Annotated in this window: 44 protein-coding genes (1 of these 44 running past the window's edge); 19 read left to right on the forward strand and 25 right to left on the reverse strand. The window is 68.4% G+C overall.

Annotated features, from left to right (window positions below):
- From MJ777_RS03830 to MJ777_RS03845, 4 genes are all read right to left on the reverse strand, one after another.
- Nucleotides 1-441, reverse strand: a 441-nt coding sequence (locus MJ777_RS03830; protein ID WP_239373202.1) for a phage tail protein, incomplete at its 3' end; no start/stop codon positions are given.
- 106 nt (nucleotides 442-547) lie between these two features.
- Nucleotides 548-694, reverse strand: coding sequence for a hypothetical protein (locus tag MJ777_RS03835; RefSeq protein WP_239373204.1), 147 nt, complete (start codon nucleotides 692-694; stop codon nucleotides 548-550).
- Nucleotides 695-854: 160 nt separating this feature from the next.
- Nucleotides 855-2,126 (reverse strand): acetamidase/formamidase family protein, encoded by a 1,272-nt coding sequence (locus MJ777_RS03840; protein WP_308194803.1) that lies wholly within the window; start codon nucleotides 2,124-2,126, stop codon nucleotides 855-857.
- 420 nt (nucleotides 2,127-2,546) lie between these two features.
- Nucleotides 2,547-4,592, reverse strand: coding sequence for a hydantoinase/oxoprolinase family protein (locus tag MJ777_RS03845; RefSeq protein ID WP_239373261.1), 2,046 nt, complete (start codon nucleotides 4,590-4,592; stop codon nucleotides 2,547-2,549).
- 312 nt (nucleotides 4,593-4,904) lie between these two features.
- On the opposite strand from MJ777_RS03845, the gene MJ777_RS03850 reads away from it, so the two are divergent.
- Nucleotides 4,905-8,603: a multifunctional oxoglutarate decarboxylase/oxoglutarate dehydrogenase thiamine pyrophosphate-binding subunit/dihydrolipoyllysine-residue succinyltransferase subunit gene (locus MJ777_RS03850; RefSeq protein WP_239373206.1), complete on the forward strand. Its 3,699-nt coding sequence runs from the start codon at nucleotides 4,905-4,907 to the stop codon at nucleotides 8,601-8,603.
- Nucleotides 8,604-8,646: 43 nt separating this feature from the next.
- Nucleotides 8,647-8,823 carry a DUF6104 family protein gene (locus MJ777_RS03855; protein WP_239310940.1) on the forward strand — a complete coding sequence of 59 codons (177 nt, stop codon included), beginning with the start codon at nucleotides 8,647-8,649 and terminating at the stop codon, nucleotides 8,821-8,823.
- 1,020 nt (nucleotides 8,824-9,843) lie between these two features.
- On the opposite strand, the gene MJ777_RS03860 is transcribed toward MJ777_RS03855, so the two are convergent.
- The 10 genes from MJ777_RS03860 to MJ777_RS03905 all read right to left on the reverse strand — a co-directional run bounded on the left by MJ777_RS03860 (nucleotide 9,844) and on the right by MJ777_RS03905 (nucleotide 23,902).
- Nucleotides 9,844-10,977, reverse strand: coding sequence for a cysteine protease StiP family protein (locus tag MJ777_RS03860; protein ID WP_239345872.1), 1,134 nt, complete (start codon nucleotides 10,975-10,977; stop codon nucleotides 9,844-9,846).
- Nucleotides 10,974-12,326 carry a phosphoribosyltransferase family protein gene (locus MJ777_RS03865; RefSeq protein ID WP_239373208.1) on the reverse strand — a complete coding sequence of 451 codons (1,353 nt, stop codon included), beginning with the start codon at nucleotides 12,324-12,326 and terminating at the stop codon, nucleotides 10,974-10,976. The genes MJ777_RS03860 and MJ777_RS03865 overlap by 4 nt, the downstream gene beginning before the upstream one ends.
- 57 nt (nucleotides 12,327-12,383) lie before the next feature.
- Nucleotides 12,384-13,571, reverse strand: a complete 1,188-nt coding sequence (locus MJ777_RS03870; RefSeq protein ID WP_239373210.1) for an HpcH/HpaI aldolase/citrate lyase family protein — start codon at nucleotides 13,569-13,571, stop codon at nucleotides 12,384-12,386.
- Between the two features lie 174 nt (nucleotides 13,572-13,745).
- The gene (locus MJ777_RS03875) at nucleotides 13,746-14,744 is read right to left on the reverse strand and encodes a glycoside hydrolase family 26 protein (RefSeq protein ID WP_239373212.1); all 999 of its coding nucleotides are present in this window, start codon (nucleotides 14,742-14,744) and stop codon (nucleotides 13,746-13,748) included.
- A gap of 107 nt (nucleotides 14,745-14,851) precedes the next feature.
- Nucleotides 14,852-18,109 (reverse strand): zinc ribbon domain-containing protein, encoded by a 3,258-nt coding sequence (locus tag MJ777_RS03880; protein WP_239373214.1) that lies wholly within the window; start codon nucleotides 18,107-18,109, stop codon nucleotides 14,852-14,854.
- A 117-nt stretch (nucleotides 18,110-18,226) separates the two neighbouring features.
- Nucleotides 18,227-19,897: an Hsp70 family protein gene (locus tag MJ777_RS03885; protein WP_239347896.1), complete on the reverse strand. Its 1,671-nt coding sequence runs from the start codon at nucleotides 19,895-19,897 to the stop codon at nucleotides 18,227-18,229.
- A gap of 30 nt (nucleotides 19,898-19,927) precedes the next feature.
- Nucleotides 19,928-20,839, reverse strand: a complete 912-nt coding sequence (locus MJ777_RS03890; RefSeq protein WP_239311764.1) for a nucleotide exchange factor GrpE — start codon at nucleotides 20,837-20,839, stop codon at nucleotides 19,928-19,930.
- Between the two features lie 184 nt (nucleotides 20,840-21,023).
- Nucleotides 21,024-21,707, reverse strand: a complete 684-nt coding sequence (locus tag MJ777_RS03895; RefSeq protein WP_239311762.1) for a Tellurium resistance — start codon at nucleotides 21,705-21,707, stop codon at nucleotides 21,024-21,026.
- An 83-nt stretch (nucleotides 21,708-21,790) separates the two neighbouring features.
- Nucleotides 21,791-22,945, reverse strand: a complete 1,155-nt coding sequence (locus MJ777_RS03900; RefSeq protein WP_239373216.1) for a DUF475 domain-containing protein — start codon at nucleotides 22,943-22,945, stop codon at nucleotides 21,791-21,793.
- A 381-nt stretch (nucleotides 22,946-23,326) separates the two neighbouring features.
- Complete coding sequence (locus MJ777_RS03905) at nucleotides 23,327-23,902, reverse strand: TerD family protein (RefSeq protein ID WP_239311758.1); 576 nt, start codon at nucleotides 23,900-23,902, stop codon at nucleotides 23,327-23,329.
- Between the two features lie 503 nt (nucleotides 23,903-24,405).
- On the opposite strand from MJ777_RS03905, the gene MJ777_RS03910 reads away from it, so the two are divergent.
- From MJ777_RS03910 to glgB, 4 genes are all read left to right on the forward strand, one after another.
- The gene (locus MJ777_RS03910; RefSeq protein ID WP_239373263.1) at nucleotides 24,406-26,385 is read left to right on the forward strand and encodes an alpha-1,4-glucan--maltose-1-phosphate maltosyltransferase; all 1,980 of its coding nucleotides are present in this window, start codon (nucleotides 24,406-24,408) and stop codon (nucleotides 26,383-26,385) included.
- Between the two features lie 2 nt (nucleotides 26,386-26,387).
- Nucleotides 26,388-28,109, forward strand: a complete 1,722-nt coding sequence (gene treS / locus MJ777_RS03915; RefSeq protein ID WP_239311756.1) for a maltose alpha-D-glucosyltransferase — start codon at nucleotides 26,388-26,390, stop codon at nucleotides 28,107-28,109.
- A 137-nt stretch (nucleotides 28,110-28,246) separates the two neighbouring features.
- Entirely contained in the window at nucleotides 28,247-29,599 is a 1,353-nt protein-coding gene (locus tag MJ777_RS03920) for a phosphotransferase (RefSeq protein WP_370652638.1), read from the forward strand.
- 451 nt (nucleotides 29,600-30,050) lie between these two features.
- Nucleotides 30,051-32,411, forward strand: coding sequence for a 1,4-alpha-glucan branching protein GlgB (gene glgB, locus MJ777_RS03925; protein ID WP_239373220.1), 2,361 nt, complete (start codon nucleotides 30,051-30,053; stop codon nucleotides 32,409-32,411).
- A 108-nt stretch (nucleotides 32,412-32,519) separates the two neighbouring features.
- Here the strand turns inward: glgB and MJ777_RS03930 are convergent, their stop codons facing one another.
- Both MJ777_RS03930 and MJ777_RS03935 read right to left on the reverse strand, forming a co-directional pair.
- On the reverse strand, nucleotides 32,520-33,521 hold the full coding sequence (locus tag MJ777_RS03930) for a tetratricopeptide repeat protein (protein WP_239308563.1): 1,002 nt from the start codon (nucleotides 33,519-33,521) through the stop codon (nucleotides 32,520-32,522).
- Between the two features lie 174 nt (nucleotides 33,522-33,695).
- Nucleotides 33,696-34,067 carry a thiamine-binding protein gene (locus MJ777_RS03935; protein ID WP_239308562.1) on the reverse strand — a complete coding sequence of 124 codons (372 nt, stop codon included), beginning with the start codon at nucleotides 34,065-34,067 and terminating at the stop codon, nucleotides 33,696-33,698.
- A gap of 233 nt (nucleotides 34,068-34,300) precedes the next feature.
- Here MJ777_RS03935 and MJ777_RS03940 point away from each other — a divergent pair, with 233 nt between their 5' ends.
- Nucleotides 34,301-35,869, forward strand: coding sequence for a hybrid sensor histidine kinase/response regulator (locus tag MJ777_RS03940; protein WP_239373222.1), 1,569 nt, complete (start codon nucleotides 34,301-34,303; stop codon nucleotides 35,867-35,869).
- 4 nt (nucleotides 35,870-35,873) lie between these two features.
- Here MJ777_RS03940 and meaB read toward each other — a convergent pair whose 3' ends face one another.
- Together meaB and MJ777_RS03950 are read right to left on the reverse strand one after the other, a co-directional pair.
- On the reverse strand, nucleotides 35,874-36,887 hold the full coding sequence (meaB, locus tag MJ777_RS03945) for a methylmalonyl Co-A mutase-associated GTPase MeaB (protein WP_239373224.1): 1,014 nt from the start codon (nucleotides 36,885-36,887) through the stop codon (nucleotides 35,874-35,876).
- On the reverse strand, nucleotides 36,884-38,068 hold the full coding sequence (locus tag MJ777_RS03950) for an acetyl-CoA C-acetyltransferase (protein ID WP_239308559.1): 1,185 nt from the start codon (nucleotides 38,066-38,068) through the stop codon (nucleotides 36,884-36,886). The genes meaB and MJ777_RS03950 overlap by 4 nt, the downstream gene beginning before the upstream one ends.
- Before the next feature lie 142 nt (nucleotides 38,069-38,210).
- Between MJ777_RS03950 and mce the strand changes: the two genes are divergently transcribed.
- Nucleotides 38,211-38,633, forward strand: coding sequence for a methylmalonyl-CoA epimerase (mce, locus tag MJ777_RS03955; protein ID WP_239373226.1), 423 nt, complete (start codon nucleotides 38,211-38,213; stop codon nucleotides 38,631-38,633).
- 121 nt (nucleotides 38,634-38,754) lie between these two features.
- On the opposite strand, the gene MJ777_RS03960 is transcribed toward mce, so the two are convergent.
- Together MJ777_RS03960 and MJ777_RS03965 are read right to left on the reverse strand one after the other, a co-directional pair.
- On the reverse strand, nucleotides 38,755-39,726 hold the full coding sequence (locus MJ777_RS03960; protein ID WP_239308557.1) for a VCBS repeat-containing protein: 972 nt from the start codon (nucleotides 39,724-39,726) through the stop codon (nucleotides 38,755-38,757).
- The gene (locus tag MJ777_RS03965) at nucleotides 39,723-40,280 is read right to left on the reverse strand and encodes a SigE family RNA polymerase sigma factor (protein WP_308127780.1); all 558 of its coding nucleotides are present in this window, start codon (nucleotides 40,278-40,280) and stop codon (nucleotides 39,723-39,725) included. Before MJ777_RS03965 ends, MJ777_RS03960 begins: the two co-directional genes overlap by 4 nt.
- A 160-nt stretch (nucleotides 40,281-40,440) precedes the next feature.
- Here MJ777_RS03965 and ccrA point away from each other — a divergent pair, with 160 nt between their 5' ends.
- The gene (ccrA, locus tag MJ777_RS03970) at nucleotides 40,441-41,778 is read left to right on the forward strand and encodes a crotonyl-CoA carboxylase/reductase (RefSeq protein ID WP_239308555.1); all 1,338 of its coding nucleotides are present in this window, start codon (nucleotides 40,441-40,443) and stop codon (nucleotides 41,776-41,778) included.
- Nucleotides 41,779-41,884: 106 nt separating this feature from the next.
- Nucleotides 41,885-42,541: a sugar-binding protein gene (locus tag MJ777_RS03975; RefSeq protein WP_239308554.1), complete on the forward strand. Its 657-nt coding sequence runs from the start codon at nucleotides 41,885-41,887 to the stop codon at nucleotides 42,539-42,541.
- 103 nt (nucleotides 42,542-42,644) lie between these two features.
- Here the strand turns inward: MJ777_RS03975 and MJ777_RS03980 are convergent, their stop codons facing one another.
- From MJ777_RS03980 to MJ777_RS03995, 4 genes are all read right to left on the reverse strand, one after another.
- Complete coding sequence (locus tag MJ777_RS03980; RefSeq protein ID WP_239308553.1) at nucleotides 42,645-42,935, reverse strand: hypothetical protein; 291 nt, start codon at nucleotides 42,933-42,935, stop codon at nucleotides 42,645-42,647.
- Complete coding sequence (locus MJ777_RS03985; RefSeq protein ID WP_239308552.1) at nucleotides 42,932-43,501, reverse strand: YkvA family protein; 570 nt, start codon at nucleotides 43,499-43,501, stop codon at nucleotides 42,932-42,934. The genes MJ777_RS03980 and MJ777_RS03985 overlap by 4 nt, the downstream gene beginning before the upstream one ends.
- A 140-nt stretch (nucleotides 43,502-43,641) precedes the next feature.
- Entirely contained in the window at nucleotides 43,642-45,429 is a 1,788-nt protein-coding gene (locus tag MJ777_RS03990; protein WP_255723986.1) for a 3-hydroxyacyl-CoA dehydrogenase family protein, read from the reverse strand.
- A gap of 351 nt (nucleotides 45,430-45,780) precedes the next feature.
- Nucleotides 45,781-47,379 carry an adenine deaminase C-terminal domain-containing protein gene (locus MJ777_RS03995; RefSeq protein ID WP_239308551.1) on the reverse strand — a complete coding sequence of 533 codons (1,599 nt, stop codon included), beginning with the start codon at nucleotides 47,377-47,379 and terminating at the stop codon, nucleotides 45,781-45,783.
- A 608-nt stretch (nucleotides 47,380-47,987) separates the two neighbouring features.
- Between MJ777_RS03995 and MJ777_RS04000 the strand changes: the two genes are divergently transcribed.
- The 8 genes from MJ777_RS04000 to MJ777_RS04035 all read left to right on the forward strand — a co-directional run bounded on the left by MJ777_RS04000 (nucleotide 47,988) and on the right by MJ777_RS04035 (nucleotide 56,565).
- Nucleotides 47,988-48,290, forward strand: a complete 303-nt coding sequence (locus tag MJ777_RS04000) for an urease subunit gamma (protein ID WP_239308550.1) — start codon at nucleotides 47,988-47,990, stop codon at nucleotides 48,288-48,290.
- Complete coding sequence (locus MJ777_RS04005) at nucleotides 48,287-48,739, forward strand: urease subunit beta (RefSeq protein WP_239373237.1); 453 nt, start codon at nucleotides 48,287-48,289, stop codon at nucleotides 48,737-48,739. The genes MJ777_RS04000 and MJ777_RS04005 overlap by 4 nt, the downstream gene beginning before the upstream one ends.
- The gene (locus MJ777_RS04010) at nucleotides 48,736-50,466 is read left to right on the forward strand and encodes an urease subunit alpha (RefSeq protein ID WP_239373239.1); all 1,731 of its coding nucleotides are present in this window, start codon (nucleotides 48,736-48,738) and stop codon (nucleotides 50,464-50,466) included. The genes MJ777_RS04005 and MJ777_RS04010 overlap by 4 nt, the downstream gene beginning before the upstream one ends.
- A 465-nt stretch (nucleotides 50,467-50,931) precedes the next feature.
- The gene (locus tag MJ777_RS04015; protein ID WP_239308547.1) at nucleotides 50,932-51,990 is read left to right on the forward strand and encodes a methyltransferase domain-containing protein; all 1,059 of its coding nucleotides are present in this window, start codon (nucleotides 50,932-50,934) and stop codon (nucleotides 51,988-51,990) included.
- 302 nt (nucleotides 51,991-52,292) lie between these two features.
- Nucleotides 52,293-52,949: an urease accessory protein UreF gene (locus MJ777_RS04020; protein ID WP_370652635.1), complete on the forward strand. Its 657-nt coding sequence runs from the start codon at nucleotides 52,293-52,295 to the stop codon at nucleotides 52,947-52,949.
- A gap of 300 nt (nucleotides 52,950-53,249) precedes the next feature.
- Nucleotides 53,250-54,554 carry a hypothetical protein gene (locus MJ777_RS04025; protein WP_239373241.1) on the forward strand — a complete coding sequence of 435 codons (1,305 nt, stop codon included), beginning with the start codon at nucleotides 53,250-53,252 and terminating at the stop codon, nucleotides 54,552-54,554.
- 275 nt (nucleotides 54,555-54,829) lie between these two features.
- Nucleotides 54,830-55,585 (forward strand): urease accessory protein UreG, encoded by a 756-nt coding sequence (ureG, locus tag MJ777_RS04030; protein WP_370652636.1) that lies wholly within the window; start codon nucleotides 54,830-54,832, stop codon nucleotides 55,583-55,585.
- A 2-nt stretch (nucleotides 55,586-55,587) separates the two neighbouring features.
- Nucleotides 55,588-56,565: an urease accessory protein UreD gene (locus tag MJ777_RS04035; protein ID WP_239308546.1), complete on the forward strand. Its 978-nt coding sequence runs from the start codon at nucleotides 55,588-55,590 to the stop codon at nucleotides 56,563-56,565.
- A 24-nt stretch (nucleotides 56,566-56,589) separates the two neighbouring features.
- Here MJ777_RS04035 and MJ777_RS04040 read toward each other — a convergent pair whose 3' ends face one another.
- Nucleotides 56,590-57,147 carry a PaaI family thioesterase gene (locus MJ777_RS04040; protein WP_239373243.1) on the reverse strand — a complete coding sequence of 186 codons (558 nt, stop codon included), beginning with the start codon at nucleotides 57,145-57,147 and terminating at the stop codon, nucleotides 56,590-56,592.
- 387 nt (nucleotides 57,148-57,534) lie between these two features.
- On the opposite strand from MJ777_RS04040, the gene MJ777_RS04045 reads away from it, so the two are divergent.
- Nucleotides 57,535-57,671: the 5' portion of a TetR/AcrR family transcriptional regulator gene (locus MJ777_RS04045; RefSeq protein WP_239308544.1), read on the forward strand. 478 nt of this gene lie beyond the right edge of the window; only the first 137 of its 615 coding nucleotides appear in the window; its start codon is at nucleotides 57,535-57,537; its stop codon lies off the right edge, out of view.

Consider the following 57,671-nt stretch of genomic DNA (forward strand, 5'->3'; position numbering starts at 1 on the left):
GAAATAGGAACCGCGTATGGTTCCGGCCAGCTTCGACTTCTGCCGAGCGAACTTGAACGAGGCGAGCTCCGTGGGGACTTCCATCCCGTCGGAGAGCTTGAACCCAACCGCTCGTTTCCCGCGGTCGTCGACGGTGTACATCACATTGATCGACAGGCCGTTCTCGTAGAAGACGTATGCCATCCGAATGTTCTCGACCTGGAATGTCGTCGCCTCGAGCGGGCGAGCGGAGATGACGATGCCGCGTTCTTCTGTGAGGATCCGGCTCACCCAGTCGATGGTCGGCCCGGCGTTGTCCGCGGGCTCGACCGTGAAAACGTGGCCGTACTTGTTCTTGAAGTACCGGGCTTCGTTCGCCCGTAGACCAGCGAGCGCGACCGCGGCCGGCGACGACTCCAGGCCGACGGTCGATACGGTGTCGAAGTCCACGGCATAGGGCATGGCAAACTCCTCCGCGTATGCGTTTCATCCTTATTGTGGACAATAGCGCTGAATTCAGCGTATGCGCTGGTAGCAAAGATAGAGGACCCGGCAACAGAGGCGTGGATCAAAGGGCGGGGCTGGGGTGCGGGCATCCCGAGGCGGCGGAAGCCCGGATAGCCGGGCAGCCGCTGACCACCGCGAGGTCATCCCGCGCGGCATCGCCCGCGACCATGGCCCGCGCCGAGCTGGCCGTGACCGCCGAACTCGACACCGCCAGCAGGGCCTCCGCGCGTGCCCCGCAGCTCGGCCCGATGTCAGCCGCCCGGTGTCAGCGGCCCGCGCAAGGTCAGTTGGTGTGCGCTGCTCCAGTGCCATTCAACGTTCGTACCGCACGCCACCGACAACCACCCCACCGCGCTCACCATCCGCGACTACCCGGGCGGATCGTCCCCAGTACCGCCGTCCACACGATCGCCCGGCTGGCTCCCTGCGCCGGACACGCCCGACGGCTCATCGGGGACGACCGCTTGCGCCGGCTCCGATCCGTCCCTGGGCTCAGTCGCGTCGCCGGTACCGGCGGACTCCGAGGAGCGGCCGGAGGCTTCCTCAGCGCGGTCCGCGGCAGGGAGCGCCCGGGCGAACGCGGGGCGTACCAGCCGAGGTTTGGCGACGGCCGGCTCACCAAAGTCCGCCCGGCGCATCCGGCAGTACACCGTCTGGAACTCGCCGGCCGCGCGGCTGATACCGAGGTCAGCCGCCGCGGACAGATAGGCGAGGGCGTCGGCCCGGTCCATCCCAAGACGGGTGGACAGAAAAAGCAAAGCCGACCGGGTCGCCCGGCGGACGGCATGCGCGAGATCGGCGTGTGCCCCCAGCGTAATCCAATGGGTGTCGGTCTCGACAAAAGGTTCGCGCAGCGCACCAAGAACAGCCTCGGCCGCGGCTGCCTTCAGGACGGTCAGCCGGAAGGTCGCCCGCAGCGGCCCCTCCAGCGCGACCGCGGCGGCCTTTCCCGCACCCAGGGAATAATGTGGGTCACCAACGGCAAACAATGCGCCGGGAACCTCTACCGGGAGAAACAACCGGGCACCGGCACCGAGTTCACCGCAGTCAAGAGCGCCCCCGTACGTTCCGACCGAGGTCGAACGAAGCGGCCCGGCACCGTTGATCGCGACCGACATGATTCCCATGAACGGTGACAGCGGAAAACGCACCTTCCGACCCTCAGCTCCGCCCAACGTGCCGAAGAGCCGGCCCCGGCGCCGTTCGACGGCACAGAAGCTGCTCGCTGTCCGGAACGCCGTCCAGTTACGGGCGGTCGCGGCGGGACCGGGAGGAGCGTTCTCGGGAAACTCCCCGGCGAGCAGCCCCGCGCCATGACGGATCGACACCACGCCGTACCTGGCCCGCGGGTGCAGCGAAACCACATCCACCCGCAGCAGGTCGCCGGGGTCAGCACCGCGGACGTACACCGGTCCGGTCACCACATGCGGACCGTCCACACCGAACCGATGCGGAATTCCCGAAGCGGCGATCATGCGAGCGTCATCGAGGACCTCGGATGTCGACACGCCGAACCGCGCGAAGAAGGCGTCCGGGTCACGCCCCTGATCGTCGAGGATCCCCTCCTGGCTGACCGTGTCGACCGTCACCGTGGCACCGGACTCCACGCTCAGCACCGGCCGTGTCTCAGCGGTCGGCACCTGACCCCACATGACTGTCTCAGGGGTGGACGGGAGATAGTGTTTTCCGTCTACTTTTCCCTTGCCCGGTTGCAGCGCCACTACAGCGCTACCACCGCGACGCCCGCGGCCACCCGCGGCGCCCCGGACGACAGACCCGTTCGTGACGGCCGACCGCCTCAGCCACCGGGCCGGGACGGCTTCCCGACAAGGAGCCCCGACCTGCGATCTGGTCATCACGTGGCACGGGCGTCAGATTCGCAGTGAAACATGACACATCTGTTTCTGACATGTTGCAGTCCTATGCATCCCCCTTCAGGTATCGATACCCCTTCAAGCATCGCTGCCTACCCATGCCCCAGCGCCCACCCATGCCACCCATGGCCCCCGGCCCCCGGCCCCCGGCACCCGTCGACCGGCGCGCGCCCGCCAGGCTGGCCTTCAGGGACGGGTGAGCAGCAGCGAGCCGACCGCGTCGACCTCGGCGGTCCAGCCGGAGCGCACCAGGCAGTTCGCCTCGACGAACTCGATGACCGCCGGCCCCCTGACACCGTCACCCGGTCCCAGCGCCGCGCGGGGCACGACATCCACCTCCTGCCAGGAACCGTCCAGGTGAACAGAGCGCCGGCCACGCACCGCGGCGGGATCGGCGGCCGGCGCGGTCAGCCGGGGACGCCGGCCCGGCAGTGCCGCCACCATGCGGACGGCCACCACTTCCACCTCCCGATCCGGTGCCACATGCCCGTACCTGCGCATGTGCTCGGCCTCGAACCCCGCCTGCACCCGGCTGGCGGAAACCGCACCGCTGGACTCTGTCAACCCGCAGGCGGACGCGGCCACGATCGTCAGCTCATGCGACTGGCCGGTGTACCGGCAGTCGACCTGACGCTCCACCGTGAGCGCGGCGGCGTCCGCCGTACCCACCGCAGCCTGGACGGTCCGGGTGAGCTCGGCGAAAGCGGCGGTCAGGTCAACCTCGGTGAGAGGGCCGCGCAACGCGCGCAGGTAGTCCCGGCGGACGCCGCCGAGCGCAAGGCCCAGCGCGGAAAGCACGCCGCAGGCCAGCGGTACCAGCACCCGGCGCATCCCCAGTTCCTCGGCCAGCGCGCAGGCATGGGTCCCACCGGCTCCGCCGAAGGCCACCAGGGTCAGTTCCCGCGGATCCAGCCCGCGTTCCACCGAGACCACCCGCAGTGCCCGGACCATCTCCGCGTCGGCGACCGCCACCACGCCGGCCGCCGCGGACACCGCCGACAGGGCCGCCGTCCCCGGTGTCCCCACCGCCGCTCCCACCGCCGTGCCAAGGCCTGCCAACGCCTTCTGCGCGGACGCCCGGGACAGGACGACCTCGCCGCCGAGATTCGCGCCGTCAGCCAGATAGCCGAGCACCAGGTCCGCGTCGGTGACCGTCGGCTCCACGCCCCCGCGGCCGTAGCAGGCCGGGCCGGGATCAGCACCGGCCGAGCGTGGCCCGACCCGCAGGGCACCGCCGGAATCCACCCACGCCACCGACCCGCCGCCGGCGCTCACCGAGTGCACGTCGACCGTGGGCAAGGTGATCGGTACACCGGCCAGCACCGACTCGCCGGTGGTCTGCGCACGTCCCCCCAGTACCGGCGCGACATCGGTGGACGTTCCGCCCATGTCGAAGGTGAGCAGATCGGTCACGCCCGACAGGCCCGCGACGTACGCGGCACCGACCACGCCAGCGGCCGGCCCCGAGAGCACACAGGCGGCGGCGTGCCCGGCCGCGGTCTCAAGATCCACCACACCCCCGGAGGACTGCATGACCAGGGGCACCGGCAGCCCAGCGGCCACGCACCGGCGGGCGAGCGCCCGCAGGTAAGCCGACAGCTTCGGCGTCAGGTAGGCGTCGGCGACGGTGGTGGCGAACCGCTCGTACTCCCGGAACTGCGGGAGAACCTCGTGCGAAGCCACCACGGTGACCCCCGGCAGGCCGCTCCGCAGCGCATCGGCGACCTGGCGCTCGTGCTCGGGATGGAGAAAGGAGAACAGCAGGCACACGGCCACGGCCTGAAGACCGTCAATAGCCGCGAGGGCGGTGGCGACCTGCCGCGGAGCCTCGGGGTCCAACGCCACGACCACACCGGCGGGACCGGTACGCTCCACGACGGTGTAACGGAGCTCGCGCGGCACCAGCGCCGGCGGGTGATGGCGGGTGAGATCGTAGAGGGCCGGTCGGTTCTGCCGGCCGATCTCGATGATGTCGGCGAATCCCCGCGTGGTCACCAGAGCGGTCCGCGCACCCCGCCGCTCCAGCAACGCGTTGGTGGCGACCGTGGTGCCGTGGGCGAACCGCTCGACCGTCCCAGGCTCGGTGGCCAGACCTGCCCCGCGGACGGCACCGAGCACCCCCACGGATGGGTCGGCGGGCACCGACGGCACCTTCGCGGAAACCAGCCGGCCGCCGTCATCGACAGCGACCAGGTCGGTGAAGGTCCCACCCACATCGACCCCGAGCCACATCGCCACACGGGGAATACTCGCACGGTGACGAACGTGTCTTCGCGCCCGTCTCAGCGCCTGCTCGCGGAGCTCGCTCGCGGGGTCTGCGCAACCGCCCCTCGCGAGGCCTGCGCACCCACCCGTAGCCTGCGGATACCCGCGGCAAGGACGGTCCCTGCCACATATTTGGCACACTTACCATGCCCGTGGCCTGTCTCACTGGTCACAGCGTTCGGACAGATCAAGTAAGGCCTGCGAGTAGCCTGAGCACACGACAACGGAAGGGCCCGCGCGGCGGGCCATAACAGAGGGTAGATAGAGGGGAACGCCCCCGTGACAGCACCGACGGTACCCGAGTCCGGACCCGACTTCGGCCCCAACGAGTGGCTGGTATTTGAGATCTACCAGCAGTATCTCGCGGACCCTGAGAGTGTTTCGCCGGAGTGGCGCGAGTTCCTCTCCGACTATCAACCGGGCGAGGTGAACGGGCAGCCGGGTACGGCCGAGCCCGTCCCCCCTGTTGTCATAGCTGGTTCCGTGCCACGGCCAGGCCAACTGGACGCCACCCCCACCGACCAGCCGCGCGGCACGGTGATCAACACGGCCGCGGCCGCGGCTGCGGCCACGCCTGCCCGGCCACCGGCATCCGGGCAGGCCGTGCCAGTCCCGACGAACGGCGTCCCCACGTCGCCGCTGCGCGGTGCCGCCGCCCGGGTAGCCGCCAACATGGAGACGTCCCTGCACGTCCCGACGGCGACGTCGGTACGCGCGGTCCCGGCCAAGCTGCTCGCGGACAACCGGATCGTCATCAACCGGCACCTGGCTCGGTCCCGTGGCGGCAAGGTCTCGTTCACCCATCTGATCGGGTATGCGATGGTCAAGGCGCTCGAGACGGCGCCGGCCATGAATCACTCGTACGCTGAGATCGCCGGCAAGCCGACCCTCGTCGAGCCGGAGCACGTCAACCTCGGGCTCGCCATCGACCTGATCAAGGGAACCTCCCGGCAGCTGGTGGTTGCCGCGGTCAAGCAGGCCCAGGCCATGGATTTCAGCCAGTTCTGGCTCACCTACGAAGACCTCGTCCGGCGTGCCCGCACGAACAAGCTCACCGCCGACGACTTCACCGATGTGACGATCACCCTGACCAACCCCGGTGGCATCGGCACCGTGCACTCGGTCCCGCGCCTGATGCAGGGGCAGGGAACAATCATCGGCGTCGGCGCCATGGAGTACCCGGCCGAGTTCCAGGGGGCGTCCACCGAAACCCTGTCGAAGCTGGCAGTCTCAAAAATCATCACGTTGACCAGCACCTATGACCACCGGATCATTCAGGGTGCGCAGTCCGGCGAATACCTGCGCCGGATGCACCAGCTCCTGCTCGGCGAGGACGGTTTCTACGAGGAGATCTTCCGCTCGCTGCGCATACCGTACGAACCGGTGCGCTGGGTCACCGATATCACCTCGTCCCACGATGGCGATCTTGACCACGGTACCCGGGTACTCGAACTGATCCATGCCTACCGGGTGCGCGGACACCTGATGGCCGACACGAACCCCCTTGAGTTCGCCATCCGCAGCCACCCTGACCTCGACATCATCAGCCATGGCCTGACCCTGTGGGACCTCGACCGCGAGTTTCCCGTCGACGGCTTCGCCGGCCACCGCCGGATGACGCTACGCGACATTCTTGGTGTCCTGCGGGACTCCTACTGCCGCCGGGTCGGTATCGAGTACATGCACATCCAGGAGCCCGACGAGCGGGTCTGGATCCAGCAGCGGGTCGAACGGGCCGCCGAGCGCCCCGACCCGGCCGAGCAGCTGCACGTCCTGGAGCGGCTCGGCGCGGCCGAGGCGTTCGAGTCGTTCCTGCAGACCAAATACGTGGGCCAGCGGCGATTCTCGCTCGAAGGCGCGGAGTCGGCCATCCCCCTGCTCGACGAGGTACTCCAGCGGGCCGCTGAAGCGGGCATGGACGAGGTCACCCTCGGAATGGCGCACCGCGGCCGGCTGAACGTGCTGGCGAACATCGTCGGCAAGTCCTACCGGCAGATCTTCGCCGAGTTCGAGGGCTACGTCGACCCGCAGACGGCGCACGGTTCGGGCGACGTCAAGTACCACCTCGGCGCGGAGGGCATCTACACCAGCCCGGACGGTCGCCAGGTGCCGATCTCGCTGGTGTCCAACCCGTCCCATCTGGAGGCGGTCGACCCGGTCCTGGAAGGTGTCACCCGGGCCAAGCAGGACATGCTCAACAAGGGTCCCGAGGGCTTCACGGTGCTGCCGGTGCTCGTCCACGGGGACGCCGCCTTCGCCGGCCAGGGCGTGGTCGCCGAGACGTTGAACCTCTCGCAGCTGCGTGGGTACCGCACCGGCGGGACCGTGCACGTCGTCATCAACAACCAGGTCGGGTTCACCACGTCACCGATCGCCAGCCGGTCGTCGGTATACGCGACCGACGTCGCCCGGATGGTGCAGGCCCCCATCTTCCATGTGAACGGGGACGACCCCGAGGCGTGTGTACGAGTCGCGCGGCTGGCCTTCGAGTACCGGCAGGCGTTCCACAAGGACGTCGTCATCGACATGGTGTGCTACCGGCGGCGCGGGCACAACGAGATGGACGAGCCGTCGTTCACCCAGCCGCTGATGTACGACACGATCGCCACGAAGCGGTCGGTCCGTAAGCTCTACACCGAAGCGCTGATCGGCCGTGGTGACATCACCCTGGCCGAGGCCGAACAGGCCATGAAGAGCTACTCGGTACAGCTGGAGAAGGCGTTCGCCGAGACCCGTGACACCAGCCAACGCCCAGCTCACGGGCCTCGGCTGGTGACGACTCCAGCGGAGGCCGCGGCGGCTGCCGCCGTGTCCACCGCCGTGTCGCTGGACGCCATCAAGATGATCATAGATACCCAGACCGCCCTGCCGGCCGGATTCACCGTTCATCCGCGGCTGCGCCCGCAGCTCGAGCGCCGGGCACAGATGATCGCGACTGGGACGATCGACTGGGCGTGCGCCGAGACCATCGCCTTCGGCTCGGTCCTGCTCGACGGCCGGCCTATCCGCCTTGCCGGGCAGGACAGCCGGCGCGGTACCTTCGGCCAGCGGCACGCCGTTCTGGTCGACCGGCACAGTGGCGAGGACTACTGCCCGCTGAAGTCGTTGGAGGCCGAGGAGGGCGCCGGCACCTTCTACGTCCACGACTCGCTGCTGAGCGAGTTCGCGGCGATGGGCTTCGAGTACGGCTACTCGGTGGCTCGCCCGGAAGCGCTCGTGCTGTGGGAAGCCCAGTTTGGCGACTTCGCGAACGGGGCACAGTCGATCATCGATGAGTTCATCGCGGCGGGCGAGGCCAAGTGGGGCCAGCGCAACTCGGTCGGCCTTCTGCTCCCGCACGGCTACGAGGGGCAGGGCCCGGACCACTCCTCCGCCCGCATCGAACGCTTCCTGTCGCTGTGCGCCGAGAACAACATGCTGGTGTCCGCTCCGTCGAGCCCGGCAAGTTACTTCCACCTGCTGCGCCGGCAGGCGCTCTCACCGGTGCGACGCCCGCTGGTGGTGTTCACTCCCAAGTCGATGCTGCGGCTGAAGGCCGCGACCTCGACGGTCGAGGACCTGACAACAGGATCATGGCGTCCGGTAATCGACGACACAAAGATCGACAACCGGAGCAACGTCCGGAGAGTACTGCTGTCGGGCGGAAAGGTCTATTACGACCTCCTGGCCGAGCAGACCAGCAAAAAGATCACCGATACCGCGCTCGTCCGGATCGAGCAGCTCTACCCCACGCCGGTCGCGGAGCTCGGGGAGGTCCTGAGCACCTACCCGAACCTCGCCGACGTGGTCTGGGTGCAGGAGGAGCCGGCCAATCAGGGCGCCTACCCGCACATGGCCATCCACCTGCCCGATGCCTTGCCGGCGGGGCTGCGGTTGCGCCGGGTATCACGTAAGGCGTCGGCCGCTCCGGCGTCCGGCTCCTCCTCCGTGCACGAGAAGGAACAGAAAGCGCTGATCGAGGCTGCGTTCACCGCGTAAGAACGCCCGAAACGAGGCTGGGACTTGGAAACCGGAGCTGACGGTGTACTTCACCGACAGGGGTATTGAGGAGCTGTCGGCGCGTCGCGGGGAGGAGACCGTGACGCTCGACTGGCTCGCTGACGAGTTGCGTGCGTTCGTCGACCTGCATCCCCAGTACGAGGACGCGGTCGAGGAACTGGCCACCTATCTGGCCCGTCTCGACGACCCGGACAGCTAGGGCGTTTCGGAAGCCAGCTGTCCGGCTCGCGCCGCTTAAAGGAGCGGGGCTGGGGTGCGTGCATCGTGAGGCGGCGGAGACAGCCACCGGAGGTGGTGGGTGGCGACCGACGAGCCGGGGTACCCGTGCATCGCGCAGCGATGGACGGGGAGCGATGACGCGAGGTGCGTGCCCTGGCCCCGCCCGCCGCGTCCCCTATTGCCGGGCGCTCTTAGAGCGCGTTTGCGATCGCGATCATTTTATTGATCATCGGGATATACAAGGGCTGACCCAGTACCGATGGCACTCGGCAGCGCAGGAGATGAGCCGTCCGTCCACATCCGGGGAAGCCCGCCGCCACTTTTCCACAGCCCGCCGGGTGGCGTTCCGTTCGGCGGACCAATCGGCGAGGCTCGTGGGCATGGCCCCGGACCCCGGTCAGCGCTCCTGGCAGAAGACAGCCGACCACCAGTGTGGCGTCATCTCGATCCGCGCCGCTGTCGCGGCCGGGACGACCCGGTCAGCGATTCGATGGCGGGTCAGATCCGGCCGATGGCAGCGGCCCCTGCCCGGGGTGCTCGTGACACGCCCCGGGCCGCTCACCCGTATGCAGTTGTTGTGGTGCGCGCTCGAGTCCATCGGCCCCGGAGCTGTGCTCGGCGGTGCCTGCGCGGCGGCCCTGGGGGGCCTGCACGGCTTTGACGAGGAGAGCGTCACCGTTCTTGTACCGCCGGGGCGACGGCCGGGCCCCCGCCCCGGCGTCGTCATTCGCCACAGCGCTCAGCTCGGCCCCGCGGACGTGTGTCCGCGACCGTATCCGCCGCGGACCCGGCTGGCCCGTTCCGTTGTCGATATGGCCGACTGGGCGGCGCGGCCACAGGTTTCCCATGCCGTCCTCGCCGCCGCTGTACACCAACGCCTGACCACCGTCGCGGAACTGCGCGATGTCACCCGAGCCCGCGGGCCGATCAGACAACGGAATTTGATCACGAAAATACTGAGCGACCTGGAACGTGTCCACGGATCGGTACCCATCGGATGTCAGGACGGCACGTTGAACAACGCCCGGTCAGGCCGGCCGTCGGTCGGCCGGATGATCCCGACACAGGAGTACGGCAGCTCCGCCCTTTCCTCCACCGCCACCCCTTTGGCCGCACAAAGCGAGAGGATATGAGCCAGTTCCGCCAACCGGCCGGGTGCGACAACGACTTTCCAGGGCACCCGTCGCAACAGCACCCTTGTCGTCTCACCGACCCCCGGCTTGACAAGGCCGATGTTCGTGATTCCATAATCCTTCGCCAGCATTTCGACCGCGCGCCAGCCGGCCCAGGTCGGGGTACGGTCCTCCGCTTGGCGCAGCCCATGCGCGACCGCGTCCGACGCGGCGGGAAAGGCCGCCATAACGGTGTCGACGTACCGGCGGGAATAATCCCGGTCAGCCAGGTGCCGATAGTACTTCGCCCCGTGGAAGTCAGCCGGACCGATCAGTGCGGAATTCAGCACGGTTCTGCTCACCAGGCCGCTGACCGTGGAGTTCAGACAGCTGTGCGGGATGAGGAAGTCGTCCCGGGTGCCGTAAACCGACGTGCAGTGGCCCGGATCCGAGAGCACCGCCATGGAGCTGTCCACACCGAACTGCCCCGCCGCAGCCTGCAGGACCTTCAAGATAGCGCCTTTGCCCGTCCAGCCATCGACGAACTGGAGCGCATGGGGGGCATGGCGGTCCAGGATCCACCGCAACGCGTTCTCGTCAAGCCCCCGGTCCTTGATAATGGAGACCGAGTAGTGCGGCAGCTCGAGCCCGTGCTTCCACCGGGCCCAACGCCGCATGAGGATTCCGGCGGGCGTGCCGGCCCGCGCGAGCGATACGATAACCGGCTTATCCTTGCTTGCAAGCACAAGCTCGGTGGCTATACCGACCGCGGTGGCGACCCGTTCCGCCGACCGCGTGAGGGCATCCTCGAAAAGAGCAAGATAGGAATCCGAGGGTTCGTACTCGACAGGCAGATCCTCAGCGTAGTGACGTCCCTTGGAGAAATCCTCCTCACGGTCTTCAGTGGGGCGCTCCAGCGGGATGTCACTGAGATCCTTCAGCAGAAAGACCACATCCGCGGGATCGTAGGACCCCGAACCCACCGTGCCCGGAATGGCTCCCAGGACCGTACCCTCGCTCAACTCGCTCCCCCTGCCACACGCCCGGTCGGCCAGGTCATCGGACGCCTGTCCGGGCCTCGGGCCGGAATCGTGACCACGGTCACCGGCGCACACCGACGCAGCATCCCGACCATCCCGGCGACGTCGGCCTCCGCCAGCCCGCCGTTGGCGACCGAATCGACCACGACCACGATGTCGTCGTACAGGCCCGGCCGGACGTTGTAGACATGACTCATCCGGGTGGGGTCGTCCGGCGCCGGGAACGTCAGCGCGCAGCGGATCGCACAGCCTTCGGCGTCGATCGGGTAGACCGGCGAACGCGTTGTCGAGTGGTAAAGCACCGCGCCCGAGATAATTTCATCGAGCGCGACCCCGATTCGCAACGGTGTGTACATGAGCTCTTCCGTGCCAAGCAGCAGAACGCGTCCGGACGGCTCGGTCAGCACCGCCGCAATCTCCCGGGCGACCGCCGGCACGACCGCGTCGAGCAGTGCCCGGTCCGCCTGCGACCAACCGTGGCGCGCACCGTCGGGAAGCTCGGCCGGCCAGTCAGGCCGTACGGAGCGGACCGGATGACGCCAGGTGGACGGCTCCCGCGCGGCCGCACCGACAGGGTCACCGCCATGGCGGGCCCGAAGCCGTTGCGCGCGCAGAGCTACGTCGTGCGGCACCACCAGCTCTCCGGACAGCAGCGACACCACCCGCACCGGAACACCAAGACGGTCCGCGAGCTCGTTGAACGCACGCCGGGACTCCGGCGGCCGGGCGTCGAACAGCGTCGCCACGGTGTAGGAGGGCCGTGGCGCGAAGGCGTGCAGCGCCTGAATCGTGCCCAGCGCGGTCCGGCCGGTCGAGAGCTCGTCATCCACCAGGATCAGCGGACGCGGCGCCCGCACCACCTCGGGATCGGTCGGCATGAGCCAGTGGTAGGTGGCATGGGAATGTGCCTCGTCAAAGTCGAGCAGGGTGGTGGCGCCGGGTACCACCCGACGAGTGGTATGCAGATAGTCACAACCCGCGATGCCGTCCGCCACCGCATGCCCAAGCGAGGTTGCCGTCTCACAGTAACCGACCACCAGTGGCCCAGCCGTCATCAGCGCACCCCCCAGCCCAGCGGAGTCCTCGCGGACCCGGGCCGCCAGCAGCCGACCAGCCGCCAGCGATTCCCGTGGCGGCACCGGAAGATGTTTGCCGAGTACTCGGCTGACCAGCAGATGTGCCCGCAGCGGATTGCGCCGCAACGCAAGCCCGACCAGCCCGTGCAGGCCCCTGCCCAGCGTGTCGGTTCTGATCCTGATATCGAGCCCCAGCTCGTCCCACAGCCAGTTCGGGCCGCTCGAAGACTGCCCGAGGTGATCCGCCAGGCTCACACGACCTCCGCCCTCACCGCTGTTGCCATCCGGGACAATCCGCGTGTCACCGGAACGTCACGACACTCCGGTCGCGGCCAGAACGTCGACGAACGTGTGGCCCTCCCGCAGGACACCGAAGGCCTGGGCCCGCCGCAGCACCCCTTGCGCCCAGATCCGATGGGGTCCCAGCTCGTTCATCTTGTTCGCGTAGCAACTCGGCCGTACCCCGCCGGCGTCCTCCGCGAGAATCGCTATGGCGTCCACGTACTCTTCGTGGCTGGCAACATGCAGCGCATGCACGGCAGGCACATGACTGGGGTGGATCACGGTTTTGCCCAGCAATCCGTTCGCCTTGTCAAGCACCACCTCGCGGATGAGCCGATCAAGATCGGCGGAGACGAGGCGCAGGCGCAGGCGAGCACCGTCCGCACTGTCATCGACAAGATCAGCTTCCTCGAATGGCGTGACCCGCAGCGCGCTCACGAACAGGCGCTCCGGCTGAGCGAAATATTCCCATACCGGCCCGCTCACCACGTGGTCGCCGCCACGGGCACACACGTTGACGATATCCGCGATGCAATCACGGACCACCGCGATGTCGTAGATGGTCAGGTCCCGATTCCGTCGCAACCCGAACAGCCCGCAAAGGTCGGTGGCGCCCAAGCGGACCGCCAGCACGACATCGGCGTGTTTGTCGACGAGCTCCCGGACCCCCGACAGCGCCGCCGCGCGAGTCTCCCTGAAAATAACCTCCGGACTTTCCAGCACGGGCATCGCCCAGAGCATCCGGCCGAGCCGCTCGGCGGCACGCGACACAGCCGCCAACGCCGGCTCTCCGTTTTCAGGACTGAACTTCGGCAGGACGAATCCGGCGAACGCCGCGGCCGCGGCGGAATCAAGACGTGCGGTCAGAAGCGGTATCTGCTCCGTGTCGCGGACCCGGACGAACAACAACGGCGGCCCGCCGCCAGCGGTCGGTGGATCTTCCCCCAGGTTACGAAGAGCGGCGACCACGTTCGCCTCGGCCGTGGCGACCTCGTGGTCAGCGATGGCGTCCTCCAGGCAGAGCACCATCGACGTCACCCCGGCCGCGGCCTGCCGACGGACATCCGCGGCCAGCGTCGGCCGCGTGCCCGGGGCGTAGAGGGTGGCGCCCAGCGCCGTTGCCACAAGCCGGCGGTCCCCATCCGGGAGGATCTCCTCAGGCAACCGGTGAAACAGCGCGTCCGTCCGGTCCGCGTCCAGAAAACCGAAGTGACGCACCCAGCGAACCCCCTATCATCGTCATCCTTTGTCAGCCGTCAGCCGTCAGGCTTGCCAGACGGTACATCGCCCGCCGGCCGTGTGGAATGGCTGTCCGGCAACTTCCCCACCGCTGTCATCCAGCGGACGACCGCATTTCACCCAGTCGCCGGATCACATACTCAACCGGGTCCGTCACGACCTGCCGAACAGCCGCTTGTACTCAGCGGCCGACCGAGCGTTCCGCCCACCGTACATGATCGTCGAACACACATTGTCCGGCGACGAGTCGTGAAAGTAACTTTCATAGCCGATCACGTCCGCGTTCGTCATGAAACTGTCATACATCTTCCGGACGTAGAACGGGTTGTCGCCGCCAGCATCACCGCCACAAGACGTGACACCCCACTCACCCACGCCGACTTTCCGGCCATGCGCACGAGCGAACCGAATGAGATCGCAGAGACCGTTGACGCTGTCGCACTGACGCTGCCACGCCGCCTCGTCCCGCACCGGCGGGTAGTGATCGTAAGCGTCGATACCGACGACGTCAACGTAGGCATCACCGGGGTAGGCGTCCCATGGATTCCCGCTCGCCGGTACCGGGGAACTGTGGGCATTGAACGTCCAGTCAATCCTGACCTTCGGGTTTGCGGAACGGATGGCAACGGCGATCCGACGAAAACACTCCGTGAAATTCCTGGCGTCGGCGTCCGCATGCCAGTACATGTACATCCCGTTGAACTCCCAGCCGATCCGTACGATGGAGTCAGCCCGGTTTTTGCGCGTGAGAAAGGAGCCGAATCTCCGCCAGTGCTCGTCATAAGCGCCGCGGGCGCACGCGGCATTGCTCCCCTGCCCCTCCGGAAACGTCGGCTGGCTGATGACCAGTTTCCCCGGAAAAGCCGCGAAGTCGTCCACCGGCCAGTCGGGCTCGGATATCGGGCCCCACCCCCTGTCCCGGCTCGTAAAGACGAGCGCCACGTCGACCGGCCGGTCCCGCCACGCGCCAAAGGCCAGATAGGGCGCCAGCTCGTTCGCCAGGTGCACGCCGGACAGCCAGGGCAGGCCCGACAGCCTTCCCCGGGTATCCCAGCCGGTGACCGGTGGTGAACCGCGATTCCGGAGCGCCGGCCCGATGGCGAGGACTCCGGCAGCGGCGACGATGCCGGACAGTACCAGGCCCGCGGCCACCCACCGCCACCCGATCGGCAGCGACCGGGCCCGCTGGTCACCTCTTCGAGAGCTCCCACGAAAACCCGCCCGGAGGCCTTGATGATCATTGGCACGGCGCAAGCGATTCACCTGACAATCAGGGCTTCGTCCGGCGGATGACGGAGAATCACCCCAGTGGGGGCCCTGTCACCCGGTATCCCGCCGACCGCCGCGGCCGCGGCTGCGGCTGCGGCTGCGTTCTCCGGCGAGCTCAGGAACAGGCGTACCCCCCAGGGAAGCTCCGCGCCCTCGAGCGAGACCTCGAGCGTGCGCGCGGCTGTCGCCGGCACCGCCGACACCCGCGCCAGCGGGTGCCCATCTTCGTTCGCCTGCGGTGGGGTCGTCCCCGGCCGCGCGACAAGCACCATCGCCGGCAACGGCCCGTCCGCGCTGATCTGCACGCGCAGGGTGCGGCGGCGCCAGCCAGACCGGGCCAGGGTGTAGGTGACCGTCATCTCCCGGTCGTGATGGTCGTGCGGCTCATGCGGCTCATGCGGCTCATGCGGCTCATGCGGCTCATGCGGCTCATGCGGCTCATGCGGCTCATGTTGGGCAGCCGAGCGGGCTACAACTGCCGTACCGAGCGCGGCCGCACGCAGCGTCCCGCCGGTACGCACCAGTGGATAGCAGGCGACGAAGTAGGGCGAACCGTCACGCGGCGCGGCGAGATGCCACCCTCCCTTGATCTCCAGACTGGCGTTGGTGACCTTCGCCTGGAAGGCGCTCGGATCGTCCGGCCCGGTCGGGAACTGGTCCCGGCGCCACAGGACACGGGCCTCGGTAATCCCCGATGGCAGCTGAAAGGACAACACGATCTCCTCGCCACGGTCGTCCGCACGCAGCTCCCGGATGCGCTCGACCACCAGATGCCGCACGCCACGGCCGGCCACCGCCCGGCCATCGCGCACGGCCACCGGTGTGTACTCCAGCTCTCCGACGGCCAGGGGGTCCACCAAGTGGCCGTCCCCACTCGACCCAACCAGCCGTGCCCGCTCGGCTATGTTCGCCAAGTCGATCTCGGCGCCCTCGGCCCCGACCGGAGACGCCGACCCGGGGCCCGCCGCCGGCACGGCGTAGATCCGCACATGCGTGTCCGGCATGCTGCTCCAGCGCAACGCGGTCTGCCCGTTGACGGTGGTGACCGCCAGATCACGTACCAGCGGCGGGCGTGGCGTCACCGTAATCGTGATCCCCGAGCCGGCGGTCCGGGAGGGCTGCCCGTCCACATCCCGATATTCGACATACACCCAGTAGCGGTAGGTGACACCGGCCTGGACAGCCGTGTCGACATACTGGCCGGCGCTCGCCCGGATCCGACGCATGGGGACCAGCACCGGCGACGACTCGTCCACGGTCCGATCGATTGTGACGGCGTCCACGGGGCCGTCCAGCCGCCACGACAGCCTCACATCGGCACCGGTCTGCTCCGCATGCAGGCCCGCTACATCCCGCACCACCACGATACCGGGCGTACGCACCGCTACCGACCGCCGGCTGCCCACGATCGCCGTCACCTCGTGACGAACCATCACCCCAGCCGGGGCTCCGGCATCGGACAGCTCGGTGGACCGAGTCGTACCCAGGCTGCGTTCAACCGGCGCTGCTCCCCCCGGGCCGCCCGTCTCCCCCACCAGCCTGACCACCCGGTAGGACACCGGCCCAAGCGCCGAGGGAGAGGCCCGCCAGCGCAGCACCACGGCACCGTCCTCGCTGCTCGCGGTCAGCTCGGTTGGCGGCGGGAGTGGCAGCGCCGCCAGTGCGGCCAGCGCCGCCCTGCTGTCAGCCACGGTCGCGAGCACCGCGGCCAGCGCGTTCTCCTGCTCGGCTGGCGGCAGTGCCCGCGCCGCGTCGACCCGGCGGCGGATGACCTCCTGGTGGGCGGTGAGCTCGGCAAGCACCTCATCCGCGGAACGCCCGTCCGGACCGGGCACATCGGATGCCTGGGCGACGAGCCAACGGGCCCCGTCGGCAGCGGCGTCCTCGCAGCGGGCTTCGCGGTACTCGACCAGTGCCCGCCACCCGGCGTCGGCAGCGGCCAGCGCGGCCCGCAGCCGCGCGTCGAGATCCTCGGCCGCGCGGGCTGCCTGCCCACCCACCGCCACGAGCACCGAGCGCGCTTCAGCCAGCAGCTCACCGGCGTGCTTGGGATGGCCGTTCTCCAGGTCCCGACGGATCGCGGCGAGGGCATCAGCCGCCTCGCGGGCCTGGCGCAGACTGTGCCCGCAGAACCGGCACGCCGCCGCGGCGGCCTCGGTCGCCCGGCCGCACGAAGGACACGCGGTGTAGAGCTCGGCGTCGCAATAACGACAGACGCGTGAACCGTCCACCGGCTCCGGGCGGCTGCAACACGGACAGACAACGTAGTCGACGACGGCACCGGTCGTCACCGCCGCGCCCAGCTCCCGGGCGATACCGAGCAACACGGCCTTCGCCTGTGCCGCCGAAAGCCCCCGCCCGGCCGCTAGGACCTCCCGGACCAGCCCCTCGAAAGCGGCCGGCCCCAGCTCACCATCGAGAACGACGTGTTCCTCGACCTTCGGCCGGATCTCGTCGCGGGCATCGGCGATCAGCCCGGCCGTGTAGGCGGCCGGATCACCGTCGAGCAGCCTGGTGCGCACCTGCGCGAGCAGATCGGCGGTCACCGTCTTCTCGCGGTCAAGCGGACGCCGCTGATTACCCTCGACAAGGAGGTCGTAAGCAGCCTGGATCCGGGCCGGCACGGAGTCGGCTGGAACACCCAGCAACGCCCACAGGGACGCGGTGCCAGCTCGATCTCCGTCGCGTAGCTGCCGCAGCTCGATCAGGCGATCACGGATCTGGCGCCGCAGCCCCGGCGCGAGTGGCTCGGCCTCATCGCCGGAACCATCCTCGATCACCTTCTCACCGGCGAGGATCGCGTCGAACTGTTCGGTGGTCACCCCGTCAGCCGACGCCAGCCGGCGCAGCCCCGCAATTCGAGACCGGGGAACCCCACCAAAACGCTCACGCACAGTAGCGAGATTGCGAGCCACCTTGGCCAGCCGTTCGGCATCCCCGCTGCGGCGTGCGGCCAGCACGCGAAGCCGGGCCTGCTCACGGCTGTGCGCGTCCAGTAGCGGCGCCTCCCACTCGGCCCTCCGCCGGACCAGTGCCGCCGCCAACGTCGCGTACCGTGCCGAGTTCCGCTGCCGCTGCAAAAACGCGATGACGCGGGCCAGGTGTGCGCGTACCTCGGCCTCGGTGTAAACGACGGCCGGGTCCAGCGCAGCCACGAAGAACGGGTCCTCAAGATCGAGATTGGACCGGCGTTGCAGCTCCGCCAGCACACGCTGGCGGTAGCCGCTGCCGTCGAACACCACGCTCACCGCTCCACCTTCGTCCCCACCGCGGAGCGTATGAACCCAGCCCGGACGCGGCACCGATCTCGCCGCACCATATGTACCGGACATGTTCGCGCGCCGCCGGAGACCGCTCCAGCGACATCAGTCCCGCTGCTTGAGCAACGTGATCTTCTTTGTCTCCTCGTCCCGCATTACCTCGCTGCCCACACCCGCGGTGACCTGCAGAACAAGCGGCCCGGTCACGCCGGGATGTGTGGCGGTGACGACGATCGTCTGGTCCGGGCGCATGAGAAAGGTGACATCTACGGGGGTGCCGCGGGGATGGCCCCCGGGAATCCCCGCGATAGCACCTTCGACGATCACCTTGTTGTCCTGGAGGATGGCCGACTCAGCGCTCGTCCCCTGCTCGAACACGCGGATATCGACCTCCGTCTGATCATCGGAGATCGTGTAGAAGGTCTGGGTGACTTCGATCGGCAGCGGATCGTTGCGATGCGCAAGAAACGCCGCGACCGCCTTGCCGCGGTCCTCCGCGAAGATCCCGAAACCGCGGGAGGTCACATTGGTGACTTTCGTCTTGACCAGGTCCACGACCGCGGTGGTCGTCAGCCCGAAATCACCCGCCGCGCCCGACACCGAGCGTTGGACGTCGGCCGGCGCCGCCGCGTCCAGGCTCGCTCCGGCGGCGAGCCTGCCCTGGGCGACCAGGTCGTCCAGGACGTACCGCTCCAGCTCCTTCTTCTGCCCGAACACCGCGGCCCCCTTGGCTACAGCAAGATCGGGATCGACCAGACGTGGGGTCAGACCGAAGCTGTCCGCAATCTTGTGGGCGACCGCCGGGCTCTTGCTCATGCCGCCGACGAGCAGGCAGATGTCCACCTTGTCGACCCCGCGCTCCCTGGCCCTGGCGAGCACCGATCCGGTGAGGTCGAGCGTCCGCTGCAACAAGGCAGCGGTGATCTCCTCAAAATCCGTCCGGGTCACGGTCACGCTCGCCCGCCGGCCACCGTGAACCACCAGCACGTCAACGCTGTCACGACCGGACAAAGCCAGCTTCGCGTCCTCCGCCGAGGTCAGCAGTTCCTGTTCGTCGTAGACGTCGTCGAGCGGGTCACCGGCGTCAGGCTGCGCCTCGGTGAACTTCTGGGCCAAGAAGCGCACCAGCTCCGCGTCCCAGTCGGCACCGCCGAGCTCGTGGTCACCATCGGTGGCCACGACTGTGATCGCGTTCTTCGACAGGCGGATGACGGTGGTGTCGAAAGTGCCACCGCCGAGATCGTAAACAAGCACGGTCGTGTCCGCCACACCGTCCTGGGCGAACCCGTACGCGAAGGCGGCGGCCGTGGGCTCATTGATGATGTCCAGCACGTTCAGCCCGGCGAGCTCACCGGCGAGCTTCGTCGCCTTGCGTTCCTCGTCCCCGAAGTAGGCCGGGACGGTGATGACCACGTCCGTCACCGCGGTTCCGGTTGCCCGCTCGGCATCAGCGGCGAGCGCCTTGAGGATGAGGCTCGACACGGCTGGCGCGCTGTACTCCTCACCCTGCACGACAAACCGCCAGTCGGCCTCACCCATGTGCCGTTTGACCAGGCTCGCCACATCGTCCGGGCGAATCCGCGACTGCCGCTTCGCCTGTGTACCGACGACAAAAGTGACGCCGCCGCCCGCCGATCCGTCGAACAGCACCACCGATGGCGTCGTCGGCTGCGACTCGATGTTGCGGATCACGTCAGGGCGCCCGTACTCGTCCACCTGGGCGATACACGAGTACGTCGTTCCCAGGTCGATTCCGAACACCTTTGTTCGCGCCATAAGGTCCCTCCAACAAACCGCCGCCGGGTTTCAGTGTGCCCGAAAAACCTCCACCTCGGCTGGTCGCACCACCGTCGACTCACCGCGGACGAATCCGGGCTTGAGCGTGCGGGCGATCGTCCGATCGCGGCCGGGGTCGTCGACGCCGACCCGGCGCATCCCGGTGTGCCGGGCCGGATCGAAGGGCATTCCCACCACGGCGGTATACGGGCGGACATCCGCGGCGAGGTCCATCACCTGCAGCAGCTGTTTGCGCAGGATGCCCGCAACGCTTTGGCCGTCATCCGCGCCGAGGCTGGTCATCTGGTCGTGCAGCCGCATCAGCCCGCGCAGCAGGGGCGCCATCGCCTCAGCCAGCTCGCCTGCCCGGAGCCGGGTGTTCTCGGCGTGCAGGCGATCCACCAGATCCGCATCGTGGCGCCGGAGCCTGGCCAGTTCCTCGACCCGCTGGTGGAGCTCGTCCAGCCGCACGGTTGCCGCGGCGCTCACGGCGGTGAGGCCCGCCAGGTCCGCGACTCTTGCCGACAACATTGAAAGATCAATATCGGCGACCGGCTCATCGTGAGCCTCCCCGCTGTCAGGATCAGAACACTCCAACGCAGCTGGCTCCAGCTGCGTTGGTTCCAGCTGTGCCGGCTCCGGTTCTGCCAGCTGTGCCGGCTCCGGTTCTGCCGGCTCCAGCGCAACCGGCACAGCGCCCGCGCCCGACGGTCGCCGGCCGGCCGGATCTCCGGTCGCGTCGGGCTCGTCGGGCCTGTCGGTCCCAGCAGGCGGCCGCGCCTGCGCCGGCCGGGCCAGCCCGGCAGGGCCAGCCCGGCGGGAGACATCCACAGCGGTATCCCCATCCATGCTCCCCTGGACGCCGTCCGCGGGCGGGCGGGCGGGCGGCGCGTCCTCTTCCGGCACGTCCCCCGCCACGGCCGCGGCGTCCTCAGCAGCCACGCTATCCTCCGGCCCGCTGCCGGCTTCGTCCGTGGACGAATGGCCGCTGCCGGACGGCGGCGGCTCCAACGGGTACCAGGGCGGCGCGTCGGCCACCGGCTCCTGGCGTGGCCGGAACATCGAGTACCTACCGTCATCCCCAGCAGAGGGCGTCACCGAACGGTTCATGATCGCGCGCCGCCGCCTACTTGCGTCCCGGGGCCCAGTTCAGACCCCATCCATACGCTCGATCAAGATCCTGATGACCGCTGACATAACGGACCTCCCGGTTCACCACGAGGTCGTTACCGCTGGAGTTGGTCAGCAGAGCGATCGCGCACATCCTGGCGTTGCCCGCCCGCTCGTCCAGCCGTACCTCGATCGGCGCGCCGTTGGCCGGGGTCAGCGTCACCACGGCGTTCGCCTGGTCGAAGTTGGGGACACCGGAATAGATGAAGGCAAAGACCAGCAAACGGTGGATCTCCCCCACCCGGGCGAGGTTGACGAACAGGTTCTCCCCGCCGCTAGAAGCCCCGGTCCGGTCGTCGGCGTCAAGCTGGATGTACGGCGGCGCCGCAAAGGATCCGAAGCTGTCACCCAACGCCTGCACCACGCCCTTACGGCCGTCGGAGAGCTCATAAAGACAAGCCAGGTCGAGGTCGATGCCACCGGAGACAGCGCCGAGGACGCGCTTGAGGAAGCCGCCCCGGCCCCCGGTGGCCGCGCCTGCCTGGGTTGTCCAGTTGAGGTTGACATGTAGCCGATCACCTCCGCCCTGCTTGCTCAGGGAGACCGAAGGCGTGTTCTTGGTCAACGTCACCTTGCTCAGCGACACCCGCCCTGGGCTGGGTTCCTGGCCGCCAGACCGCTTGCTGTAGTCGATAGGCATAACCCGCTCCCTTGCGGTGGTCGTGACATAAGCTTAGTGGTCGCCGCCGCCCGGACGGCGCCTCGCGTCATCGACCTGGGACGCTATGAGCGGGCCGTCACCACCTTGCCCGGCCGTTCGTCCTGGTCGCTGTCAGGTCCCCCGGCACCGCTGGCCCGCTGCCTGTCACGGTTGCGGTTGCGGTTGCGGACGGACGACGCCAACGCGATGGCGATGAACCCGACGCCGACAAGACCAGTGATGATCTCAGGAACCTCGGTCTCGATGCTGACAGCGAGGATCACCGCCAGCGCGCCGATGGCGTAGTGGGCACCGTGCTCCAGGTACACGTACTCCTGCAGGGTGCCTTTGCGGACCAGATACACGGTGAGCGAACGGATGTACATGGCGCCGATACCAAGCCCGGCCGCGATAATGAAGATCTCCTGGGTGATCGCGAAGGCACCCACCACACCGTCGAAGGAGAAGGAGGCGTCCAGCACCTCCAGATAGAGGAACAGGAAGAAGGCGGCCTTCCCGCCGGCCAGCACCACCCCGTTCGGGGCACCGGCCGACCCGGTACCCGCCTTGTCCTCGTCCTCGTCCTCGTCCGGCTCCTCACCCACCCCACGCGCCTCGAAGAACTCACCGAGGCCGCGCACCCCCAGATAGGTCGCAAGCCCCGCGACACCGGCCGTCAGCACCTGCTGGGTCGCGTGATCGGCGAACACCTCAGCCACGACGAGCAGCGCGACAAGCGCGACCACGACCGACAGGACGTCGAGACGGCCGGCCTTGCGCAACGGTTCCTCAAGCCAGCGCAGCCACTGGATGTCACGTTCGGGGTCGAACATGAAATCCAGAAAAATCATAAAGAGGAAGATCCCGCCGAAGGCGGCGATCGAGGGATGCGCGTCCCCCAGCCGCGCCGCGTACTCGTCCGGGTTGTTCAGCGCGAGGTCGAAGACCTCGAGCGGGCCCAGATGAGCGGTGACGGCGACGATGACGATCGGGAACAGCAGGCGCATCCCGAAGACCGCGATCAGAACACCGACAGTCAGGAAGATCTTCTGCCAGAAATCGTTCATCCGGCGCAGGATCGTCGCGTTGATCACAGCATTGTCGAAGGACAGGCTTATCTCGAGTACGGCGAGGATCGCGACGAGCGCGGCGGTCTGCGGGCCCCCGATCACTCCCGCCAGAGCGACACCAACTACCGTAACCGTCAGTGACCAACCAAAAATGCGCAAGGTGTGCACGCGGACAGATACCTCCCCCCGGACCGGGTCTGGCGCGGCGCCGGGAGCACCACCGCGCCTCGACCCCGGTCCGGAGCGTCGAGGCATCACGTCAACCGCAGGTTCAGGTGGCAGCTGTCAGGGCCGGCGGGCACGCGAGCACGAAGGCCCCGGCGGACCCGTCGGACCACAGGGCATTCCGACAGGTCCGCCATGACGAACTCCGGGTGGGACGGCTTCGCCCGCCACCCAGCGTCGTGATCACGTACACGTGGCCTACCCGGCCGATGAACGGCCCGACCCAGGCATCGTAACGGCCCGAACCAGCACCGCGGTAAGATCATCTACAGCAGGGCCAGGACTGGGAACAGGGATGGGGCCGCGCCGGAGGCAGCGGGAAGATCAGACGTTCACGCCGTAGTCCCGAGCGATGCCGGCAAGTCCGGTGGCGTAGCCCTGACCGACCGCCCGGAACTTCCACTCCGAACCGTGCCGGTAAACTTCACCAAAGACCATGGCAGTCTCGGTGGAGGCGTCCTCGGTGAGGTCGTAACGTGCGATCTCGGCGCCCCCCGCACCGTTCACGATCCTGATGAACGCGTTGCGTACCTGGCCGAAGTTCTGCTGACGCGAATCCGCATCGTAGATCGAAACCGGGAACACTACCTTGTCGATCTCTGTTGGCAGGCTGACGAGATTCACGTTAATTGCTTCGTCGTCGCCCTCCCCCTCACCAGTCAGGTTGTCGCCTTGGTGCTCAATGGCGCCGTCCGGGCTCTTGAGGTTGTTGAAGAAGACGAAGTGGCCGTCCGACAGCACCCTGCCATCGGCCCGGCACGCGATCGCGCTCGCGTCAAGATCAAAATCTGCGCCCGTGGTGCTCCGCGCGTCCCAGCCGAGGCCGACGACGATGTTGGCGAGGCCCGGCGCCTCCTTGGTCAGCGAAACGTTCCCGCCCTTGCTGAGGCTGACTCCCACTGCTCCTCCTGCTGTCATTGCGATCGGGGCTGTCCTTGTGCCGCGGGTCTTCCAGCGCCCTGGTCGTCCCCCGCACCGAGCGCGACGCAGCCTACTGGACTCGATCACGCATGCTCACGGCGACATGGGGTCACCGGGGCCCGTCTTCTCCGGGACGAACGGGACCACGCGAGGGTTCCCCACCAGACAGCTGAGCACACCCGGACGCCGTGGCCCCGTCGCGCCGCCCCGCAGCCCGCCCCCGCGTGAGCATGGCCGGCGGGGGTATCTCCGACCGGAAACCGACGGTGAGCCGGTTCACCCATGGCAACAGGCCTACCCGGAACGCTCATCAACATGGAGACTTCGATCCGATGCCGACATCCTCCTCGCCCGGCGGACCGCCTCCGTATCACCAACACAACCCCACCCAGTGGCCCCATGCTGTTCACGTTGGGGTGCCACCAGCCGGTACAAAAGAGGCGGAGTATCTAGAGGTGGTTCCCCTCGATAAGGTCGCGGCGATGATCGGACGCTCAATAGGCCGGGTTGTCATCTCTGACATCAGCCCCGCCGTATCGTGTGGACAGTGGCCGTCGCGGGCGGTAGAGGGTGAGATCCTCACCGTCACCGCGACGGTGTTTCGGGATGGGCACGATCTGATCGGTGCCAACGTGGCGCTGTCAGGTCCGGATGGCCGCGGCACCCCGTTCACGCGGATGCGGCCGGTCGACGCGGGAACCGACCGCTACGAGGCCGAGGTACAGGTTGATTCAGAAGGCCTGTGGGGCTTTCGGATCGAGGCGTGGGCTGACCCCGTGGCGACCTGGCGGCATGCCGTTGAGATCAAAACGGCCGCTGGCCAGAGCCTGGACGAGCTGGCGGTCGACTTCGAAGACGGGGCCCGGCTGTTGCTCCGCGCGCTGCCGGGGGTCCCCGAAGGCCGCCGCGCGGACATCCAGCGAGCTGTCAACGCGTTACGTGATGATGCTCTCACCCACCCACGTGAGCGGATAGCCGCGGCATGCGACCCGGCGCTGGTCGCCCTGCTTGACCGGTGCCCGCTGCGGGAGCTCGTCACCCGTTCACCGTTCTACCGGGTCTGGGTGGACCGTCCCCGAGCGCTGTTCGGAAGCTGGTACGAGTTCTTTCCGCGCTCCGAAGGGGCGAGTCTGGATCCACCACGCTCAGGAACCTTCGCGACCGCGGCGCGGCGGCTGCCCGCCGTCGCCGCGATGGGCTTCGACGTGGTCTACCTGCCGCCGATTCATCCCATCGGGGAGGTCAACCGCAAGGGTCCGGACAACACTCTCGTCGCGGGTCCCGACGATCCCGGTTCACCCTGGGCGATCGGCAGCGAGAGCGGTGGCCACGATGCCGTCCACCCGGCACTGGGCACGATCGAGGACTTCGACGAGTTCGTCGCCCAGACCCGGGCACTGGGTATGGAGATCGCTCTCGACCTCGCCCTGCAGTGCGCACCGGACCACCCGTGGGCGAAGCAGCACCCGGAATGGTTCACCATGAAGAGCGACGGCTCCATCGCCTATGCGGAGAATCCGCCGAAAAAATACCAGGACATCTACCCGCTCAACTTCGACAACGATCCGGTCGGGCTTTACCACGAGGTGCTTCGTGTGGTCAGGTACTGGGCCTCGCACGGCGTGCGGATATTCCGGGTCGACAATCCCCACACGAAGCCGGTCCAGTTCTGGGAGTGGCTCATAGCCGAAGTGAAGTCGACCGAACCGGACGTGCTGTTCCTGTCTGAGGCGTTCACCCGGCCGCACATGATGCGGGCGCTTGCCAAGGTGGGCTTCACCCAGTCCTACACCTACTTCACCTGGCGCAACACAAAGGCTGAGCTGGAGGCCTATGGGCGGGAACTGCTGGCGACCGCGCACTACATGCGGCCAAATTTCTTCGTCAACACCCCCGACATTCTTCCGGGGTATCTACAGGACGGCGGTGAGGCAGCTTTCAAGATTCGCGCGGTGCTGGCTTCGATGCTTTCCCCGGCGTGGGGGGTCTACGCTGGGTACGAACTCTTCGAGAACATTCCCCTCCGGGCCGGCAGCGAAGACTACCTGCACTCCGAGAAATATCAGTACCGACCTCGGGACTGGGCCGGCGCCGAAGCCGCCCGACGTTCACTAGCACCATATCTGACCATGCTGAACCGGATACGGCAGGAACATCCGGCCATGCACTGGCTGCGCAACCTCCGCTTTCACCACGCGGACGGCGACGAAATCATGGTCTTTTCCAAGCGGACCGGGCAGGCACCGGACGACGATCGCGTCCTGATCGTCGTCAACCTTGACGCCCATAACGCCCGGGAGACGACCGTTCGTCTCGACATGCCCGCCCTCGGCCTCGAGTGGTGGGACACATTCGATATTCACGACGAGATCAGCGGGGCGAACTACAGGTGGGGGCACGAGAACTACGTCCGACTGGATCCGGCGACGGAACCAGCCCATATCTTCATCATCCGGCGCTGAGGATGAATGACAACGGCTCCCGTGCCGGCAGCGCAACCGCTGGCGGCACGGCTTCGAGCAGCCGCGCCGAGGAGCTTTCCCGCGACCCGCTGTGGTTCAAGCGGGCGGTGTTCTACGAGGTCCTCATCCGTGGTTTTGCCGATTCCAACGGCGACGGCACCGGCGACCTTCGCGGGGTCACCGGCAAACTCGACTATCTGAGCTGGCTCGGGGTCGACTGCCTGTGGCTGTTGCCGATCTACGACTCACCGCTGCGGGACGGCGGCTACGACATCGCCGACTATTTCCGCATCCTGCCGGAATTCGGCGACCTCGGGGACTTCGTCACGCTGGTGGACGAGGCCCACCGGCGCGGCATCAGGATCATCGCGGACCTGGTCATGAACCACACCTCCGATCAGCACCCCTGGTTCCAGTCCTCCCGCGCTGACCCGGACGGTCCCTACGGCAACTTCTACGTATGGTCGGACACGGACGAGAAGTTCCCGGACGCACGGATAATCTTCGTCGACACGGAGAAATCGAACTGGACCTGGGACCCGGTGCGCGGGCAGTACTACTGGCACCGCTTCTTCTCCCACCAACCCGATCTGAACTATGACAACCCGGACGTCCAGGAGGCGATGCTCGAGGTCCTCCGGTTCTGGCTGGATCTCGGGATCGATGGATTCCGCCTGGACGCGGTCCCCTACCTCTACGTGCGAGAGGGGACGAACGGCGAAAACCTCCCCGATACTCATGAGTATCTGCGGCGGATCCGCAAGGAGGTGGACGCGAAATATGCCGACCGGGTCCTGCTGGCCGAGGCGAACCAGTGGCCCTCGGACGTGGTCGAGTACTTCGGCAACGACGACGAGTGCCACATGGCATTCCACTTCCCATTGATGCCGCGTATCTTCATGGCAGTCCGCCGGGAATCCCGCTATCCGATTTCAGAAATCCTCGCGCAGACGCCGGAGATCCCGCCGAACTGCCAGTGGGGGATATTCCTGCGCAACCACGACGAGCTGACCCTGGAAATGGTCACCGACGAGGAACGCGACTACATGTACGCCGAGTACGCGAAGGACCCGCGTATGAAGGCGAACATCGGGATACGCCGGCGGCTCGCGCCGCTGCTGGACAACAGCCGTGACCAGATGGAGCTCTTCACCGCGCTGTTGCTGTCGCTGCCGGGCTCGCCTGTCATCTACTACGGCGACGAGATCGGCATGGGCGACAACATCTACCTGGGCGACCGCGATGGTGTCCGGACTCCGATGCAGTGGTCACCGGACCGCAACGCCGGTTTTTCGACCGGCGATCCGGCCCGGCTCTACCTGCCGCCCATCATGGATCCGGTCTACGGCTACCAGGCGCTCAACGTCGAGGCCGAGCAGCGGATGCCGACGTCCTTTCTCTCCTGGACACGGCGCATGATCGAAGTGCGGAAGAGGCATCCCGTCTTCGGCCTCGGCAGCTATGAGGAGCTACCCGCGTCCAATCCGTCCGTCTTTGCCTTTGTGCGGGAGTTCGGCGACGACCGGGTGCTGTGCGTGGCCAACCTCTCTCGTTTCGCGCAGCCAGTCGAACTTGATCTGCGCAGGTTCATCGGGCTGGTTCCCGTCGAGTTGCTGGGCGGCGTGCGCTTCCCGCCGATCGGCGAGCTGCCGTATCTGCTGACCTTGCCCGGACACGGGCATTACTGGTTCGCGCTCACCCAGCCGGGGGCATTCACCCCCTGACGGACCAGCACGTAAGGTCGACAAAATGGATGTCCGCCGGAGCTCCGGGCGCGCGATCTGTTCCTTGTGCGCGGCCGGTGGCTCCGCGGGCTCTGGCCGCTCCGCGGGGGCCGGCGATGACGCACGGGAGAGCGATGATGGCGGGCGACGATTCTGACCTGGTCGACCTGCTGACCTCCTGGCTGCCACGGCAGCGCTGGTTCGCCGGCAAGGGGCGGGCCTGGGGCGGTCTGCGCATCATCCAGGATGTGCGGCTGTCCGCGCTGCTCCGGCATCTTGTCATCGAAGTCCGCTATGCCGATCACGGCCTGATCGATCGCTACCAGGTACCGCTGGTGACGAGACCGGACGCGCCCTACGGGCATGAGACCTTCCTGCTCGGGAAGTCCGCGGACGGGCTGGTGTACGACGGCCTGCACGACCCGGACGGCAGCGCCACCCTGCTGGCGTTCATCCAGGGCCGCGAGCCACACGGCGATCTCGTGCCGTACACGCTGGAGGAGCTGGCTACCTTGCCCGCCCACTCGGTGGGGGCCGAGCAGTCCAACACCTCGATCGTCTACGGTGATGCCTACATCCTGAAGGTCTTCCGACGCCTGTGGGCCGGGAGCAACCCGGATCTGGAGATCACCCGCATGCTCGCCGGCGCCGGCAGCCCGCACGTGGCCCGTCCGGTCTCCTGGCTGGACGGCAGCCTCGACGGTGTCACCACCACGTTCGCGTTCATGCAGGAATTTCTGCGTAGCGGCACCGAGGGCTGGCGGCTCGCCCTCGCCAGCGTCCGTGACCTCTACGCCGAAGCGGACCTGCACGCCGACGAGGTCGGCGGTGACTTCGCGGCCGAGTCCGAACGGCTCGGCGCCGCCACCGCGCAGGTACACAGCCTGCTCGCGGAAACGCTGCCCAGCGCGGTCAGCGACGCCGGGAGCGTCCGGGCTGAAGCGGCACGCATGCACAGCCGGCTGGACAGCGCGATCGACGCCGTGGCGGAACTACGATCTTTCGAAGCCGGGCTGCGCAGGTCGTTCGACGAACTCGCCCATCGCGGGCGCTCGGTCAACCTGCAACGCATTCACGGGGACTACCATCTGGGCCAGGTCCTGCGGGTTGACTCGGGGTGGGTGCTGTTCGACTTCGAGGGAGAACCAGCGCGTCCGGTTGCCGACCGCACGGCGCTGCAGCCCGTTCATCGTGATATAGCCGGTATGCTCCGGTCGTTCGACTATGCGGCCCAGTCGATGCTGCTGGAACGGGAGGGCGAGTCCGCGCTGAGCTACCGCGCGCAGGAATGGGCAACGCGTAACCGTGACGCCTTCTGCGCCGGGTACGCCGGCAGCGGCGGGTACGACCCGCGTGAGGATGCCGTTCTGCTGCGAGCTTTCGAGCTCGACAAGGCCGTGTACGAAGTCGTCTACGAGGCACGGCACCGGCCGTCGTGGCTGCCGATTCCGCTCAGCTCGGTCGAGCGGCTGACGAGCACGAGCGGATGACTGTCGTTGACCAGGTGGCCGCCGCCGGACGTCGGGGCTCCTGCCGGATTGGCGGAACCGCTCCGGCAGGTCCGTCGGGGCATGCCGGCTGCCAGGCGGATACGTCGCGAGGCGGATACGTCGCGAGGCCGCGGAGAAAGGCGCCCTGGTGCTGGGGGCATCGACCGACGAGCCGGGGTACCCCGTGCATCGCGCGGCGATGGATGGGGAGCGATGATGCGAGGCGCCGCCCGGGCGGCGCGAGCCGGACAGTCCTGTTGCCGGAGCCTCCCAGAGGCCCCGGCAACAGGACGTTCGATCAGGGAGCGGCGTCCGGGCGGATGGATCGCGAGGCGGCGGAGGGAGGCGCCCTGTGTTGGGCGTCGACCGACGACAACGACGCGAGGCGCCGCCCGGGCGGCGCGAGCCGGACAGTCCTATTGCCGGAGCCTCTAAGGATGGCGTGTTGTCCATGACTGACACCGACGACGCGGCGGGTGGTCCTGGCCAGGACCACCCGCACGATCTTTCCGATAGCGAGTCCACCAGTACCCGTTCCCCGCGCGTCGCAACAGCTGAGCAGCAGGAGTGTCCCGTCCTGTCCCTGCTCGCCGAAAATGCCGATCTTGACCGGCTCGTGAGCGGCGCGCATCATGATCCACACAGTATCCTCGGCGCCCATCCCCGTGGCGACTATACGATCGTGCGGGCGCTGCGGCCGGACGCGGTGAGCGTCGCCGTCCTCACCGAAGGTGAACGCTACGAATGTGCCCGGCTGCACAGCGGCGGGGTGTTCGCCGTGGCGCTGCCTACCAGCACGGTCCCCGACTACCGCCTCGAGGTCGGCTACTGCGACGCCACCCACGTCGTCGACGATCCCTACCGCTACCTGCCGACGCTCGGGGAGATGGACCGCCATCTCATCGGTGAGGGCCGCCACGAGCAGCTCTGGAAGGCGCTCGGCGCGCGGGTACGGTGCTACCCGAGCGCAACCGGTGAGATCCACGGAGTCGGTTTCGCCGTGTGGGCGCCGAACGCGCGGGGCGTCCGGGTCGTGGGTGACTTCGACTTCTGGGACGGTCGCGCCTACCCGATGCGCTCGCTGGGGGCGGCGGGCGTGTGGGAGCTGTTCGTGCCCGGCATCGGCGGCGGCTGCCGCTACAAGTACGAGATCCTCGGTTTCGACGGTGTCTGGCGGCAGAAGGCCGATCCCCTCGCGCTGCACACCGAGAACCCACCGGCCACGGCGAGCATCGTCTTCGAGTCCGACTACACCTGGGGCGATCAGGCATGGCTCGCGCGCCGCCGCGAGACCCCGTGGCACGCCGCGCCGATGTCAGTCTACGAGGTGCACCTGGGGTCGTGGCGCAAGGGACTGTCCTACCGGGAACTCGCCGACGAACTCGTGGACCACGTGCGGGAGCTGGGGTTCACCCACGTCGAGCTGCTCCCGGTCGCTGAGCATCCATTCGGCGGCTCGTGGGGCTACCAGGTGTCCGCCTACTACGCCCCGACGTCGCGCTTCGGTGATCCCGACGACTTCCGCCATCTCGTCGACCAGCTGCACCAGGCCGGCATCGGCGTCATCATGGACTGGGTTCCCGCGCACTTCCCCCGCGACGTCTGGGCGCTGGGCCGCTTCGACGGCACACCGCTGTACGAGCATCCCGATCCGCGGCGCGGCGAACAGCCCGACTGGGGAACTTACGTCTTCGACTTCGGGCGGCCCGAGGTACGCAACTTCCTGGTCGCGAACGCCGTGTACTGGTTCGAGGAATTCCACATAGACGGGCTGCGGGTCGACGCTGTCGCGTCCATGCTCTACCTCGACTACTCCAGGCCCGCCGACGGCTGGGTGGCCAATATCTACGGTGGCCGGGAGAATCTGGAAGCCGTGTCCTTCCTTCAGGAGACCAACGCCACGGTCTACCGGCGTGCCCCAGGCGCGATCATGATTGCCGAGGAGTCGACGGCCTGGCCCGGTGTCACCCGACCGACCCATCTCGGTGGCCTGGGTTTCGGCTTCAAATGGAATATGGGCTGGATGCACGACACGCTGGACTACCTGTCGCGGGCACCGGTGTTCCGTGCCTACCACCATCACCAGATGACCTTCTCCATGATGTACGCCTACTCGGAGAACTTCGTCCTGCCGCTCAGCCACGACGAGGTGGTGCACGGGAAGGGCTCCCTGCTCCAGAAGATGCCCGGTGACCGCTGGCAGCAGCTTGCCAACCTGCGTGCGCTCTACGGGTACATGTGGGCGCACCCAGGCAAGCAGCTGCTGTTCATGGGCGGCGAGTTCGCCCAGGAGGCCGAGTGGTCGGAGGCGCGCTCGCTGGGCTGGTGGCACCTTGATGACGCCTGTCACCGCGGCGTGTCCACGCTGGTGACCGATCTCAACCGGATCTACCGTGCCACACCCGCCCTGTGGGAACAGGACACCTCTCCTGAGGGGTTCTCCTGGATCGACGCCAACGACGCCGAGAACAACGTGTTCTCATTCCTCCGCTGGGCTGGCAGCGGCTCGACATCCGCCGGCCGGCCGGCCGGTACGGTGCTCGCCTGCGTCACGAACTTCGCGGGTGTGCCGCACTCCAGCTACCAGCTCGGCCTGCCGTTCACCGGCCGCTGGCGCGAGGTCCTCAACACCGACGCCACCGACTACGTGGGCAGCGGTCTGGGGAACCTGGGCTCGGTGGTCGCCATCGACGCAGCCCATCACGGCCAGCCCGCATCCGTGCGGTTGACCCTGCCCGCGCTGGCCACCCTCTGGCTGGCCTACGAGTGCGACGGCCGGAACGGCCAGAGCGGCCAGAGCGGCCAGAGCTGACCGGGGAGAAGCGACCGGCCGGGTACGGACAGCTCCGCCACGCCACCCAACGCGGCGGAGCTGTCACCGATGGCAGGCGGAAGCTGGCGACGCCCACATCCTCAATGATCAGAAGAGGGCGGCTGACAGCGCGCGGCGCGCGGGCGCGACGGCCGGCTCGGAATCGCCCAGTGCCTCGAACAGGCTGACCAGATGTGCTCGCGCACGTTCCCGTTCGTCGCCCACGGTCCGCCGGACAACGCCGACAAGCCGGGTCAGGCCCGTTTCGACCTCGCCCTTGGCAACCAGGACGTCGGCCAGCATGATGGCCGCCTCGACATCGTCGGGGTCGGCCGACAGCCGGGCGCGCAACCCGGTGACGTCGATCGTGGCCACCCGCTGGAAAAGCCCGACCCGGGCGAGCCCGAGCGTCGCATCCGCGTCGCCGGGGGCCTCGGCCAGCCGGCTGCGGTAGGCGTCGGCCGCGGCGTCGAGATCGCCCTTGGCGAGCGCCTCCTCAGCGGCGCTGTGGTGCGCGTCGGCCGCGGCCTCCGCCGGCCCGCCCGCCAGGCCCGTGACCGCCTCGTCGACCAGTGCCAGCAGCTGGTCAAGCCACGCCCGGACCTCGGGCTCGGGAACCGCGCCGGTGAACTCACCGATGATCCGGCCACCGACGACCGCCTTGACCGCGGGGATCCCCTGGACGCCGGCGGCCTGGGCAAGCTGTGGGTTCGCGTCCACATCGACCTTCGCGAGCACCCAGCGCCCGCCGTCGGCCTCGGCCAGCCGCTCCAGTACGGGGCTGAGCTGCTTGCACGGGCCGCACCACGCCGCCCAGAAATCGACCACCACCGGGGTCTGCAAAGACCGTTGCAGGACCTCGGTCTCGAACGTCGCCTCGGTGACGTCCAAGACGACGGGCTGCCCCGCGGACGCGGACCCGGTGCGGGCCGGGCCGGGCCGGGTGCTCGCGGCGCCCGCCGAGGATCGCGACGGCGCGGGTTTGGGGTCGAGCGGGACCGCGCCGGCAAAGCGCAGACTGGCGAGCTCGCTGGGAAGCCGTGGATCCCCGGCCGCTGCGTTTCTCGACCCAGGCGGTACTGATCGTGACGAACGGGACCCAGGTGACATGGTTGACCTCCGTGGCATGACTCCATCGTTGCATCTGAACAGCGAAACCGGACATGGCCTACGTGGCAGGCGCCTACGATGCGTGCATGTCGTGATCCGAGTAGACCCGGGCCCGCCGGACCGGCTCCACCGACCAGGCAAGAACCCTGGGACAGGCAGTCGTGTTCCCTGCCGCTATGTTCCCCGCCGCCCGCCCGCGTCTCCCGCAGCCCCCGGGGGACGCGGGAGACCCGTCGGGGCATCGGCGGGGCCAGGCTCGGCCAGCCGCTGCTCGATCGAAGCGACCTTCGCCCGCAGCGCGTCCGTGACCCCGGGACGGATGTCGGCCTTGAGCACGAGGCTGACCCGGCCGGATCCGGCGGCAACCGCGTCCACCGCTCGTCGCACGACAGGCATGACCTCCTCCCACTCCCCCTCGACCGTGGTGAACATCGCGGTCGTCTCGTTGGGCAGGCCACTGGCACGCACCACTCGCACGGCTTCGGCGACCAGGCCGCCGACATCCTCACCCGTCCCGATCGGTGTCACGCTGAACGCCACAAGCATGGCTCACACCTACCACGCGGCCCGCGAGGGCCAGTCGCCCGGGTGCGTTGGGCACGCCGCGGAAACCATGATCTCCCACTGGCCGCTCCGCCAGAAAAATGCTACGGTCCGCGACATCATAAATCCACGGACGGCACAACCGAGGCTTCAACCAAACCCGGGACAACGCTCCCTGACGGCACGCCCTACCATTGCCCGCCGTGGAGTGGAAAACACGGGGCGACGAGGCATAGGTGGTTCCACGGACCCTCCTCGACGCGCTGACCAGCCTGGTGGTGGTGGTCGGCGCGGACGGTCGTGTGCTCGATGCCGGCGTCGCGGCCAGAACCTTTCTCGGTGAACGGCTGGCCGGCACGGAGCCGGTCCACCTCAGGGACCTGGCCGACCTGGTCGATCCCTCGTCACAGGTCCGGCTGCGCGACGTCGTGCCGCGGGCGCTGGCCCGCGCCGGGCAGTGGCGCGGAAGCGTCGACCTCGTTGACGCCGCGGGCAACGTGGCGCCGTATCTGGTGTCGGTACGGGTCGACCCGTCCGGCGCAGTAGTGATCGTCGCGAATGACACCGAGGACATCCGCGCCCGGGAGGCGGCCGAACGGGAGTCCCGGGCCACGGACGAGTTCATCGCACGGCTCGGCCACGAACTGCGCACCCCGCTCAACGCGGTGCTGGGCTTCGCCCAGCTGCTGGAGCTCGAGCCACTGCCAGCGGAGCTGCACGAGGACGTGGAGCGCATCATCACCGGCGGCAGGCACATGCAGGCCCTCATCGACGACGTACTGGATCTGGCCCGGCTGCGGGCCGGGCGCGGGGACATCAACAAGGGGCCCGTCAACGTCCTGGAAATCGTCCAGGGCGTCGTCGAACTGGTCGAACCACTCGCGGAACAACGCGGCATCCGCCGTGTCATCTCGCCAGCCGAGCCGCTGGTCGCCGACGCTGACCGCCGCAGGTTGTGGCAGGTCCTGCTCAACCTGGTCGGCAACGCGTTGAAGTACGGGCGGGAGGGCGGCACCCTGCGGGTGGGTATCGTTCCCGTCACCGGAGCCCGGGTCCGGATTGAGGTCGAGGACGACGGCAACGGCCTCCCGCCCGAAGCCATGGACCGGTTGTTCCGGCCGTTTGAGCGCCTCGGAGCCGAACGAACCGGCGTTGAGGGCAGTGGACTGGGCCTTGCGCTGTCACACGCGCTGGTAACCGCGATGGGTGGTGTCCTGACCGCGGCAAGCCGTTTCGGGGTGGGCAGCGTCTTCGCGGTCGTTCTGGACACCATCGACGTCCGCTTCGACAGCGATGACGACTTCGACGGGTACGAATACGGGCATGGGCACGGGCACGGGCACGGGCACGACGATTACGACGGATTCGCTCCGGTGCCGGCCGTCCCGGCCGCACGAGCGGGCTCGGCGTCGCGGCCCGCCGGCCATCTCCGCGTCGTGCACATCAGCGGCGATCCCGCGACCAGAACAATGGTCACCCATGTACTGCGCAACTCCCTCGGCGCGGACACCGTCACGGTGCCGCGGGCCGCTCTCGCCCTCGACGCCGTCCGGCGGGCCCGGCCGGCGCTGGTGCTGCTGGACCGGGAGCTACCGGACAGCAGCGCCGAAGACCTGCTCAGGACGCTCACGGCGGACCCTCGGGCGGGGCGGGTACCCGCGGTCGTGCTCACCATGGACGACGATCCGCGGGAGCTCGTGCGGCTGCGGCAGGCTGGCGCCGTGGCCGTGCTGGGAGCGCCCCTGGACGTCGCCGCGATAATCGCCGCGGCTGGTCACCTCACCGCCGCGGACCCGGCGCGCTGAGCCCTCAGCCGAGGCGCGTCGCCGCACCCAGGGCGGCGACGACCCGGTCGGCGGCCGTGTAGGGGTCTATCCGGCCGGCGGTGACCTGCGCGGCGAGGCCATCGATCAGATCACCGCCGCGCAGATCCCCCATGCGCTGCCGAAGGGCGGTGAGCGCGATCTGCTCGATCTCGTCAGCGGCCCGCCGCCGGCGGCGGGCATCAAGGACGCCGTGTCCGACCATCCAGGCACGATGATCAGCGATCGCCGCCACCACCTCGGCGATGCCCTCTCCGCGTGCGGCCACGGTCTTGCGGACCGGAGGCCGCCACTCCTGTCCGGAGGCCGCGGGCCCGGTAAGCGCAATCATGTTCTTGAGCTCACGGTAGGTGTGTTCCGCGCCGTCGCGGTCAGCCTTGTTGACCACGAGGATGTCGGCGATCTCAAGGATGCCTGCCTTCGCGGCCTGGACGCCGTCGCCCATCCCCGGCGCCAGCAGCACCAGCGTGCAGTCGGCCAGCGACGCGATGTCGACCTCGGCCTGGCCCACCCCCACCGTCTCGACGAGCACCACGTCGAAACCGGCCGCGTCGAGCACCCGCAACGCCTGTGGAGTCGCCCAGGACAGCCCGCCCAGCTGCCCCCGTGAGGCCAGCGACCGGATGTAAACCCCCGGATCGGTGGCATGCTCCTGCATCCGCACCCGGTCGCCGAGCAGCGCGCCACCGGTGAACGGCGACGACGGGTCGATGGCCAGCACGCCGACCCGCAGGCCGCGCGCTCGAAACGCGGCCACGAGCGCGGACGTCGAGGTCGACTTGCCCACCCCGGGGGAGCCGGTAAGGCCGATCACCTGTGCGTGGCCGGCTCGTGGCGCGAGCAGGGCCATGATTTCCCGGAGCTGCCCGGCCGCATCCTCGACCAACGAGATCAACCGCGCGACCGCCCGCGGATTACCGGCGACCGCCGCATCCACCAGATCGGCGGCGGATGCGGTACGCGGCCGGGCCGGGGCCGCTGGCGCCGAAGCCGGGATCACGCCGGGACGCGCAGGATGAGGGCATCTCCCTGACCACCGCCGCCGCACAGGCCGGCGGCACCGGTACCGCCGCCGCGGCGACGCAGCTCAAGGGCGAGCGTGAGGGCGATCCGGGTACCGGACATGCCGACCGGATGGCCGAGGGCGATCGCGCCACCGTTGACGTTGGTGATCTCCGGGCCAATACCAAGATCGCGCATGGCCTGGATGCCCACCGCGGCGAACGCTTCGTTGATCTCATAAAGATCCACGTCCGCGGGGGTCAGGCCCTCCTTGCGCAGCGCCGCCGAGATCGCGTTGGCCGGCTGCACCTGCAGCGAGGTGTCCGGGCCGGCGACGAAGCCGTGGTGGCCGACCTCGGCGAGCACCGGCAGCCCGAGCTCGGCGGCCTTCGCCCGGCTCATGACGACGACCGCCGCCGCGCCGTCAGAGATCTGTGACGCCGAACCAGCCGTGATCGTGCCGTCGGCGGCGAAGGCGGGACGCAGTTTCGCCAGGGACTCGGAGGTGGTGTCACCGCGGACCCCCTCGTCCTGGCCGACGGACACCGGGTCGCCACGCCGCTGCGGCACCTCGACCGGGACGATCTCGTCATCGAACAGGCCGTTCTTGATGGCGGCGGCGGCCCGCTGGTGCGAGCGGGCGGCGAACTCGTCCTGCTCGGCCCGGCCGATCCCCAGCCCCGCGTTGTATCGCTCGGTGCCCAGCCCCATCACCACCTGATCGAACGCGCAGAACAGAGCGTCGTGGGCGGTGGCGTCCACCAGTTCGGCGTTGCCGTAACGGACGCCCTCGCGCAGGGACGGCAGCAGGTGCGGCGCGCGTGTCATCGACTCCATGCCGCCGGCGACGACGACGTCGAACTCACCGCTCGCGATGTAGGTGTCGGCCAGCGCGATCGCGTCCAGGCCGGAGAGGCAGACCTTGTTCACCGTGATCGCGGGCACGCTCATCGGGACTCCGCCCCGGACCGCGGCCTGCCGAGCGGTGATCTGGCCCTGGCCAGCCTGGATCACATGGCCCATGATCACATAATTGACCTGATCGCCGCCAATGCCCGCGCGCGCCAGGGCAGCTTTGATCGCGAGCCCGCCGAGCTCGACGGCGGAGAAGGTCTTCAGAGCGCCGGACAGCTTGCCGATCGGGGTCCGCGCGCCGGCCACGATGACGGAACCAGGCATGGATGGCCTCCCGGGAGACGACTGCGTGTTCTGCAACAATAACGTGATCTTGCGTCAGATGCCCCCGCGCGGCGCGGTGCGGGTATGGCAGCATCGCGGCATACCCGCGAGACATACCCGCGAGAGGGGATCCGAGTCCGCGATGTTCACAAGAATCGATCATGTCGGCATTGCCGTCCGGGATCTGGACAAGGCCATCACGTGGTACGAGACGACCTTCGGGCTCACGGTGACCGCCACGGAGACCAACGAGGAGCAGGGCGTCCGTGAGGCCATGCTCCTCGTGGCCGACGCCGCCCCGGGCGGCTCGTACGTGCAGCTGCTCGAGCCGATCCGGGCGGACTCCCCGGTCGGGAAGTTCCTCGGCCGCAACGGCGAGGGCGTCCACCACATCGGCTACGGCGTCAACGACGTCGAGAAGGCCCTGGCCGCCATCGCCGAGCAGGGCGTCCGCCTGGTCGACAAGCGGCCGAGACACGGTTCGATGGGCGCGAGCATCGCGTTCCTGCATCCGAAGGACACCGGCGGCGTCCTCACCGAACTGGTGCAGGCTGTCAAACACTGAGCACAGCACACGCTGAGCACGGCACACACTGAGCACAGCACACACCGGAGGGAACGGGCCATGGAGGTCATGGCCCTGGGGCCCCCGTATCTCCGCGGCGCGGAAATGCGGAAATACGGGGTCAGGCGATCCCGCAGCCGGCGGTGAAGGGCGACTGTGCCGAGGCCAGGTCCACCGTGCTGCTTGTGGGCGAGCCGAGCGCGGTGAAGCCCGTGCTTATCAGCTCCCACGTCGTCGACGTCACCTGGTAGATCTTGTCCGTGGTCCGGTCACCCGCGGCGACCACGACTTTCCCGGCCTCACAACGGAACCCGTCACCGTGGGCGCCGTTGAGGCCAGCATGCAACGGACTGTTGCTCACGATCCGCAGCTGCCCGGTCTGCGTCAGTTTGGCCACACCGAAGTTCCTGGTACTGCCGTTGCTGTCGGTCTGGACGATCAGCTCGCCATACCCATCGGCGTCGATATCGAAGACCGACAGACTCAGCGGTGACGCCACCGCCGGGAATGTCACCGAGGTTGACCCGAACAGGCTGAGCGCGACCACGACCGTGGTGTCGGACACGGTCGCCGGGTCGCTCTTGCCGTCACCGTCAACATCGCCAGCCATCGCCGGGACGGACACCGGCGGCGGGAGCGCCGGAGAATGGACGTTGCTGGGCGTTCCGCTCGGATGGCTGGTCGATGCCGCCGACGGCGTCTCCTCCCCCGGACCGCCGGGGCTGGTGGGCGGCGCCGCGGTCTCCAATCGACTCACCGGCGCCGACGGCCGCCCCGGGCCGCCCCCGAGCGTCCCGCCATGGCCCGGCGGTGTCACGGGCCGGCGCGACACGGTCACGTCAGGAGTCGTCTGGGTCAGCGGAGGCCGAGCCGGCTCGACCAGAGTGGCTGAGGTGCGGGGTTCGATCACCAGGTAGACAAGGCCGATCAGACCGGCCAGCGCCAGCCCGCCGACAGTCATCATGGGCATCCGCAGCCGGCGCCGGCGAATGACGCCGGCGCGGATCCGGTGATAGCCCGCCGGGGAGGCCTGGACCGGCTCCACCGCCTCGGTCAGGAGACGACGCAGCTCGTCGGGTTCGAGCGCGGTCACCGCAGGCCCTCCAGCTTGCTGCCGAGCGCGGTCAACCCGCGGGACGTGTAGGCCTTGACCGACCCGACGCTGCACTTCATGACCGCGGCCGCAGCCGCCTCGGAAAGGTCCGCGTAGTAGCGCAGGACCACGGCCTCGCGCTGCCGCCGCGGCAGCTCCCGCAGGGCCTGCACGACCGCGGCACGCTCGACCAGGGTGTAGGCACCCTCCTCGGCGCTGGCCGCGTCCGGCATGGGCTTGGGTGCGTGCTTGAGCGCCACCAGCCGCCGCCGCAGCGTTGAACGGGCAAGGTTGACCACCGTCTGCCGCAGGTAGGCAAGCGCCTTGTCCCTGTCCTCCAGCCGCCCCCAGGCGGTGTGGACCCGAATGTAGGCGTCCTGGACAACCTCTTCGCACAGCCCGACGTCATCCAACAGAAGTGCGGCGAGGCGGACCAACGACCGGTAGTGTTCTGCGTACAGAGCGGTCAGTGCGGCGTCGGCATCCCGCGCGACCTGGCTGCGAGCGGCGTCGCTCCGCGCAGGCACGGGCCGCCACCCCTCCACTACTGTCATGGGCGCGGTCACGCCAGGTCAGACGCGCTCCTACCCCTAATGGTTGCTCTCAGGTTGTATCGCTTCCAGCGCGGGCGCACACCCCCAACCGCGCGACTTGTAGGCATACCCGTCGGTAGCATCTGCCCGACATTGCCGGATGACGTTTGGGAGGCCAATCGTGAAGGAAATTGTCGAAGCGATTCTCGTCGGTGAGACCTCCGAGGCAGCGTTCGCCGCCCTGCCCGTACCCGAGACCTACCGGGGGGCGGTTATCCGCAAGGATGAGACCGGCCTCTTCACCGGGCTCGCGTCCAGGGACAAGGACCCTCGGCGCTCCCTGCACATCGATGAGGTCGCGACCCCTGAGCTCGGTCCGGGTGAGGCACTGGTCGCCGTGATGGCCTCCGCGATCAACTACAACACCGTCTGGACGTCGATCTTCGAGCCGCTCCCGACGTTCGGTTTCCTGGAACGTTACGGCCGGTCCTCCCCGCTCGGCAAGCGCCATGACCTGCCCTACCACGTGGTCGGCTCCGATCTCGCCGGGGTTGTGCTGCGGACCGGCCCCGGAGTGCACATATGGTCCCCCGGCGACGAGGTGGTCGCCCACTGCCTGTCAGTCGAGCTGGAGCGGCCGGAAGGCCACGACGACACCATGCTCGACCCCGAGCAGCGCATCTGGGGCTTCGAGACCAACTTCGGCGGGCTCGCGGAGCTCGCCCTGGTCAAGGCCAACCAGCTGATGCCGAAGCCCGCGCACCTGAGCTGGGAGGAGGCCGCCGCCCCCGGTCTGGTGAACTCCACCGCCTACCGTCAGCTGATCTCCCACAACGGCGCCAACATGAAGCAAGGCGACGTGGTGCTGATCTGGGGCGCGAGTGGCGGCCTCGGCTCCTACGCCACGCAGATGGCGCTGAACGGCGGGGCGATCCCGGTCTGCGTCGTGTCCTCCCCCCAGAAAGCCGAGATCGTCCGTCGTATGGGCGCCGACCTGGTCATCGACCGGGCCGCTGAGGACTACCGGTTCTGGGCCGACGAGCACACCCAGAACCCCAAGGAGTGGCAACGTCTCGGCAAGAAGATCCGCCAGCTCACCGGCGGGGAGGATCCCGACATCGTCTTCGAACACCCCGGCCGGGAGACCTTCGGCGCGTCCGTCTACGTCACCCGGCGCGGCGGAACGATCGCGACCTGCGCGTCCACGAGTGGCTTCATGCACTCCTACGACAACCGCTACCTGTGGATGAACCTGAAGAAAATCGTCGGTTCGCACTTCGCGAACTACCGCGAGGCATGGGAGGCCAACCGGCTGATCGCCAAGGGGCTCATCCACCCGACCCTGTCCCGTGTCTACCCGCTCGCCGAGACCGGCCAGGCCGCCTTCGACGTTCACCGAAACCTCCACCAGGGCAAGGTCGGGGTACTCTGCCTCGCGCCGGAGGAAGGCCTCGGGGTCCGCGACGCCGCCACCCGCGAGCGTCACCTTGCCGCGATCAACCGATTCCGTGGCGTGTAGGACCGGTCATCCCGGCATCGGGAGCGGCGAGGGGGCGGTCTGGCCCAGGCCGATGGCAGACCGGCCACCGCACCTCCCGGTGGCAGGTCTGGCACTCTGATGTCCTATGAGCGAGCAGACCGATCTCATCCCGATGTCCGACGGCACGGACGCCTCGCCGGACTTCGATCTGGTTCGTCGCGGTTACGACCCACATCAGGTCAGGGCGCACGTCAACTGGCTCGTCGAACAGCTGCGCGAGGCGGAGTCGCATCGGGCGGCCGCCGAGGCCGCGGCATCCGAGGCCGCCTCCGAAGCCGCCACGGCACGTGATGATCTCGCAGCCAACCGGCCCGCGTGGGAGGAGTTCGGCGATCGGATCACCCAGATCCTCCAGCTCGCGGAGGAGGAGGCCGCCGCGGTACGGGCCGAACGGACGCGGGAGGCCGAGGTCGCGCTCCAGGAGGCCGAGCGGGTACAGGCCGACGCGCGGCGGACCCATGAGCGGATGCTCCAGGAAGCCGGAGCGGCCGCTCAGGCGACGATCTCAGCGGCGCAGGCCGAAGCCGAGGACATCCTCTCCAGGGCACGTACCGCCGTCGCGGCGGCCGAGGAGGAGTCCCGCCGCCGGCTGGCTGATCTCGGCCGGCAGCGGGACCAGGTGACCGCCCAGCTCGGTCAGCTGCGCGACCGGCTGGCCGCGGCCATGGCTCCGCTGGACCTCGGCTCGTCCTCGTCCTCGTCGCCGGTAGGCGGCGAGGACACGGCGGTTATCCGTTCCTGAAACGTCCACGCCGTTCATATAATTCATATGGCTTGTACGCTTCATGCGGTTTGTTACCGTATTATCCGTACAGTCCATGTTGTTCGCTTCTGAGCCCCCGATCTCACAGACCCGGCGGGATACGCCGGTCACGACGGGTCCAGCAGGCTGTGTGCCAGTGCCTGCGATCAGCGATGTGATCGTCGCGCCAGCAGACGACGTGCGGAGTGGCTGGCAGGATCTCCTGCTCGCAGCCGGGGCAGCGGTAGTATTTGCGCGCGGCCGCGCCGCTGATCCGGCGCACAATCCAGTCCCCGTCCGCGCGTTGTTCGATCGTCTTGGCTCCGACGACGGGCAGGATGGGCGAGCTGGGCGGTCGCTCCGGCCGCGCGCGCCGCGACCGTCTGCCGGTCACCGCGGCCGCGGCGCCGACGGACTTTGCGGGCGACGGAACCGCGCTGTGCGGGGGCGTGACGCGCTCGGGTCCGCGTCGGGCGCGAGCGTCTGGTTGACAACTTCACCCTCGACGATGCGATGCGGGTCGTTCCCCGCCGCGCCGCCCCGGCGGGAGCCGGCAAACCGGTCAACGGTCGACTCGGCGAGCGTCCGGGCCAGTTTCACCCGCCGGATCATCCCTCGCGGTGACGACAACGCGGCGGACGCACCAATCATGATCTGGAAAGTCCGGTCGCTGCCACGCCAGTGCTCGCGCAGGATGGCCTCGCCCGCGCCCAGCTGCAGGCGACGGAACGCGAAAGCCATGAGCGCGATGTCGTCGAACTGACCGACCACGGGAACCAGGCTCATCAGCCGGTTGCGCGGTGAGACCAGATAGGCCAGCGACGCCGCCGCCTCCATCTTGGCCGCCTGCGGCACCCTCGGATCAACGAGAACCCGCCGCAGCATCACCGCGAGATCGGGCACGAACGTCACGATCTCGCGGCCGACCTCCCGCGCGGCATCCTTGTCCAGCGAGACCATGTGGCTTCCTCCGAAACGACGGCGGGACCAGACCGGCCATGCCGGTGCCCGGCCCAGACAAACATGCAGTCCGGCGCCATCGTAGGCGACGAAACGAACCAACCAGGACCGTTCCCCCGCCCCCTCGCTCCCTCGCCGGGTCAGTAGACGCGGAAGCCACGCCGGGTCTTACGGCCGAGATACCCAGCCTTGACAAGGTGTTCGAGCAGCGGCGCCGGGGCATAACCGGGCTCCCGGAACTCCAGGTACAGCGTGCGCACGATGGCGAGCGTCACGTCCAGCCCGACGACGTCGGCGAGTTCGAACGGCCCCATCGGATGCGCGCAGCCGACCTTCATCGCCGTGTCGATGGCATCGACATCCGCGTAGTGCGCCTCCAGCATCTTCACGGCGTCGTTGAGATAGGGGAACAGCAGGGCGTTGACAATGAACCCGGCGCGGTCCGCACAGCGCACCGGGTGCTTGCCTGCCGCCCGCGCCACCTGGGCAACCGTCGCGGTGACGTCGTCAGCGGTCAGAACGGTCGGCACGATCTCCACCAGCCGCATCACCTGGGCCGGGTTGAACCAGTGCATCCCCACCACGTCCTGGGGGCGCGAGGTGGCGGTCGCACATTCGATCACCGGCAGGGAGGACGTGGTGGTCGCGATGATCGCCCCGGGCCGGATGACCGCGTCGATCTCGGCGAACAGCGCTCGCTTGACCGCGAGGTCCTCCACGACCGCCTCGATGACGAGGTCACAGCCGGCAAGCGCGGAAAGGTCGGTGGTGCCCCGCACCCGGGCCAGTGTCGCGGCCCGGTCGTCCGAGGAGATCCGGCCCTTCGCGACGCCCTTGTCCAGGGAGCGCTCGAGGTTCTTGCGGACACCAGCGAGCTTCTCCTCGCCCCGGGCACGGAAGATCACATCATAGCCATGACGGGCGCAGACCTCGATGATCCCGCCGGCCATGGTGCCGGTACCGATGACACCGATCGTGCGCACCGGCCTGACGGCCGCGCCCGAGCGCCCGGAATCGGACGAGGCCACGGCGTCCGGCGTGACGGCGTCGACGATCTGGGAGGAGTCGGGAGCCGCGTAGGTGTAGAACCCGCGACCGGTCTTGCGGCCGAGCATCCCGGCCGTGACCAGCTGCTTGAGCAGCGGCGCCGGGGCGTGCAGGTGGTCCCGGGACGTATGGTAGATCGAATCGAGGATCTCGTAGGCGGAGTCGAGGCCGATGAGGTCCAGCAACGCCAGTGGGCCCATCGGATGACCGCAGCCCAGCCGCATGGCCGCGTCGATGTCCTCCCTGGTGGCGTAGTGTGCCTCCAGCATCCGCACGGCGTTGTTGAGGTACCCGAACAACAGGGCGTTGGCGATGAAGCCAGCCCTGTCCCCGGCGACCACCGCGCTCTTGCCGACCTTCGCGACCAGCGCTTCCAGATCCTCCAGCGCGGCGGAGTCGGTGACCACCGTTCGGATGATCTCCACGAGGCCCATCACCGGCGCCGGGTTGAACCAGTGCGTGCCAATCACCCGCGACGGGCGGGAGGTGCCGGCGGCCAGTTCGGTGACCGACAGCGAGCTCGTGTTCGTAGCGATGATCGTGCCGGACGGGCACAGCCTGTCCAGCTCCGCGAGAACCGCCCGCTTGTCCTCGATCCGCTCGGGCACCGCCTCAACGACCAGCCGGCACTCGGCCACGGCCGTCAGGTCGGTACCGGCGTGGATCCGGTCGAACAGGGCGTCCCGGTCGGCCTCGGTCAGCTTGCCGCGGCTGACCGCCCGCTCGGTGGAATGCCGGATGTGGTCGAGCCCCCGGGCAAGTGTCTCGCCATCGAGCTCCACCCCCACCACCTCGATGCCGGCACGCGCCAGTACCTCGGTGATCCCCGCGCCCATGGTGCCGAGCCCGACAACTCCGACCTTCGTGAAGTCCTGAGCCACGTCGGCCACCCCTCTCGTCGCTGTACCTGTGCCCGCCGCCGGTGCGCGAAATACTTCCAGAACTTCGGCGCACAAGCCGACGAGCGCCACCCGGAGCGGCAGCTGTCAGCGGAGCGAGAGACACCCTCCATACGCAGGCTGTTCACGCGCCCAGCCGGCTCCGCGCGCCGCTCAGCCCCCATCAGCCATGGCCGCCGCGGTTCACTGAAATGTACCCTTTTGCAACGTTTGAACGTAGGGAACGACACACTCCCGCCGATCCCGTCAGCGGGAGGCCGACGGCCGTGCCTCCGCCCGCGATGCCCGCCACACCGGCGGCTCCAATGATCAATATCGATGGCTGGTCGGCCATCAGGGCCGGCAAAGAAGATCGCGACAGAGCCGCCGGCCCAACGGCGCGAGGGTCAGGAAGGGCGACGGCAACGTGCAGCCGAGCACCGCGGCGGCCGCGTCGACGCCGGCCAGCTGATCACGCACAGCTTCCCATGGGGCGTCACTCAGCAGCCCCGCCACCGGTAGCGGGCATGCCGCCAGCACCCAGCCGCGGTCGACCACCACAAAACCGCCGCACATTCCCTCCAGCGCCCGCGCCGCGGTCATCATGTCCTGGTCAGTGACTCCGATGATGGCCAGATCGCCGGGAGCCACGCTGGTGGTCATCGCGATCGCACCCTGGCGCAGGCCAACCCCGCGGATGAAACCGACCCGGGTCGCGGCGGCTCGGTCCGCCTGTCGCGCAATCATGGCAATCTTGATCACGTCATGCCCGGGATCAGCCACCACCTGACCGGTACCATCGCCGGTACGAGCAGGTCGAACCTGGATGATCTGGATATCGGGCGCGCTGCCCGCGGCGGCGCTCACCTGTACACCGTCAACCATGCCGGCCGTCGCGGCCGTGGCCGCCGCGGCGGTGAACGAGCCGCTGTGAAGGCCAGCCGGCAGAGCCATCCGTTCCCGGCTCCACTCAGGGACAGCATCGAGGTTGTCGAACAGCGGGCGGCCGCGCTCGGCGGCCATCCGCCCGCTGGCGAGAACGATCTCCGGTGGTCTGGGTCCCGCGATGTCAGTGACGATCTGGACGTCGGCCAGCCGTGCCGGCGCGAGCGATCCGAGCAGGTGCTCCAAGCCGTACCGGCGGGCCGGGCCGAGGGTCACCGCCCGGATGGCAGTCATCGGCTCCGCACCGGCCTCGACCATGCGGTGGACCATCCGGTCGAGGTGACCGTGCTCGGCGATGTCAGCGATCTGCCATGCCCCGGCGAGTTCCGCGGGGGCGTCGGGTGGTGGCGGCTCGGCGGGTCCGATCCGGGGAACGGCCTGCGGGGGCAGCCGCATCCCGGCGTCCGGGAGGCTGGCGCCGCCAGCTGCCGGAGAGGTCCTGGCAAGCAGCCGCACCGGGGTCCCCGAAGCGGTCACGAGCCGCGTACCGCGCGGTCCGCACAGGGCTGCGGGCAGGTCCGCGTCCACAAGCAGGGTGACCGTCCCGCGGGGCACGACGAGACGGGCGAGCTCGCCGGGCGTCAGCAACGTCTGTTCCAACCGGACGCCCGGGTCGACGTAGGCCGGCAACAGGTAACGACCGGACGCGTCCAGGGTACGGCGGGCACGCAGCGCCCCGGGGCGTGTCACCGCGGCGATGAACTTACCGACGATGAGCAGGTCACGATGCCGCAGCTCACCAGCCTGGACGACAGCGACCATGCCACCGCGGACGGCCAGGTCCGCTTCCTGGGTACCGTTCGCGACCCGCCGCAGACGTTCACGTTCCCCCGCTGTCGGAGCCAGCTGGGGGGATACCGCGACGGTGCCGAAGCGCACAGCGCGGACCGAAGGCTCGGCATGGGCCGTCCCACCAGCCGGTGTCATCCACACCGGCGCCGCGTCGGGCGAGCGGAGCACAGGCCCGGACGCCGGCCGCGCCCGTTCGCGGTCACGCTCGGCAATCATACAACCTCCGAAAACCCAGTTCTGGCGAGCCCGGCCCAGGGCGTGTCTGAATGGATCATCGATTTTCTGGATCATCGCCCACATCGACCACCATCCATCAGGCACGCCGTAGTGGTCGCCGCCAGAAGTTCGCCCAGGGCCTGCCGGCGCCAGACGGCGCCTCGCGTCGTTGCCGCCAGTCGCCCCCAGCACCTCCGGTGACTCCCTCCTCGGCCTCGCGACGCACGTGCCTCAGCCCCGCTTCTTGATCCACACCCCTGTTACCGTGCGCTCTTAGCGGCATGGCCGCATCACTCTGCTGCCAGTCAGGCCGATCGCGCCCATGAACCCGCGGCCTGTAACCTTTCCGTAACCAAATGGTCCCGAACGGACACAACCCGAAGCCTTTCCCAGGCAGACTGGCCACCATACGCATTAAAAAAACAACCGTGCGTATTAGGCAATAGGAGTGTCCGGCTCGCGCCGTCCAGGCGGCCCCTGGCCGTGTTCTGGGCCACACCGGTACAACTCATCCGGTATCGGTGTGGCCCGCGGCCTTGCCAGGAACCGCCTGGACGCGCCTCCCTGATCGAACGACGGCTGCCGAAACACGCCGTAAGCTTCCAGCTGTGCTGCTGAGCCCGCATGAGCAGGAACGGCTGCTGATCCATGTCGCGGCCGGGCTTGCCCGGGAGCGACGAGCCCGCGGTCTGCGGCTCAACCATCCCGAGGCAACCGCCATTCTCACGTCCTTCCTCCTGGAGGGCGCGCGTGACGGGCGTACGGTCGCCGATCTGATGACGGCCGGCCGCGGCGTGCTCACCCGCGAGGATGTCATGGACGGAGTCCCCGAGATGCTCGCCGAGGTCCAGGTCGAGGCGACCTTCCCGGACGGCACCAAACTGGTGACCGTTCACCAGCCGATCCCATGAGTGCCCCCGGGACTCCGGCTTCCCGGGCCCCGGCCGGCCTCCGGCCGGGCGAGGTCCGCCACGGCGACGACCCGGTTGAGATCAACCCGGGGCGCCCCGTGCTGACGCTGCGGGTTCGCAACCTCGGTGACCGTCCCGTGCAGGTCGGGTCGCATTATCACTTCACCGCGGCCAACCCCGCGCTGGAGTTCGATCGGAACGCCGCCTGGGGGCACCGGCTCGCCGTTCCCGCCGGCACCGCCGTCCGCTTCGAGCCCGGTGTGGAACGCGAGGTGGAGCTGGTGCCGCTCGCCGGCCGCCGGATCGTGCCGGGTCTGCGCACCGAATCGGCCGGCCCGCTGGATCCGGCCGCGCCGGACAGCGCGAAGCCGAGCGGGACAGGGCCGAACCGCGCGGGAACGGCCGGCACGGGGACGGAAGCGGGGACGGCGCTGGGGACGGACCAGTGAACAGGTACCTGGACCGCGCCCGTTACGCCGACCTGTATGGTCCCACCGTCGGTGACCGCATCCGCCTGGCGGACACCGGCCTGTTCATCGAGGTGACCGAGGACCGCAGCCGCGGGCCGGCCGGCACCGGCACCGGCGACGAGGCGGTCTTCGGCGGCGGCAAGGTGATCCGGGAGTCCATGGGACAGGCCCGGGCCTCGCGTGCCGAAGGCACCCCCGATCTGGTCATCACCGGCGCGGTCGTGCTGGATCACTGGGGCGTGGTCAAGGCCGACGTCGGCATCCGGGACGGCCGGATCGTCGCGCTCGGCAAGGCCGGCAACCCCGACACCATGGACGGGGTCCATCCCGGTTTGGTCATCGGGCCCGGCACGGAGATCCTCGCCGGCAACGGGAAGATCCTCACCGCGGGCGCGGTGGACTGTCACGTCCACCTGATCTGCCCGCAGCAGGTCCCTGAGGCCCTCGGCGCCGGCATCACCACGCTGATCGGCGGCGGGACCGGCCCAGCCGAGGGAACCAAGGCCACCACCGTCACCCCCGGCCCGTGGAACCTCGCCCGGATGCTGTCCGCGATGGACACCGTGGCGATGAACGTCGTCCTGCTCGGGAAGGGCAACACCGTCGGCGAGGCCGCGCTGTGGGAACAGCTGCGCGCCGGTGCCGCCGGCTTCAAACTGCACGAGGACTGGGGGTCGACCCCGGCCGCGATCGACACCTGCCTGCGGGTCGCGGACGCCGCCGGGGTGCAGGTGGCGCTGCATTCCGACACCCTCAACGAGGCCGGTTTCGTCGAGGACACGCTCGCCGCGATCGCGGGGCGAGCCATCCACGCCTACCACACCGAGGGCGCCGGGGGCGGGCACGCCCCGGACATCATCACCGTGGCCGCGGCACCGAATGTGCTGCCGAGCTCGACAAACCCGACCCGGCCGCACACGGTCAACACCCTCGACGAGCATCTCGACATGCTCATGGTCTGCCATCACCTGAACCCGGCCGTGCCCGAGGACCTGGCCTTCGCCGAAAGCCGGATCCGGCCGTCGACCATCGCCGCCGAGGACGTGCTGCACGACCTCGGCGCGATTTCGATGATTGGTTCGGACTCACAGGCCATGGGCCGCATCGGTGAGGTCGTGCTGCGCACCTGGCAGACCGCGCACGTGATGAAGGCGCGGCGCGGCTCCCTGCCCGGGGACGGGCCCGCGGACAACGCCCGCGCCCGGCGCTACGTCGCCAAGTACACGATCTGCCCGGCGGTGGCGCACGGCCTGGACCACGAGATCGGCTCGGTGGAACCGGGCAAACTCGCCGACCTTGTCCTCTACGACCCGGCCTTCTTCGGTGTCCGGCCGTCGGTCGTCCTCAAGGGTGGGTTCGTGGTGTGGGCGGCGATGGGCGACGCGAACGCCTCCATCCCGACTCCGCAGCCGGTGCTGCCGCGGCCGATGTGGGGGGCCGCGCCCGGCCCGGCGGCGGCGGCATCGCTGACGTTCGTCGCCCCGGCCGCCCTCGACGACGGCCTGCCGCAGCGGCTCGGCCTGGCCAAGCCGATGGTCGCCGTCGCCGACGTGCGCCAGCGTGGTAAGGCCGACCTGCCCGAGAACAGCGCGACCCCCGATATCCGGGTCGCCCCGGACACGTTCACCGTGACCATCGACGGGGAAGCCGTCGAAGCCGCACCCGTGACCGAGCTCCCGATGGCCCAGCGCTACTTCCTCTTCTGATTCCTTTCCGGGAGTGGAGCGGTTCCGGTTCCGTGGACAGCGGACCTGAAGGGCCGGTGGTCTCCAGTAGTTCAGTGCACCCCACATTGTGCTGGGAGCAGAGGCTCGGCAAGCTTGATCGTGATCGAATAAGTTCCCGATCTGCCCCAATAGCCTGATTTGAACCCAAACCTAGGCTCCCGACGGGAGGCGGGCGGTGCACTGACCGCTTGATTCCGCCCATAGAGATACCTCCTGCCGCTCCACCGCGGAGTGATCAACCTAACGTCAGGCCGCTCGTCCACGCCCGTCGGCGCCGGCAAGATCACCGCCTGTTCTCTGCACGCTTCAAGGAGACGCCGTGGGAAAACACTCGAAGTCCCCCGGGCCCTGCCCGGCCTGCAAGGGAGATAAGACAACCGAGGTCAGCCAGGATGGGAAGACTGTAAGAATCACCTGTCCGACCTGCAAGGGGACTGGCACCGCATGAGGCGGGAAGACTTCATTCCCGAGACCATCTGGATTCGTCGTGACGACGGGTGGATGGTCCCGGTACGTCGTTCCGACGATCCGGAAGCCTGGCTGAGAGAGGTCAACGGTTCCGAAGCCGTCACCACACAGGTCGACGACGGAAGCGACGAGTACGACGGTAAGGGCATCATCCCGACAAGTTCCAGCACCGCGGGCTGGCTCATGGACAAGATGCTTACCTTGCTCGATGTCCGGCCCGGAATGAACATCCTCGAAATCGGTGCCGGCACCGGATACAACGCCGCGCTTCTAGCGGAACGCGCTGAGCCAGGGTCCGTTGCCACTATCGAAGTCGACCCCATCGTAGCAACGCACGCCCGCGCTGCCCTGGCCAGACTCCGCCTGCCCGTCACGGTCATCACCGGTGACGGAGCCGACGGCTACGCGCAGCGTGCACCGTTCGACAGGGTGATCGCCACCGCGAACGTGTTCACCGTCCCGCCCGCCTGGCTCGCGCAGACCCGCCCCAGAGGCCGGATCGTCGTCCCGATCGCCGGCAGCTTCCACCACGGTGCCCTCGCCTGCCTCACTGTGGCAGCCGATGGGACTGCGCACGGTCGCTTTCACGGCGAAGCCCCCTTCATGTACATGAGGAATCAGCGGCGGGTCCGAAACGTGTGGGGAACCGACGAGAGGACCGCGCGCATCACCTACACCGGCCTTCATCCGATCGAACCATTCACCGATTTCCATGCCGGATTCGCGTTCAGCACCAGAATGCAAGGATGCACGACAGGCCGGCGTCCCGAAGAGGATGGTACCGAGATCCTATGGATATCTCACCACCCGTCCGGTTCTTGGGGCTCATTCATACCCGGAACTGACAGACATGAGGTCTGTCAGTCAGGACCGCGTAACCTTTGGAACGAGCTGGAGGACACTTACCGCTGGTGGATCGATGCCGACAGCCCCGATCATACCCGCATCGGCATCACCGTCACCACCGAAGGCCAGAAGTTCTGGCTCGACACCCCCGAACACACTCTTCCAGCCATACAGGGATCAGCCGTCTGACGACCTGGACAGAGACACCAAAGAAAGATTGTCGCTAATCTTCTCTACATTTTCGAGACACAGCTCTCCCGTGATCAACGCTTCACGGGTGCTGCTTCGTGGGCGGTGGCAGTCCCGCTCTCGGTTTCCGGGGCTCCGCCCCCGTCCCCGGTCCTCTCTCCGGAGATAGGGGGAGGGACGCGGGACCGCTGATCGCCTCCGCCGGCCGGGCACCCGGAGAGACCCGTCCCGGTCCGGTAACCTACGAGGCCCCGGTTCACGATTCCAGGGAGGGCATCACGGCAGGATCGTCCTCGGCGGCGTTGTTGTTACTGGTGGACGGGCGGCTACCGGCCGGCGGGCATGCGCACTCAGGCGGTGTCGAGGCGGCGGTCGTTGACGGCAGCGTCGGCGATCTCGACGATCTTGAACGGTTCCTGCGCGGACGGCTGGCCACCGTGGGCTTGGTGGCCGCCACTTTCACCGCGGCCACCTGCCGGTTGCGCCTGGCGAACGGGCCCGTTCCGGACGGGCTCATCATCGAGCTGGACGCGGAGCTGGACGCGCGGACCCCCTCCCCCGCTCAGCGGGCCGCAAGCCGTGCCCAGGGCCGGGCGTTGCTGCGCGCCGGCCGGGCCGCCTGGCCGGACGTGCGCTGCCTGCTCCCTGCGCCGCACCATCCGATCGCGTTCGGCCTGGTCGCCGGGGTCGCTGGGGTCTCCCCCGCCGATGCCGCGCTCGGCGTAGCCTACGGAGCGGTCAGTGGACCCGCGTCGGGCGCCGTCCGCCTGCTCGGTCTGGACCCACTCGCGGTCACGGCCCTGCTCGCGCGGCTGGCGACCGACCTCGAGCGCATCGCCGCCAAAGCGGTATCGCTCGCTGAACGCCCGCCCGCGAACCTGCCCGCGCTCGCCGGACCGCGTCTGGACCTCCTCGCCGAGCGCCACCGTACCGCCGAAATTCGCATGTTCGCCTCCTAAGAGCGCCCGGCAATAGGGGGGCGGCGTCGCGGGGCCAGGGTACGCACCTCGCATCGTTGTCGTCAGCCCAGGTAGAACACCGCTACCAGGGCCTCCTCCGCCTCGCGACGCATCCACCTGGCATCCGACCAACCCCCGAAGGACTTCCAGTGCCGACCACTAAGATCACGAAGCACACCTGAGCGGAACCACGACCGCGGGACCCGGCGACGCGCCGGAAGGAAAGAATCCCGACCAGAAAACGACAGACTCGGCATACCATGTCCTGTGGTCTCATAACGACGTCCCGTAAAGGAAAAAATGATCATAAGCGCACCCACGGCCACCGCACCCGGCCGCGGGCTGACGCCGGCAGTCGTGATAGTCGACGCGCAGAATGTGCGCGGCCAGGCGCGAGAGGTCCTGGGAAGCCCCCGTCTACCAAACGTTTCCGGCATCCGGACCGCTCTGCAGTCGCTGGGTTTCGATGCCGTCGAGACATACATCGGCATCGGCACTCGGGCCGTCGGGAACAAAACCCCGGAGCTGCGCCGCGAGGTAGCCAGAAACGTTGAATACGCGCGTTCGGTCCTGAAGGACGGCGGCAAGATTCTGGACGGCGCGCTGCGGGACAACAGCGGTGACGGGACACGCAACTTCGAGGAGAAGCTCGTCGACATGCTCTGCGGGATGCAGGTCGCCCATTCAGCCTACGCCATCCGGCACGAGCGGCACCCTGCCCGGGCCATTGTCGTGCTCAGCAAGGACATGGACCTCGATCCGGCGGCAGACTTCGCGGACCGGCTGGGCGTTCCCGTGGTGACCAGCGCGACCTCGGGGGTCAACAAGCGTTCCGGTATCCGCTGGCTGCTCCTCGGCGAGCGGGAAATCCTGGACATGGTGGGACGCGACGGCCAGTACTGCGGATCAAGCCGCCGCAACGAGGTCGTCGCCTTCGCCTGGCGACGGCACTCCCGGAACTACTCGTGGCAGGTGCTGCACCCCGAACGCCGTCATGGAAATGTCGATATACTTGTCCGGCACACGTGCGGTGTGGCGGGGCTGGCCTCGGCCCGGCTGTTCGGCGGCCAACCACCTCAGCGGGGACATACGGTAAGTCTTTACCCGACGGGTGTCGACCTCGGGACGCGAGGCAGGGATTTCCCACTGCTGGAACTCAGTACGGACAGGACGGCACTGCCCTGCACGACGCTGCGGACGGCCACGGTGGTCGCCCGCACCTCCCCCACCACTGTCGAAGTCGGTTTCCCCGGATCCAGGACGCCCACGGATGTCGACATCCCGCGGGACGGAGTGCTCGTCGGTACGACACTTCTGGTGAAGCAGGTACAGGGAGGATGGCGCCTGGTGGGCTCCACAGACAACACCGCGCCACCCGCGCCGACGAGACTAGTGAGATCCATGGGGCCGTACGGGAACGTGTTCACCGGACGTCACAGGCATCATGCCGCCCGGGTTGTCACAGACACCGGAGAAGAGGCAGCCTTGATCTTCCTGCCACCGGACCGGGCGGTAGGCGACTGCCACGCCGCGGTCGAGACCGGCCACATGACGGACGACGGTCTGCCGATCCTCGCGGCCGTAAGCTCCGCGCTGCCGTTCTGAACGGTGTTCCCAAGCCGTCCTTCGGCTCTCCACGCCCACGCCGCCAACATGGAAAAGGCGATCCCGAAGGACCGCCTTTTCTCACTGAAAAACAATCAAGAGCCCCGACCGGCCCCTACGTCCGGCACAGTTTATGACACCCGGTTCGACGAGTGCGAGCTCAGCATAGGCACGCCGATCACAGCCGTCAAGCGCTCCCGGGCCCGGTGGGACCGGTGGCAGTCACGGGTGGCGGCCGGGGTGCGGGTCGGGTAGAAGTTCGGGAAGGTGTAGCGATGCACCGCGAGCATGACCTTCAGACGTTCCCCGCTGGGGGCGGCGCCGCAGCCCGGGCCATAACAACCCACGCGGCGACACCGCGCATGCCGCCGGGCGTGCTCCCAGCCGGCCGGGCGGTCCGCATCGGTATCGGCGGGCCGGTCGGCAGCGGCAAGACCGCGCTGGTCGCGGCCTTGTGCCGGAGCCTCGCCGGCACGCTGCGGCTCGCCGTCGTGACCAACGACATCTACACCACCGAGGACGCCGACTTCCTGCGCGCGGCCGGTGTACTCGACCCGGCACGCATCCGCGCGGTCGAGACCGGATGCTGCCCGCACACCGCCATCCGGGACGACATCACCGCGAACCTCGACGCCGTCGAGGACCTGGAGTCGAACTGCGGCCCGCTCGATATGATTTTTGTTGAAAGCGGTGGAGACAACCTGACGGCAACCTTCAGCTACGGCCTGATCGACCGGCAGATCTTCGTCATCGACGTGGCCGGCGGCGACAAGGTGCCCCGCAAGGGAGGACCTGGGGTAACCAACAGTGATCTGCTCGTCGTCAACAAGACCGACCTCGCCCCGCTGGTGGGCGCGGACCTCGGCGTCATGGCCCGGGATGCCGAACGGATCCGGCACGGACGTCCGGTGCTGTTCACCTCGCTTGCCGTCGAACCAGGAGCGGCACCAGTGACCCAATGGGTGCTGTCACAACGTCCGCTGCCGGGTACCCAGCCGGCGCGGGCTCCCCGGCCCGGGAGCATGGCCTGAACATGCCGCGGCCGGCAGCCAGCATCGACCACGGCGGCCGGGGCCGGGCATCGATCAGCGCGCACGCTGCCGTACGGGTCGATCCGACCGATGACGGCGGGATCCGGGTGAGCGAACTTCGGTCGCAGGTACCGCTGGTGCTGCGCCGCACCGGCACGACTGACAGGCACGGCAGCCATAATGATCCACAGCGTATGCGCCGGCCGACCGTGACCGTCCATCTGGTGAATGCCGCGGCCGGCCCGTTGGCCGGTGACCGGCTGCGGCTCGACATCGCTGTCGGGACCGGAGTGTGCCTGCGGCTTCGCACGGTCGCGGCAACCGTCGCCCTGCCCGGATTCGGCGGGCGCGGCGACCACGGGGAGGGGAACTGCCGCGGTGACAACCAGAGTGACGACCGTTGGCACGACCATGGGGACGACACGGATCGGTCCTCCCTGTTCGATGTCCATGCCGACGTCGGGCCCGGTGCGGCGCTCGTGTATCTGCCCGAGCCGACGGTGGCCGCCCGCGGCTGCCGGCACCGCATGCGGGCGAGCATCCGGCTGGCATCGACCGCCTGCCTGCTGTGGCGGGAGGAGATCGTCCTCGGGCGCTTCGGCGAACCGGCTGGCTCGATCTCCACCGCGCTGCGCGTCGACGTCAGCGACCAGGAACACAACCAGGAACACAACCAGAAGCAGGACCGGGACCAGGGACACGACCGGACGTGGCGGCCGCTGCTGCGCCAGGAACTCACTCTCGGCCCGACCATGCCCGGCCTCGACGGACCGGCTGTTCTCGGTACCGCTCGCGTGGCCGGTTCACTGCTGATCGCCGGACCCGGACCAGCCGGCCTCGCGACCGGCGCAGCCGTCACCGACACCTTCGCCCTGCTCCCGCTGGCCGGGCCGGGAGTCCTGATCAGCGCACTGGCATCGGACGCGGTCACGCTGCGCCAGGCGCTGGAGGCAGGCCGGGCCATGGTCGCCCGCTGGTGAGCGACCGCCCGGCATTCGCGATCATCAGGACGACGGGGGCATGTCCTCCAGCGGGAACACCAGACAGCTGCTGCTCGCGGTGGCGACTGTCCTGCCGTCAGCATCGCGGACGTCCCCTTCGGCGAAGACGACACGGCGGCCGGGCCGCACCACCCAGCCGTGCGCGGTCAGTCGGCTCGGGCGGCCGTCGACCACGTGGATCGGCCGCAGATAGTTGACCTTGATCTCGATAGACACACAACCAAGACCGGCCGGCAGCGATGTATGCACGGAACAACCGGTCACCGTGTCCAGCAGGGTGCAGACAAGACCACCGTGCACCATACCGAGCGGATTGTATGCGGATTCGTCCGGGGTGCAGTGGAAAAGCACGTCTCCCTCGGCGACGGTATCGATCTCGAAGTCGAAATGCATGGCGATCGGCGGGTGCGGCACCGTGCCGTCACGCATCGCCAGGAAAAAGTCGAGGCCACTCATGGTCCGCGCCATCGCGGCAACGATCATCGGATCATGCCAGGTGATTGTCCTGCTGCGCGGCTCGCCCCACTCGACAGCCGGTGGGCGTGGCTCAATCGTGGTCATAGCCATAAGACTATGAGGATCGTCGCGCTCCAGACGACCGGAAGCTCCAGATTGTCCTGATACCATAGGCGCCTTCGAGGGGCCACCGGCGCCGTCGCGGTATCCGGTACCGCGACCCTCATCTGATCGTCAAGAGCGCCCGGCAACAGGGGTGTGGATCAAGGAGCGGAGCTGGGGTGCGTGCATCGCGAGGCGGCGGCGGGAGCCAGCGCAGATGTGGGGTGGCGACTGACGACAACGACGCGAGGTGCGCGCCTCAGCCCCGCGACGCCGCGTCCCCTATTGCCGGTCGCGCTAAATATCTCAGCCAGCTCAACCAGGTACAGTGACGGACATTTCCACCCCCAAACAAGCCCACCAGAAGACTGAGTGCAACATAATCAGCGAATGAGCAGGATCCGCGGGAGCGAGCATCCGGCCGCCACCCGAGAGGTTCTCCTGGCCGCCGCGAGACACCGATTCGGGACCCAGGGGTACGCGGCAACAGGCACCGAAGAGATCGTGGCCGACGCGCGGGTGACGCG

This window comes from Protofrankia sp. Cj5, assembly GCF_917627405.1.
GTDB lineage: Bacteria > Actinomycetota > Actinomycetes > Frankiales > Frankiaceae > Protofrankia.

Coding starts and splice junctions, on each gene's coding strand:
- MJ777_RS03965 (WP_308127780.1), bottom strand. CDS start 40,280: ATGACAGTAGTGGAGGGGTGGCGGCCCGTGCCTGCGCGGAGCGACGCC.
- MJ777_RS03920 (WP_370652638.1), top strand. CDS start 28,247: ATGGCGGGCGACGATTCTGACCTGGTCGACCTGCTGACCTCCTGGCTG.
- MJ777_RS03845 (WP_239373261.1), bottom strand. CDS start 4,592: ATGTGGCTCGGGGTCGATGTGGGTGGGACCTTCACCGACCTGGTCGCT.
- MJ777_RS03930 (WP_239308563.1), bottom strand. CDS start 33,521: ATGTCACCTGGGTCCCGTTCGTCACGATCAGTACCGCCTGGGTCGAGA.
- treS (WP_239311756.1), top strand. CDS start 26,388: ATGAATGACAACGGCTCCCGTGCCGGCAGCGCAACCGCTGGCGGCACG.
- MJ777_RS03995 (WP_239308551.1), bottom strand. CDS start 47,379: ATGATTGCCGAGCGTGACCGCGAACGGGCGCGGCCGGCGTCCGGGCCT.
- ureG (WP_370652636.1), top strand. CDS start 54,830: ATGCACCGCGAGCATGACCTTCAGACGTTCCCCGCTGGGGGCGGCGCC.
- MJ777_RS03910 (WP_239373263.1), top strand. CDS start 24,406: ATGATCGGACGCTCAATAGGCCGGGTTGTCATCTCTGACATCAGCCCC.
- MJ777_RS04005 (WP_239373237.1), top strand. CDS start 48,287: ATGAGTGCCCCCGGGACTCCGGCTTCCCGGGCCCCGGCCGGCCTCCGG.
- mce (WP_239373226.1), top strand. CDS start 38,211: ATGTTCACAAGAATCGATCATGTCGGCATTGCCGTCCGGGATCTGGAC.
- MJ777_RS04035 (WP_239308546.1), top strand. CDS start 55,588: ATGCCGCGGCCGGCAGCCAGCATCGACCACGGCGGCCGGGGCCGGGCA.
- MJ777_RS03975 (WP_239308554.1), top strand. CDS start 41,885: ATGAGCGAGCAGACCGATCTCATCCCGATGTCCGACGGCACGGACGCC.
- MJ777_RS03885 (WP_239347896.1), bottom strand. CDS start 19,897: ATGGCGCGAACAAAGGTGTTCGGAATCGACCTGGGAACGACGTACTCG.
- MJ777_RS03935 (WP_239308562.1), bottom strand. CDS start 34,067: ATGCTTGTGGCGTTCAGCGTGACACCGATCGGGACGGGTGAGGATGTC.
- MJ777_RS03985 (WP_239308552.1), bottom strand. CDS start 43,501: ATGGTCTCGCTGGACAAGGATGCCGCGCGGGAGGTCGGCCGCGAGATC.
- MJ777_RS04040 (WP_239373243.1), bottom strand. CDS start 57,147: ATGACCACGATTGAGCCACGCCCACCGGCTGTCGAGTGGGGCGAGCCG.
- MJ777_RS03950 (WP_239308559.1), bottom strand. CDS start 38,068: ATGCCTGGTTCCGTCATCGTGGCCGGCGCGCGGACCCCGATCGGCAAG.
- glgB (WP_239373220.1), top strand. CDS start 30,051: ATGACTGACACCGACGACGCGGCGGGTGGTCCTGGCCAGGACCACCCG.
- MJ777_RS04025 (WP_239373241.1), top strand. CDS start 53,250: ATGATCATAAGCGCACCCACGGCCACCGCACCCGGCCGCGGGCTGACG.
- MJ777_RS03895 (WP_239311762.1), bottom strand. CDS start 21,707: ATGCCTATCGACTACAGCAAGCGGTCTGGCGGCCAGGAACCCAGCCCA.
- MJ777_RS04015 (WP_239308547.1), top strand. CDS start 50,932: ATGAGGCGGGAAGACTTCATTCCCGAGACCATCTGGATTCGTCGTGAC.